This window comes from Bacillus sp. cl95 (genome assembly GCF_900115925.1).
Lineage (GTDB): Bacteria > Bacillota > Bacilli > Bacillales > Cytobacillaceae > Neobacillus_A.
On record NZ_FOYF01000005.1, the window covers coordinates 1 to 57,671 of the forward strand.

Sequence of the window (57,671 nt, forward strand, 5' to 3'; positions counted from 1 at the left end):
GAATCCAATAGCTTGGACAAACTGACAATCAACAACGATAAGTTGTCCTCCTTCTCTCTCAGAATTGAAGAAAGCACAGCAATTTTTTTCATCAAAATTTACAAAAACGAGATCTTCAAGGATAGTCCCACCTGATAAAAATAAATCTACTTCTGTATTTGTTGATAATTTTCTAAATTGATCACATGCGCATCCTTTGCAACGATGTTTACTTTCACTTTTCTTTCTACAATCTTCACATTCTTCGTGTCTCATTCCTTTTACCTCTCCTTTTTTTAAAAATAAGATACAATGACAGTTTATTTTGAATTAGAAAAAAGGATTGGACAAACATCTTACTAAAATTAAAATAAATCTATCTAATTTACATTTTTTTAGTTTTGGTAAAAATATATTTTTTTGTAGTCTGGTAAATAATAAATTAAGAGTTTAAGAATAAATTAGTGTGCAGTTCAACGAAACTATTCAATAGAAAAATGATATTCCCAAATTGGTAGCATTGCCAAGTCCATAAGCATAATTTCTCAATGTTTGAGGAGGATTAGGCTTTTTCGCTTTCAAAATCCTTTGCGTTTTTCTTTTGGTAACTCCGTTGACAGTAAGGGGTAAATTCCGTGGCAACTGCTGGTAAAAAACATGGCAGAGATGGTACATTCTTGTGGCTGTACTCAAAAAAAGGGAAGAAGGTCATAATTTGACCTTGTCCCCTTTCCCTCTGTTTTTTCCATTTCCCTACCAAAGTAACTTATGCAATCAACCGTTGTTCCTTTTAGTTTCTTTTTAATTCTATAAATATCCGTCTACCTAGCAAATATACTATGTCTGCGTCTGAGGATCAGGCATCCAAATATTGACTTTCCATTCTTTTCACGATTGGTCTGGCACTGATATAAATAAGATATCCAAGAAGTGCACCTAAAACATTACAGATTACATCATCAATATCAGTAACTCTTCCCCGTTCACCAGCTATTAGCGATTCTAAAAATTGTAAAACTTCAATACTAATGGATACTATGAAACCTAATAACACGGTATTTTTATAATACTTAAATTTATTCCAAAGGATTGGCGCTAGGAATCCTAAAGGCATGAGTAATAAGATATTGCCACCTACATTTCGCGCGATCAGTCCAAGCATAAATAGAACATCACCATCATATGCAATACCTATTTGACTAATATCATTAATAATCGTTTTAAGCGGTATGACATTTAATGAACGAAAAACATTTTCAATATTAGATTGAAATCCTATTGGAAATGGAAATAACGTCACTGAAATCAACAGACATATGTATAACACAAAAAGAAAATGAATAACCTCTTTTAACCAATAAACTGATACTCGATTCTTAAATCTAGTCCCCACTATGATGCCTCGTCCAACCAAATAAGATATCGTTCCAAGTAAAATAAATAGACTTCCGTTAATTAAGTACAATTTAGTATTCTCCTCAACTTTTTACCTCATTTTACCATACTTTTTTACATGCCCATCTGATAACTATTATGCATATCCGAAATACCTTTTTGCTGTACGTATGTGGGGTCAGGCGCCTTTAGAGTTTACCGAACCACCCCATGTGGATTATTATGGAAACGAGAGTTATGAAGGGGTGTGTGTTGAATTGAATGCTATCATTCAATCATTATGTGTTTTTTTTTGATTCATTTAATCTAAATTGTTGGAACATCGATAGTAGGCCATATAAAAATAAGGATTTATAAACCAGATATTGAGGAAAAGGGAGAAACTCATCAAAAAGAAGTGGCTTTCGGGGCAGTAGGTCCTTCCCCTTTTTATCTATTTACATTTATGGGTGTAGCACTAATTTGCAGATTTATGTTGGGGGGGTTATAAAAAATGCACAAAATATGGTTATTGATTTCACTTTTCGTTTCAGCAATGCTTACTTGGATTTTCATTCCAAAGCCTTTTGATGAGTTTCCCCTTTTTGGTGATGTAGCAACCCTAGTATTCATCCCAGCTTATTTTGTCTTATTTAGCGTTATTCTAAATGTGTTGATTTGGATCATAAAAAACAGAAGGATTAAAGTATTGATTTTGTTTCTCTTATTATCGTTACTTGGTGTCTCTTCCGTATTATTATTAAGACAGAATTATGGTCCATCAATTTCTTATTTCTTAACATTAATTGGGCTAGTTTTTGGTTTCGCTCATTTTTCCTTTTCAGAGGTTTTACGAAAGAGGCGACAATAAACGAATCTCATTACGTGTTCCTTTCTTCCATAAAAATCAAATCAAGTACTTACTGTATGGTCCTTAATCTTATTTGGTTTATTAACCAATCTTAAATTAAATCACCGATACTACAAATTAACCTCAAGTTGAAGCAATCACCTTTATTATAAAGCAATGGCGGGTGGCGCTCTTCCCCCGCCATTGTTCTGTAACTTCTGAAGGATTGCCCCCTTTTTCACCTAATTGCCATATTTATAAAACATTTTACTTCTCCCCATTCAAATACACACCACAAAAGGCACAAAATATTCACCAAAATAAAAACTCTTTACCTAACGCAAGATTTGTCTGGTTTAGTTGATTCTAATAAAACGGTACCAATTATGTAATAGTCTAAAAGGAGAATTTCCCTTGAAACGAGAGACTATTTTCATTGGTACTGTCCTTCATAGATTAAGAAGACAAAGGTTACTTTCACAAGAGGAACTTGCATTTCGAAGTGGTATTGAAAGAAATTATTTAAGTGATCTGGAAAATGACAAAAGCGAACCAGGATTAGGTGTTGTCTTCGCACTTGCAGAAGCTCTTGATATTAATCCGGAAGATTTTGTAGCGATGATTAACAAACACATCAAGGGATAGAACACCTTAACGGTGAAGTTTCTTCTCACCGTTTATCTCCATTCCAACTTGCTCAATGTTTCACAAATGTTTTTAGGGAGGTGCTTTTATCCAAAAGACAATTGTAATCGCATACATAAATATTAAGTAAAGGATGAACAACTTGCCAATGGAAAACCACAACTACTACATACTGACTCAAGATTTTATGTATATGTCAGGATATCACGATCGCAATGGACGTCCTTGTTCCTTAGTAAAAGAATTGGGCCGTACCTTGATTGTGGAGAAATCTCCGATTGAAATACTGGATGAAAGCATTAAATGTATTGGGTTTAACCTAAAAGGTGCCCTATCGAGCTCAAAGTGGATTCTTGGAGATTGCCATATGCGGCCCCTCATGGTGAATCCCGCTCATAAACTCTGTGTATTTCCAGACAAGTCGCCAAACAGCCCTAATGCAACTTGGTTTAATCCTTATCACATCATGCGAACGAGCAGCATAAATGGCGGCACAAAAATAGAATTCAGAAATGGATTATTACTGAAAATCCCATCAAGACTTACAAACTTCAACCATAAGCTTCAGACCGCTGAACAGTTCAGAAATCTTACCACCGAAATAGCATCAAACCCAATGTCATTCGTACTGGATCCACGAAAAAGACGCCTGCAAATAGGCAATCGCATATAGAGACCGCCATGAAATATATGATCGCTTATGTCACTTTCAAAGACGGTGTAACAAACCAATACTACATAAAAGAACATTCAGTCAAACTTCTCTTAGAAAAAGTGGCCCTATATTCAAACGGCTGCCTTGCCACAAGTAAGTTCAGCCTGCAAACTTCCAACGCCCTTTCTTTATATGTAAGAGAAATAGATTTAAAAAAGTCACCTGAGCTTCGGAAAATTGATTTTGCCATGATTAATGAAGCAAGGAGTTACAGCTTTTAAATAATCATTAAAACATTAAAAGAATCAGTAGAGCCATATCACCTCCCTCAAACTCAAATGGGAGGTGCACTTCTTTAGAACGTTAGCAACCGAAGCGAAGCGATAACCCTCAATAAAGAGACAGACTGAAGTACAGAAAGCCATTATTGATTGATAACCTTGTTTAATCTTAATTGTGGAATACTGTTTGGTTATTCTTGATGGTTACAGAACCCCACTGATAGCCATTTATAATAGTCTATCAACGGAGTTCCTCTTAGCACGAACTAGATAAACTAGTTCCCCCACTACCTTATATATTCCTATCCCCACCAACGCCCCCGCCCAATCAATAAAGACGTCTCTTACCTGAGCACCTCGACCTGATACAAAAACTTGATGTACTTCATCCGAAGCAGCGTAGAGAATACAGATCCCTAATGCCAATAAAGCGGATTTCAACTCTAAAACCGCGCTTCCTTTTAGAGCATGAGACACCAATATCGACAGCACCAGATAAACAAAGGAATGGGCATTCTTCCTTATGATGTGGTTGGCATTATCTAATGAAAACTCTGGCTTGATTTCTTTGACGGTTTCTACAACATGTGCTGTTACACCTTTACTCAGCTTGTTTGAATCCTTGGCTGGTTGTGCAGACAGCTGAAAAATGAGAACCATCCAAACTAACACCGGAACCCATACTAAAAAGATTTTATATCCTTTAGTCATTTTCCTTCCCTCTCCAATAAAGAACACATTCTCTAAATCCTTTGTTTCCTAATTTAACCCTTTATGACTTCACAGCATGTGGGGTCAGGCACCCTAATTTGAGAAATTCTAAATCTTTGCTTTTTTAATTGATGAACCTCTAAATATATCAATAACTTTTCCTCCACTATGTTCCTCCTATAAGCTGATAAGATCAAGTTACAGGAAAGGATTTATTAGGCGAAAAGTGTTCTTTGAAAGTGAGCAAAAACTGTTCACTTTATTTTAGCGTTTACATGAATCTTGTATCTTCATGATGGAAGTGTAAAATAGGGGATTCATTTGAAGCTGAATTTACGACTGGATTGTTCATGCATTCAAAGCTCTGAACTTGACCAATCTTATTCATGGAAGGAAAATTTTAACTAAGCTACATTTTTTCGTTCGTCATTCTTTCTATCTCCCGCATATGACTCTATGTATAATACAAATCTTTTCTTCAAAAAAAAGTTAAGGGAGTCAAACAACTCCCTTTACTCATTTTATTTTACGCTATAGTAATCACAATACCAGTCCGCAAACTTTTGCAATCCCTCTTCAATTGGAGTATAAGGCTTGAAACCAACCGCTTCATACAACAAATCTGTAGATGCATACGTTGCTGGTACATCCCCTGGCTTAATCGGTTCAAATGTCTTTTCGAAGACTACTTCTTTCCCCATAGCCTTGCTGAAACATTTCTCAAGTGTTTCAATGAATACCATTAACTTTTCAGGGTTATTGTTTCCGATATTAAATACTTTGTGCGGGACACCATCACTATTTGGAGGATTACTTAGAAGACGTTCAATTCCTTCTACGATATCATCAATATAAGTGAAGTCTCTGTATAGATCATTTTCAAAATCTCCATCGTTGAAGATTCTTATCGACTCACCAGCAAAATGCTTATTAGCAAAACCGAAATAGGCCATATCTGGTCTTCCCATCGGTCCATATACCGTAAAGAAGCGAAGCCCAGTTGCAGGAATCTTGTACAAATGACTATAAGAATGTGCCATTAGCTCGTTTGATTTTTTAGTCGATGCATATAAAGATACAGGAGTGTCTACAAAATCAGTCTCTTCAAATGGAACTTTCTTGTTCGAACCATAAACAGAACTTGAAGAAGCATATACTAAATGATCTACCGGAAAATGTCTGCAAGCTTCAAGAATGTTGAAGAAACCAATAATATTACTCTTAATATATACATCAGGATTTTCAATAGAATATCGAACCCCAGCCTGCGCAGCAAGGTTTACTACAATGTTTGGCTTATATTCTTCAAATATATTAAATATGATTTCCTTATCAGATAGATCAGCTTTAATAAAACTGAAATTCTCATACGGTCTCAACTGCTCAAGACGAGCAAATTTGAGATTTACATCATAGTAATCATTTATATTATCAATACCTACTACAATGCAGCCTTGATCCAATAAGCTTTTGGATAGAAAGGATCCGATAAAACCAGCTGCCCCAGTAATAAGATAAACTTTCTTAGGATCTAACTGTTTGATTGTCAAGATTCTTCGACTCCTTTATATCCTTACGAGTAGCAGGTGCTCGTCCAATAGAGTGATACTCTACTCCTGCATCTTCCATTTGAGTCACGCTATAGATGTTTCTACCATCATATACTAAAGGAGTTCTCATCAACTTCTTGTAAGCTTCAGGAGTTACTTCCTTCACTTCCTCCCACTCAGTAAAGATAAAGCAGACATTCGCGCCTTCCAATGCTTCTTCTACACTTTGAACATACGTCATGTGGCCTTTCCCGTTCATTCCAGCTGGATATACTTTCGCAAAGTTATCCGAACCAACAGGATCAAAAGCAAAGATATCAGCACCTTGTTCTAGTAACAAAGGAATATTCTCAAGTGAAGCCGCTTCTCTTAAATCATCCGTCCCTGGCTTGAATGTCAATCCAAGTACAGCTACTTTAAGACCATTAAACGTAATAAGTCGCTTACTAGCTTTCTTATATAACATTGTCTTTTGTTCTTCGTTTACATCTATTGCAGCTTTAACCGTTTTAAGTTCATATCCGTTTTGTTTAGCGATATTCTCAAGTGCTTTTGTATCTTTAGGGAAGCATGATCCTCCGAAGCCTATACCAGCATTTAGAAACTTGTTTCCAATTCGATCATCAAAGCTCATTCCTCTTGCTACATCCTGAATATCAGCACCGACCAATTCACAAAGATTAGCAATATCATTCATATATGAGATCTTAAGAGCAAGAAAATCATTTGATGCATACTTAATCATTTCAGCCGATCTTCTATTTACAGAAACAATAGGTAACTTAAACGGCTCATAAATGTTCATTAAAAGCTCTTCAGCCCATTTACTTTCCGTACCAATGATTACTCTATCCGCATGTAACGTATCATGAACAGCCGACCCCTGTGCTAAGAATTCCGGATTTGAAGCTACTTCAACTCTCACATCATTAACCAAAAAGTCATGAATGAATTGTTCTACTTTGTCATTTGTTCCAACTGGTACGGTTGATTTAACTACGACAAGACAGTCCTTTTCAATACTTTCAGCAATTTGTCTTGCAACAGTTGCGATATATGAAAGATTAGCAGAACCATCAGGTTGCTCAGGAGTACCTACACCAATAAAAATTGCATCTGCATCCTTGTACGCTGTCTTGTAATCTGTTGTATAATCGATTCTTCCAGCTGCATAATTCTTTTGCATTAATTCTTCTAACCCTGCTTCATAAATTGGAGAAGTACCTGATTTCATTAATTCTACCTTTTTTTCATTAATATCTACACAGATTACTTGGTGTCCAACTTCTGCAAAGCATACGCCAGCAACTAAGCCTACATAACCGGTTCCAGCAACAGCTATTTTAGACATATTTTTCTCTTCCCTTATATCTTATTTTCAAAAAATTAAACAACTAAATGGAAATATACATAATAACAAGAAGAAGTTATTAATGTGTTACAATTTATGGAACCTATTAAACATATCGTTTTAAGACTTTCGCTGGGCTTCCTCCAACTAAAACAAAGTTTTCGGCAATATCTTTAGTAACAACAGAACCTGCAGCTACAATTACACCTTCACCTGTAATTTTTACTCCAGGTAAAATTATTGCTCCTGCCCCAATCCAGGTTCCTTTTCCAATATGGACATGGTTTGAAATATGTTCTTTCTTTAAATAATTTTCTGGCCAGTTACTAGTATCATAACTATATGAAATAACTTTTGCAAAAGCTGATATAGTTACATAATCTTCAATGCATAAACCGCCACCACCATGTAAAAAAACAAAGTCATTAAGTTTACAGTTACAGCCTATATTAATCTTATCCGGACTCTTTATCACAAGGGGACCAAAAATGCGCAAATTTTTATCTTGGGCATTTAACATTTTTTTATATAACTTAATTTTCAATCCAAGATTTTTTTTATATATCCAATCAAAAAACATTATTTATATTATGTTCCTTTCTATTTAACTTTTTATTATCTTAAGTTTTTGTTTATCCTTTTTTAAAATTCTTTTTATAATTTTATATATTGTAACAAAATCCTCCCTAAAAAATAGAAAGTTAAAAATGGTTGTAACTATTAAAGATAATATAAATATTATTAATCCACTTATTACCCACATTATATATGAATCAATATTAAAAGCTGGTATTACTTTGCTAATTATGATAATAATTAATGCTGATAATGCACTTAAAATGCACCTTTTTATAAATACAAAAATACTTCTATTAATAATATTTTTTGATAGATAAAATGCATATTGAACAGTTCTAAATAATACTGAACACAGTGTTCCAACCGCTACCCCAACCAGTCCTAATTTAGTCACTAAAGCTGCTGAAATAAACAAATTAATACCAGCTTCTATAAAAGCCCCATTTCGGGTTTGTTTAAAATGACCAGCAGCTAAAGTAACGTAATGATACGGAAGTCGAATACAATAAATTGCATGTGCTACTACCAATATATAAGCAAATAAAGGTCTATAATAGTTTACATCCAAAACTCCTTTTGTATAGACTTTAATAAAGGGTAGAATTAATAATGCTGTACTTGTGAATAGGATTGTAGTTAAGGTGAATGAAAATAGTTCATAAGCTCCGAAATTTTTTCTTAGTGTTTCTTTCTCATCCTTTGCTAGCATATTTCCAAAAGCAGCTTCGACTCCTGAGGAAAAAGTAATTACAATACTTTTTATTCCAGTAACCACCAAATAGTAAATAGAGTAAACTGATATTTCCCTTACATTTGTAAATAAGGTTAATAACATAACATCAGTATGACTATGAAGAAAGTAAGCAATATGATGGCCTAGCCCATCCCATTTCTGCGCAATTTTAGTAGTAAAAGCTGCTGATTCTTTATTGATTTTGTATCTACGATTTACATATATAAACAATATTATCGGTCGAAAAATAAATATTATTGCACTTACTAGTTTAACAATATGGATACTTGCTCCATACTTTATTAATAGCACCGTTAATATGGTATTTATTATAATTGTAAATAACTGAAGATAGGATGTAATATACCGTTTTTGATCTGATTGAAGTAAGAGTTGATAAGATATTCCATAATAATATTGTATGAAAGTACTTATACCAATGATAAATATCAGAGTGGCTGTATAAATACTACTAAACTCATTTTTAACTAACATTGGGAAAAATAATGTTACAATAATTAAATATCCTATAAACATTACTGCAATGAGTCTATAAAATCTCTCAGTAGCTTTTATTATCCCGCTTATGGCTCTATAATCTTTATTTGCTAAAGGATTATAAAGAGCAGAACGAACCACACCGCCAATTCCTGATTCTAATAATACAATAAATCCCAAAAATTGATTAATAGAAGTGATAAGTCCATTTACACTTGATCCGTATGTTCCAATAATTAAACTTGGAACAATAAATCCACATATAATTGTAGTAAATTGTAACATTAAAGTCGCAATAATATTGACAAATGCTCTTTTACTTCTCATTGTTTCCCCCGACTCTTAAATGCAGTTTACACTAACTAAAAAATGAAATTGACACTATTATTTCTTCGATATTAATAACGATTTAAAATTTACTTTTAACTGAACAAATTGGGATAGGGTTTTATAGTACTTTTTATTAAAAAGAAAACAACAAATCTTATCTTCTATAGAATAACTATATGTGCTAAGGTATTCTTTAGATGATTTAAATAATTTTTTCATTCTAACCTCGTCAAATATCTCCAACATCTCTTCATTATTTATTTTTAACTTTGTGAGGGCTTTTGCAAATTGAATTATATTTAGGACATAATAGGAATAAAATAACTTTAAATTTTCTTCGTTATCATATTGAAATTTTGTCATATATTCAAAGACTACATTTCTTACTATATCAAAGTCATTAAAATATTTGGGTTTAAAATTTCTTCCTCTGCCAGAGTGGCTAAGTCTGTAATTATAAAGTGGTTCATCTAAATAAATAATTTTTTTTGCATTAAATATTAATGGTAAGGATTGAAGAATATCTTCGCCCTTTTTATCTTGGTAAATAGTGTAGTCATGTTCTATATCAATAATGGAACGTTTAACTACTTTTGACCAAATACTATTTATTCTGGACGTGGAAATTAATTTTTTGAATAATATCTCCTTATTTTCTGAAGTAAATATTGTTTTATCTTTAAAAACACCCGTGTCATTTTTTAGTATTTGACCATTATCATCAACTCTTTTATATCTGAATAAAAGCATATCAACATTGTATTTATTAATCTCGTCATAGACTGTCTCTAATAAATTCAATTCCCAATAGTCATCAGAATCCAAAAACAAAATATAATCTCCCATAGCTTTTTTTATCGAATTCCTTCTTGTTAACAGCAATCCTTTGTTTGGTTGGTCATAAACCCTAATTCTATTATCGTTTTTTGCATAAGTTCTACATATTTCAAGGCTTGAATCTGTTGATCCATCGTTTACAATAATTAACTCGAAATTATTGTATGTTTGATTGATTACAGAATCTAAGCATTTATTTAGATATTTTTCAACATTATAAACTGGGATTAATATACTAAACATTATTTTTTCCATATCAAAACCTCAATTAATTTAATCTCTAATTATAAAAGCTTTTAAAATGCTTAAGAACTTTATTAATCTCATATGGCGATTTTTCGAATTCCATTGAAATAATTTTTTGTTTACCGTTTTTTGAAATATCATATAACTTAGTAGCCCACTGGTGGTCACTTTTTTCTAAATCCATTAATATAATACCTTTATTAGTTTCAGCTATTTCTCTATTGCATCCAATATCACTACACAGAACAGGTACACCAGCAGCTAAAGATTCTAAAACTACTCCAGGTAAACCCTCCCACAAAGATGGAAATAATAAAGCATCAGATATAGATAAATATCTTTTTATATCGCTTTGAACCCCTAATAATAATACATTACTATCCAATTTTTGTTTCTTAATAACTTCTATAATTTCCTTACCTATTTGGGAGTGATAGTTCCCTATCAATAGTAATTTAGAGTTTGGTAATAGTTTTAAATATTCTAAAAACACATTTAGAATCTTATAATGATTTTTTGCTTCATGAAATCTGCCTATATGTATGATAACTTTCTCATCATTTTTTATAGACAGTTGGTTTTTTAATAGATTAATGGTTTCATTATTTTCACAATATAAAGTTCTTAACCCATTATATATAATTTCGCATTTCTTAATTTTATTATAATTCGCAAAATGACTCTTCATTGTGTGTTTATTAACAGCCAATATATCAGTGGAAAATAATAAAATAAACATCTTTAAAAAAGTTGTTTTTAAAAATTGAAAAAAGGAAGACTTTTTTCCTACTTTGGAACTGCGAAAATGAACAATTCTACGTTTAACATTTGCTAAAAAAGCTAAGAATACAATATATCCAGAAACAATAGAAATATGGGAATGAACAATATTTATTTTATGCTCTTTCAATTGTTTAACAAAAAAAAAGGGAAATCTAAAACTATAAATATTACAAGGAATTATTTTATATCCTTTTTCTTTAAGAGAATTAGCTAATACTCCCTCTGTTCCACTTGTTGTAAAAAAATAGATATTATCAAAAGAATCATTTAATTGATCCATAATTTCAATAGTTCTAATCTCTGCTCCACCGAATTCCATTGAGCTAAAAATATGCATTATATTTTTTTGATTCAATTAGATACCCCCAAAAAATAAAAATCCATTGTGCTCAAATTATATTTTTTTTGATTTCCTTTTTAAATTGCCATCTAAGATATATGCAAATAAAACTAATCCAAAGGCCATAAATATCTGTCCTGGTACAAATGTAAATCGATTTCTTGTTAGAATCATTAATATTACTACGGTAGAAGCAAAGAAGGCTTTTTTATAAATATTATTATTTTGTCTTTCAGCATTTATTGAGAACCACCCTAATATCATATAAAATATTATAGGGCCAAAGAATGAAAAATTATAAAATGACTCTGCAACCTGAGAAAACCCCCAACCTGGCAATCTCTCACCAAACGACCAAGGGACTCCAGTAATTGGAATTTCAGGAATTACTCCTAAAGTTAATTTTGATACGATTCTCTCTATAGGTGCTAGGTAACTAATTCCGAACCCAAAACTTTCACCTGACTTAGACCAATGAATAACTTTTTCTACCGTCCTTAGTTGCCATCCAATCTCTAAAAAGGGGGAAGTTAAATTTACTCCAACTTGATCAAAAGATTTAAGTATCGAGCCACTTCTGGCAGCTGTAATAAATGGAATCACAACAAAGAAGACTCCTAAACCTAAAACTATTATTTTTTTACTAATTTTTTTTGTTCTTGAATAATATACACCCGTAGCCGTCAGTGCAGCATATAATATTTCCCCTTTATTACCTGTCACTAGTAAGATTAAAGAGATAACTAAAAACAGTATATTAATTACTTTAATCTGTTTTCTGTTTCCTGTCGCAATAACTATTACATAACCAGTAGCTAATAAAAAGATAGCAATTGTAAATAAGGTATTTTCATTTCTCCAACTTCTAAAATCACTATAATTTGATAATAACGAAAAGTTTCCTGTAGCTATATTTATTAACAAATATACAAATACAGTTACTAAGCACAATAATCCTATTCTAGGTATCCATATAGACGTATTAGTTAAAGTTTTGTTATTTAACTTTGTCCCTGAGTCCTTTTTTCTTAAGATAGAAGCACTTAATATAAATACCACCTGAGCAACTATACTGCACAATACTGCAAGTACACACTCCTTAGTATATAACCAAGTATACTGATGCGGTTCAAATTGCCGGTATAAGCTTTCTGGATATAATAAAAAAATAGTCGATGCACCAAAGTGAGTTAAGTTAAAATACGTAAATAACACTGTAAATAATCCGAGGTTCAAAATATTTTTATTTTGAATAATAATTAAATAACTAACAATAGTGCTTGTAATCGAATAAATAACCGCCATTTTTAATGTTGCATATTGCTCAAATACTGTTATAAATAACAATGAATGAATTAGGATACACATTAAAAAAAGGTAACATATTATTAGAGTGATATTTTTTGAACTCATTTTCTTTAGCATCATATATTTAAAATACCCTTTTCTACTTTTTGGGAGATATAAAAGTTTTATTTTAGATTTTCAGAGATAAATGCATTAAAAAATTCATTTCTTCGATTTTCTATTAATATTCTGCTATACTTTTTGGCCTCTTCAAAATTCTCTTTGGCGTAAATTTCCATTTTACTTTGACTCATATTTTTTATTAAATACTGAATTTCATTAGTAGATTTTTTACTAAAAATACACTCTCTACTCAGTAATTCCGGAATACCACCAGCATTAGAACCTATTGCTGGTAACCCTCTACTCATTGCTTCAATTAATGCTCTTGGTAATCCCTCAGTCACACTTGGTTGAATATATAGATCTATATTATCTAACCAATCAAAAACTCTCTCATGTGGTAAAGACCCAATAAATTTCACTTCTTCACTTACTCCAGCTCTTTGAGCAACTGATAATAAATGTTGTTGATTACCTCCTCCCACAAGGTGATACTCAAAATTTGTTATCCCTTGTTTTTTTAGTTTTCCTAATGCTTCAATTACGTACTTTTGCCCTTTATAATTAATGTTCACCGCGCCAATAGTACCAAATACTGTTTTACTATTTTTCTGCAAACCTTTTATTTTCTTAATTCTTTTTTCTATTAAGCTTGGATCAAATTGACTAAGAGTAACATTTGAACAATTTACATATTTCCCCTTAGTAGGATATCTCTTTTGTAAAAATTCATTTGTAACATAAATGGCATATGGAGCATCTTTTATACTTTTTTTCATAGTATAAAAACTTAAGGGAGCTAAAACTTTTCCTTTTATATTGTAATTCCACATTGAATCCCACGCACAGCCAACTACTTCTACTAAATAAGGTTTTTTATATTTTATGGCCAATGATACAGCCATATTTCCCAATGTACTAGATCTTGCAATTACGTAATCAGCACTCTTAATTTCTCTCTCAATAATTTTCTTTACATCTCTAATTTTGTAAAAAGAATTAATAGATTTGTGGTTAGGAACTGAAACAAATCTCGTTCCTTCTACACTTGCAAATGATAAGTTATTATTTATTTCATTTAACTCAAGACATCTTGCAATAATGGTAACATTACCAAATGCCTTAATATACCGATTTAAGGCATCACCAGATAATCCTCCATTACTGTAATAGTGGTCATTAAATTTATAAAATTTATGATCATGAACAAACACAAGGTTCATTAAATTCTCTCCTTAATAACTTTCGCGGGGACTCCTCCAACTATCACATTACTTTTTATATCCTTAGTTACTACTGCACCTGCACCAACAACAGTCCCACTTCCTATACAAATGCCGGCCAATATAGTTGCCTTTGCTCCAATCCATACATTACTTTTTATGCTGACTTTAGAAAAATAACTACCTTGATTATTTATTGCTATATCTGGATCATTATAACGATGCTCTGTGGACATTATAGTTACTCCGTGTGCAATAGAAACATTATTACCTATTTTAATTTCTCCTAATGCCTCAATATAACACATTGGATGTATGCTAACATTGCTTCCAAGGGAGAGGCATTGAGGATTTAAAATAAAAACATTTGGATGGATTGATACATTATCGCCACACTTTTTTGCAAGTGTACTTAAAAGTACATATCTCAATACTAATCCTTTTTTTCCCATTAAGTTTTGACAACTCCGAAAAAAAAATAAACGCAAACCAAAGGGTAAAAAGGAAAATATACCCACCAAAAACATTATTAATGGTTTAAACTTCTTAAATTTATCTCTACCTCTCACAAAATAGCCTCCAAAGGATCGACTTTAATTAGTTAAATTCTCTTTATACCAATCAATAGCTAATTTAATCCCTTTATTAAAATCAAAATCTGGACTATAACCTAACATCTCTATGGCTTTACTAATATCTGCATTACTATGTTTAATATCACCTTTGCGGTCAGGCCCAAAAACTGGCTGAATATCCTTTCCTAATGCATTCAATAACTGCATATAAATATCAATCAAATATTCTCTTCCACCAAAAGCTATATTATAAGCTTGTCCTGCAGCTTCATGAGAAGCATTACAAGCCTTAAGATTGGCTTCAATTACATTTTCTATATAAGTAAAATCACGACTCTGCTTTCCATCGCCATTAATTATTGGTGCCTCATCATTTAGCAATTGTTTAATGAATTTAGGAATAACTGCCGCATAGGCACCTTCTGGATTTTGCCTTCTACCAAATACATTAAAATACCGCAAACCGTACGTATCAAGGCCGTATAATTTGGTATATAATTTTCCATATTCCTCGTCTACCCTTTTAGTAAGCGCATATGGAGATAAAAGATTACCTTCTCTCCCCTCCTTTTTAGGAAGATTGGGCTCATCACCATAGACTGATGAACTTGATGCATATACAAACTTTTTGACATTTTTTTGCCTAGCAGCTTCCATCATATTTAATGTTCCTTTTATATTAACCTCTTCATAAAATAAAGGCATTTCAATACTTCTTGGAACACTCCCCCAGGCGGCTTGATTTAATACATAATCGATTCCTTCACAAGCTTTTAAACATGTATCTAAATCACGAATATCTCCTTCGATAAATTCGTAATTAGGATTGTCTAAAAACTCTTTTACATTTTCTTTCTTTCCAGTAGAAAAATTATCAAGCCCTCTAACTTTATAGCCTAATTTAAGTATAGCTTCTACTAAATTTGAACCAATAAAACCTGCTGAGCCAGTAACTAAGAATTTACTACCCACTGGAAACTTTAAATTTTCATATCCCATTTTTATAACCTCCAATATGCAAATCCAGCATCCTCTGCTTCTTTTCTATCAAACATTCCTTTGAGATCTATCAGTACACAATCTTTTCTATAAATATCTACATCAAACTCAGATGTTGCAGCTATTTCCTTTATAACTTCTGAATTTACATATCCAGTTGTCCCAAACATTGTTTTTACATCTTCCAATTGAATAGCTTTAAATTCATCATGTGGAACAGCAAAGATTACTGCATCCATTTCTTTTATATCTTTTGCTTCACAAAGATTAATTCTATATTCACGCCATAGATCTTCTTTGTCTGCTTGAGGATCTACAACTTTGACATCTACTCCGTACTCTTCTAATTCTTTAATGACATCGATTACTTTAGTATTTCGAACATCAGGACAGTTTTCTTTAAACGCAATTCCAAATATGGCTACTTTTGCACCATTTATTTGTTTATTTGCCTTAATCATGTTCTTTACAGTACTTTCAGCTACATATTTACCCATATCATCATTTATTTTTCTACCTGATAAAATTATTTGCGAATGGTAACCCATTTGCTCTGCTTTATAAGTTAGGTAGTATGGATCAACCCCAATACAGTGCCCCCCAACTAGTCCTGGTGAGAAATTAAGGAAGTTCCACTTAGTTCCTGCTGCTTCCAGTACGGCTTTTGTATCGATTCCCATCTTATTGAATATAATTGAGAGTTCATTCATAAAAGCAATATTAATATCACGTTGTGAGTTTTCTATGACCTTCGCTGCTTCGGCAACTTTAATACTTGCTGCTCTATATACACCAACATCAACAACTAATTCATATACCTTTGCGATAATATCTAAAGATTCCTCATCTTGGCCAGCTACAACCTTTATAATCGTTTCTAGTCTATGAACTTTGTCACCAGGATTAATTCTTTCTGGAGAGTACCCTACTTTAAAGTCTACACCGCATTTTAGCCCGGACTCTTTTTCTAATATTGGAACACAAATATCTTCAGTTACTCCTGGATACACAGTGGATTCAAAAACAACTATTGAACCTTTTGTTAAATTTCTACCTAAAGTACGACTTGCAGATTCCACCGGTGTTAAATCAGGAGTATGGTCATCTTTTACAGGTGTTGGAACGGCTACAATATGAAACTTTGCTTCTCTAAGACTTGATTCATCTGAAGTAAATTCAACCGTTGTATTTTTGATTACTTCATTTCCTACCTCTTTTGTAGGGTCAATACCATTTTTATATAGTTCAATTTTAGGTTTATTAACATCAAATCCAATTACATTAACTTTTTTAGCAAATGCAACAGCTATTGGCATTCCAACATAACCTAGGCCAACTAATGATATCTTCTCTTCTTTATTAACTAATTTCTCGTATAAATTCATTTTGATTCTCCTTATCCATTATCTTATTTATTTCTTGCAGGTAATCATTAATAACTATATTTCTATTAAATTCAATTTCCATTTTTCTTCGACCAGCCATTCCCATTTCTCTTTTTTGGTCGTAAGGTAAGTTTATAAATTTAAGAATTGCTTTAACTAGGCTTTCAACATTCATAACTTCAAAACCAAAACCGGTTAAACCATCTTCAAAAGTTTCGACACAACCCGGCACCCTTGAAGCCAACACCGGCCTTCCAGAAGACGCCGATTCAAGAAGTACATTAGCTAAGCCTTCATGATAAGAAGGGAGTATTATAGCATGAGATTTTTTTATAAAAGAATGTACGTCATTTTGCTGCCCGTGATATTTAATAATATCTTGTTTTTCTAGCTTATCTATTTCTTCATTATAATTCTCTTCAGTACTTCCAATTAAATCAAATTGTACATTTGGAAAATTATCTTTTACCATTTTTGCTGCTTTAAATAATTCTTCTATACCCTTTGCTTTCATGATACGTCCAATAAAAAGGAATCTCACCTTTTCATCACGAATCGGGTATTCCTCGAATTTATGCTGTCTTAAATTTACCCCTGAGCCCGGTATTAATCTTGTCTTACTTTTAACGATTTTATTATCTTCGAAAAACTTTCGATTAGACTGATTTTGAAAAAAAACACAAGATGCTTTCCTTAAACTTAGCTTATAAAGCATCAGTGTGATTTTTTGAATTAATCCCTTATTTTCAATAGACGTACCAAGACCGGTAATATTTGTAATGAATGGAGTCTTAGTTATTGCACACGCTATACCACCATAAACATTTGGTTTAATCGTATACGTTAAAACGACATCCGGTTTAATCTCTTTTATTATTCCAACATAATCAAGCAATAACTTAAAATCTGTACGTGGGTTTGTTCCTCTTCTTTCTAAATTGGTATCTATAAACTTACATCCTACTTTTTTTAACTTAGGCACATATTCATCATCAGGTAAAGAAATGTAAACTTCATTATCTTGCTTAATTAGTTCCTCTAATAACTCTTTTCTAAAGTTATACAAACCCATACCAAAATTAGCTAATACAAGTATTTTCATATCCTAAACTCTCCTAACTGGAACACCAACATAAACTCCAGGTTCAGATATGTCCTTTACCACAACCGAACCAGCACCTAATTGGCACCCGTTACCGATGTTTATGTTATTACTAACTACACAGCCGATACCTACCCAAGATCCTTTTCCAACTTTAACCGTACCAGCTAAATGGGCTCCCGGTGAGATATGAACAAAATCTTCAATATTATTGTCATGGTCAATTGTAGAACCTGTATTAACGATGCAGCCCTTACCTATTTGGGTACAGCAGTTAATAATTGCACCCGCCATAATAGCTGTCCCAATTCCTATATCTACTTGTGACCCTATAACTGCACTCGGGTGAACTAATATAGGAAGACTTGCCCCAACTGATTCTAGTTTTTCCTGAATCTTATGTCTTGTAGCATTATTACCAATACCAACAAATATTTCATACTCATCTAAATGTGTAAAAACGTCATCTGAAGTCCCAATGACTTCTAACCCCATTGATAATTTGATACTTTCGTCATCATCTAAAAAAGCGATATTCTGCCATTTATCCATTTTTAACGCAATATCTGCAACTACTTTTCCATGGCCATTAGCACCAATTATAAGAAGTTTGTTTTTCATAGTTCCATTATTCTTTCTTTTTTTGACCCTTTAAAAGGCTCCATAGTTGCAGCAGTTTCTGAATTGATACCTTCTCTAAAAAGTACCTTTTTTATAGTTAAAAGAATGATCTTCCAATCCTCAATGAAAACTACATTGTCCACATACTCAACATCAAGATTCAACTTAACTTCCCAACTAATCGCATTTCTACCATTAACCTGTGCCAAACCGGATAACCCTGGTCTTACTTCATGACGGCGCTTTTGAAGATTGTTATACAACGTTAAATATTGCACCAATAATGGCCTGGGGCCAATAATGGACATATCCCCCTTTAAAACATTGAAAAGTTCCGGTAGTTCATCAAGAGATGTAGAACGTAGGAACCTACCAAACTTCGTCAACCTAACACTATCAGGAAGCAACTCCCCTTTTTTATCTCTTTCATCCGTCATAGTCCTAAACTTATACATCATAAAAATTTCTTCATTAAGCCCGGGTCTCTTTTGCTTGAAAAGAACAGGACCACCTAGTTTCGTTCTCACAAGAATAGCAACCAAAAGAAATACCGGAATAAGAACTATTATGGCAATCAATGATAGTATGCAATCCATCGGTCTTTTTACAAACCTTCTATAAATACCACCTTTGGAATTCTTCATTAGTCTAACCACAACCCTTTAATATTCTTTACAACTCTTTCTAAGTCTTTATCTGTCATCTTCGTATCAGACGGCAAACATACGCCATTCTCAAACAATTTCTCCGATACATCCGTTCCAATAAAATCATATTCCTCAAAGAACGGCTGCATATGCATTGGTTTCCACACTGGTCTTGATTCAATATTCTCTTTTTCAAGAGCCTCCATAATATCGATTGGCCTTATCTTGCCTGTTAAAGTCATCGAACATAACCAGTAATTTGGTTTATCCCACTCATTACTTGGCATGAACTGAATCCCCTCAAGTCCACCTAGTTCTCTTTTATAGTACTCAAAAATATATCGCTTCTTATCAACTCTCTGATCTAACACTTTAAGCTGTCCTCTACCAATCCCAGCAACTACATTACTCATGCGATAATTAAATCCTAGTTCACTATGCTGATAATGTCTTGCTTGATCTCTGGATTGAGTAGCCCAAAACCTTACCTTTGCAATTCTCTCTTCATTATTCGAAACCAACATGCCGCCACCTGAGGTAGTGATAATCTTATTCCCATTAAAAGAGAAGATTCCAAAATCACCAAATGTACCAGTATGCTTTCCTTTATAGTAAGTACCTAGAGACTCAGCTGCATCCTCTATTAATGCTACATTATGTTTTTTACAAAGTTCCACTATTCTATCCATATCAGCAGATAACCCATAAAGATGTACAACAATTACTGCCTTAACATTTGGATATTTATAAAATGCCTCTTCTAGAGCCTTAGGACACATATTCCACGTTTCATAATCACTGTCTATAAAAACCGGAGTAGCATTTTGATAGATAATTGGATTAGCTGTTGCTGAGAATGTAAGTGTTGGACAGAAAACGATGTCCCCTTCTCCTACTCCAGCTGCTTTAAGTGCCAAATGAATTGCAGCAGTGCCAGATGAAAGTGCTGCTGCAGATTTAGAGCCTACCTTTGCAGCTAATTCTTTTTCAAATCCATCGACATTTCCCCCAAGAGGTGCAATCCAGTTTGTATCAAACGCTTCCTTTACATACATCATTTCATAACCTTCATCACTCATATGTGGTGAAGAGAGAAATATTCTATTATCCATGCCTCGAACTTCCTTTCCTATTATGTAAGTACGGTTTATCAAATCTATTTAGCTTGTTAGTACTTATTTGGCTTAATCAATTACTGTTTCCAAATAACTACTAACCTACTAAATTCATAATCTAAGTTAAAGTTGTAAAGGTCCACTTGCTCATTATTATTTAAACTTATAGATAACAGAATTAAAGCTCTTATCCAGGTTGAGAAAATTACTTGAATAAGAGCCTAAATAAATGCTATTTTACCTTTGCTTTTTCCAATAATTCTTCAAGATAGTTAAGCAATTCGTATTTCAAGTCATTATCCTGTAAAGCAAATTCCACTGTAGTTTTTACAAAACCAATCTTTTCACCAACATCATAACGCTTACCTTCAAAATCATAAGCAAAAACACGTTGAATTTGATTCAACTTCTGAATAGCATCAGTCAACTGAATCTCTCCACCAGCACCCTTTTCCTGTTGATCCAAAAACATAAAAATTTCAGGAGTAAGGATATATCTTCCCATAATCGCAAGATTAGATGGAGCAGTACCTTTTGCAGGCTTTTCTACAAAGTTCTCAACCTGATATCTTCGACCATCCTGAACCGAAGGTTCAACGATACCATATCGATGTGTATCTTCATCAGGAACCATTTGTACCCCTATTACTGAAGAACGAGTTTCTTCATATTGTTCAATCAATTGCTTTAAACATGGAGTATCACTTTGAACAATATCGTCACCAAGTAATACTGCAAATGGTTCATCCCCAATAAAGTTCCGTGCACACCATACTGCATGCCCCAATCCCTTTGGTTCTTTTTGACGGATGTAGTGGATATCTGCCAAGTTAGTAGAATATTGAACCTTATCAAGGATATCAAACTTTTCTTTTTCGATAAGATTCTGTTCAAGTTCATGCGCAACGTCAAAATGATCTTCAATCGCACGCTTTCCTTTACCAGTAACAATAATTATATCTTCAATACCAGAGGCAATTGCTTCTTCAACAATGTATTGGATTGTAGGCTTATCAACAATCGGAAGCATTTCCTTAGGCATTGCCTTTGTTGCTGGTAAGAATCTAGTTCCTAAACCAGCCGCAGGAATAATCGCTTTTCTTACTTTCTTCATTAACATAGCCCCTTTCTTGATTACACTACCTCTAGCACCCGTACTTTATTATTCGCCAATCCAATCAATGTCTCTCTAATATCATTTTCGTTCATTCTCTCAAAGTCCCTCATAAAGTCTAAAAGAGTATTCTCAGCAGGTAAAGCCGCCTTCCCAATATGTATCTTTGGGAATACTTGCTTCTTATGCACTTCATTTTCATTCAAAAGCTCTTCATACATCTTCTCACCAGGTCGAATTCCAGCATACTTAATCCCGATTTCTTCTATTCTATATCCAGACAGTTTGATTAAGTTTTTCGCTAAGTCTAAAATCTTAACTGGTTCGCCCATATCTAACACAAAGATTTCTCCACCACGCGCAAGCGATCCAGCTTGTATAACCAAACGTGATGCTTCTGGAATCGTCATGAAGTATCTTGTCATATCAGGATGAGTGACAGTGACCGGGCCACCATTTAGGATTTGTTTCTTAAACAATGGAATGACACTTCCACGACTTCCAAGTACGTTACCAAAACGGACAGCTACGAATTTCGTTTGGCTTCTTTGTGCCAAGTGTTGAACGATCATTTCAGCGAAGCGTTTTGTTGCCCCCATCACGTTCGGAGGATTAACTGCTTTATCAGATGAAATTAATACAAACGTATTTACTCCAAACGTATCGGCCGCTTCCGCTACATTTCTTGTACCGAAAATGTTGTTTTTAACGGCTTCTCTTGGATTGTATTCCATAAGTGGAACGTGCTTATGTGCTGCTGCATGATAAACTACATACGGCAGATGTTGTTCCATCACTTCGAACATTCTTGTCCGATCTTGGATATCTCCAATGACAGGAACGATTTCAATTGTTTCTCCGTATTCTTTACGAAGTTCCATATCAATTAAGTAGATGCTGTTTTCACCATGTCCTACGAGGACAATTTTTTGCGGATTGAATTTACAAATTTGACGGCAGATTTCGGATCCAATTGACCCGCCTGCACCTGTAACCATAACCGTTTTTCCGGTGACAATCTCAGAGATGCTTCCCATGTCTAGTTCTACTGGTTCACGACCTAGTAAGTCTTCTACCTGAACATCTCGGAAACTATTCACGGAAACTTTGCCGAGCATGATGTCTTCTATCATTGGGATGATTTGTGTTTTGACCTTTGTTTTTGAACATTCTTCAAAGATTCGGTTTAATTCTTTTTTACTTAATGAAGGAATTGCAATGATGATGTTATCGACTTTCAGTTTTTCAACTGCTTCGGCAATCTTTTCTGAGGATCCGTAGACGGGAATGCCTAGGATTTGAAGTTTGAATTTATTCGGATCATCATCAATGAAAGCGATTGCTCTTAATTCTGAATCTGTGCTCTTTTTTAGCTGTCGTGCTACCATTACACCAGCAGAACCTGCACCAATAATCAAAGCTCTCTTTTGGGTAGGTTTTGCTTTCATATATGTATCTCTTGTAATTCGCCAAATGAACCTTGATCCACCAAGTAATAAAATATAAAGCATCCACGTAGAGGAAAGTGCACGGAAGTACACTTCATATCCTGCAACCATTTGGACAATCGCTGTAAAGAGTACTGAAAATGTTACAGCTTTTGCTATTGCATTTAATTCTCCAATGCTGGCGTATTCCCATGCTTTATGATAAAGCCTGTACACAATCGCAAATGCGTGATGACTGACAAGTAGCACCGCTCCGCTGATCAGGAGAATTTTCTGATCGTTGATTTGTATGGATGGATGCATCTGGATGTAGCTAACAAAAATAGCAGATAAAACGAGAATGGAATCTAAAAGTGCTAATACTGCTAGGCGTGTGCGGTATGACAAGTGTGCGTTCCCCTTTCATATTGTGTTTCAACATGCTTTCATTCACTAAAGCCTTACGGCAAAAATAAATATCTAATGAAAACACATGTGTCTTTACACGGATTTTCATTAGATATTTAAGAAAAATTTAATAATTTACGGGCATCTAACCCACCCTCACACCCTGCTAGTGACAATTTGCGTCTAAGGAACTTTGTTAAGTTCCCACAGCAGGGTCGAGTGCCTCCGTATGTAACGGCCAGGAGACATTACCGGTCAGGTTGGATGTCTGACAAATAGTGTATGTACAAACAATTACCAAATAAGGGTATCAAGAATAAAAGTCTCTATCCTTTATATCGGCTTTTTACCAGATCATTAGAATATATTTAAGAACTTTTTCTTTTTCACTCGTTCTGGTGCTTCTTTATAAGCATGCTTTCCTTCTATTATAAGGGCAGCATTTTCTTTAAACATGAACTCAACGTCGCTTCCATATTTCGAGCGAATGATGGAGTATGCTTCTTTCAGTTTGAAAGATCGATTTGATACGTTATGAGCATCTGAAGCAATGAAGTGAGTCAAGTTCGCTTCCACTAGTTGTAGTGAGAAGTTCTTGATTTTCTTACCAAATGCGCCGGCGATACTGGCAGCGGTTACTTGTGTGAGCGCTCCCTTTTTTACAAGTTGATAAAGAATATCAGGGTTTTCAATCAATTCCTGGTTACGTTCTGGGTGAACGATGACAGGGATGAACCCTTTCAACTGTAAATCGAAAAATAGTTGTTCGGTATAACGAGGAACACTGTTAGATGGAAACTCGACAAGCACGTAGGGAGAGGATGCAACCGTAAGAATGTCATCCTCATTGATCCCTTGAATCATTTCTCCATAAATGCGTGTTTCCTGTCCAGGCAGAATTGTGATATCTATGTTTTCTTGTTTCAATGCGTTATTAAGTTCTTCAACCTTATTTAAGATTGACCAACGTGGATTCGTATACGTACTATTCAAATGGTGGGGTGTTGCTACTATCGTATGAATCCCTTCTTGGGTAGCCATCTTAGCCATTGCTAAACTATCTGCTAATGTTTCCGGTCCATCATCTACACCAGGTAAAATATGACAGTGTAAATCTATCATGCGCCCACCTACTTCCAATTAATTGCTAGTTTTCTGTGACTTTTATAATAGTAACATGCGTTTTTTTGATGGTAAAGAGGTGCATTTTGTCGAAATTTGTCACTTTGAGCCGTAGTAATAATAGTAGTTAGATTTCTGAATTTGTTTGTTATTCAGAACAACACCTAAAAGCTTACTTTTAGCTGCTTGCAACAATTCTTTTGACTTCAAAACCTGTTCCGTTTCCGTTTTACCACTGAAAACAACCAAGATGGTGCCATCGCATTGATTCGATAGAATTTGTGGGTCGGCTACTGCCAATAAAGGCGGTGTGTCCAAGATAACCATATCGAATTGCTCCGCAACTTGTGTTAAAAGCTGTTCCATAGATTGAGAACTTAGTAGCTCAGCAGGGTTTGGAGGAATCGGCCCACTTGTTAAGATAAACAGATTCTTTTCATCTGATTCAACAACCGCTTTTTCAAGCGTAGTTTGCTTTGTCAGTACGGTTGTCAGGCCAAAAGTGTTCGCTGTTCCGAATGTATAGTGTACAGTTGGTTTTCTCAAGTCAGCATCGACAAGCAGTACTTTCTTCCCTTGTTGCGCAAACACAACTGCAAGGTTTGCTGCCGTTGTCGATTTCCCTTCTGCGGGACCTGAAGAAGTAACCAATAGGGTTTTGATGTTTTCGTCAATTGCAGAGTATTGGATATTCGTACGGATTGTACGGTATTGTTCAGAGATTGGCGACTTCGGATCGAAAGTCGTAATCAGTTTACGACGGTGTTCCATCACGTTGATTTTCTTATTTTTACGAGTAAACAGATCTTTAAGCCCCAAGAGATTCGCCTCCCACTTGCGCCTTGCGTGCTTTACGCTGCGCCATCATTTCTTCCATTTGTACTTCATCTATTGTTGGAATGACTCCGAGGATCGGAAGTTCTAGTATTTTTTCTACATCTTGTTCATTCTTAATTGTGTTATCAAAGTATTCTAAGAGGAATGATAAACCTACTGCTGTCATTAATCCGACTACGATCGCAATCGCAACGTTTAAAAGTGGCTTTGGTTTAATTGGTGATGGATCTTCACCGATTGTCGCTTTTGCTAAGATGCTTACGTTATCAATTTTCATAATTTTTACGATTTCTTCTTGGAACACTTCGGCTGTTTTGTTGGCGATATCAGCCGCTTGTTGTGCATCGGGATCTGTTACAGATACGTTCACTACCTGTGAATCCTTTTCACTACCCACCGTGATTTTTCCATTAAGTTGGTCAGTTGTCATGTTCAAGTCTAGTTCGTCAATCACTTTGTCAAGGATTGGTGGACTTTTCATGATGATGTTATACGTGTTAATTAATTGTAAGTTCGTTTGTACTTCAGTTGGGCTATAGATGCTTTGCTCCGTACGTTCTTGGTTTACTAGTATCAGTGTTGAGGCTTGGTAAATCGGAGTTAAGAAGAAATAGCTGATGACACCACTCGTCAAGGCAGCTACCAGGGTAATTGAGATAATTAACAGAATACGTTTCTTTAAGGTTTCGAGCAGTTCTTTTAAACTTATTGTCTCTTCCATGGAGTCCTCCTATGATATATGAATTTTTATTTGTTTTTAGATCATTCTAGTCCAAAAGTAGGATAACTTCGACATACAATTTTTATTCACTCCTACTATTAAACAACATTTTGTAAATAATTAGAAGAGTTTTTTGGGTTGTGGGAGATTTTTCAAGTTTAATAGGTTAATGGTTGGGGGATATTGATAGATGGTAGGTTTTAAGGAAGCGTTTACAAAGTTTGGAGAGTTAGTTTAATGCGTACGGTAATACTTTGACGGGTATTGTTCTTGTCGAATAATGGGACCGTATCGATACATTTACTTTTTGTATTGATATATTAAGAAATGGTATCGATATCCGGGGTTTTCATATTGATAAATGAGAAAATCGTATCGATAAATTAGTAGAATTCTTGTTTCAGATACTTGATACCCCCTCTTAAAATAGAAGAGTGTCAGGAACTCAAAGTTCCTGACACTCTTCTATTATTTAATCCATACACCTTTTGAGTTGAAGGTGTATCTTTTTCCACTAATCGTGATCGTACCTGTTTGCATGACTCCGTTTGTGTTGAAGTAGTACCAGTATGAGCCGAGCTTGAGCCAGCCTGTTTGCATGGAGCCGCTTGTTGTGAAGTAGTACCAGCTCGTGCCGATTTTCACCCAGCCGATTTGCATGATGCCGCTCGTTGCGAAGTAATATTTCTTTGTTCCAAGAGTGAGCCATCCTGTTTGCATCGCTCCGCTTGACGGGAAGTAATACCACTTTCCATTGTAGGATAACCAACCCGTTTTCATGACACCGTCAGCTTGGAGGAAGTACCATTTGTTAGAAATCAGTTTCCAGCCAATTTGCATTTTCCCATCGGCTGCGAAGTAATACCATTTGCTGTTGTAAGAGAACCAGCCTGTCTTGTGCTTGCCTGTTACAGAGTCGAAATAGTATTTGTAGCCGTCCCTTGTGTACCAGCCGTTTGGCGGTGCCCATTTGACTTGCATCATGACAGAGTCACTGGAGTCACCTGCTGGGTTTAAGGCGTGAATCCAAATCTGTGTGTTTTCTGGTTGAGCTGGGATTGTGATTGAGAATGTTCCGTCGGCAGCTGCTCTTCCTTCGATAATTTGTCCGTTGATTTTTACAGTTATATAAGCATTCGGATATTGCACTTTCCCTGTGATCGTTTTTGAATTTGTCGTAATCTCATTGACGGTTATCCAGCGTTGCTTGGTTGTGAATACTTTTGTCGTAATCGGTGTCGGCGCTTCATTTCCAGCAGCATCTTTTGCTGTGATTGTAAGGATTGAACCGCCTGTTTGTGGGTCAATCTTTAAAGTGTATATTCCATTTTCATCTGCCGTTGTTGTACCTAGCAGTTGCTCACCATTGTAAATCGTGATTTCTGCACCTGGTTCTGTTGTGCCTCTGATTTCAGTCGAATAATCGTAAAGTAGCTCTACCCATACTTCGGGAGGAACAGTATCTAAAGGTGCATCTGATACCGTTAGCGTTGTCCATGTGCTCCTGTTATAAGCTGTATCCCAAGACTGAACCTCGACTATTTTTCCATTTACTAATGGATTCACATTTACAGAGAACTTCCCTTTATCATCTGCATACACCTTTGGAAGTTGGATTCCGTCCACTTTGACGATAATGGAAGCAAGCGGTTCTGTTGTCCCTGTTATCGTTGTCGCATTTGTATAGACTGGCTTAACCGTTGGTGCTACCGGTGCTGTTCCATCTATAACATTCGTAATGGTACTGCTGCTTACTCGCTTCAGACTATCTGTTGCTGAAAGGGATAGGATTGTTCCTGCTTTTTGCTTGTCGATATGGACTTGATAGTTCCCTGTCTCGTCCGATACTCCTGATCCAATTACTGTACCATTCACAGAAACTTTTACTGTTGTGTTCGCATCAGTTTGACCGCTCACATTTTCAGCAGCATCTGTGACGAAATTGACTGCCGGTGGTTCAAGCTCACCGTATGGCTGACCATTCACAAATGGCATGGTCGCATATGGTTTGTAATCCAGCGTGTTTGTGTCAGTCTTAATTCGTACGTTGATCGTCTTTTCAACCGTCGAACCCCAGTAATTATTTTTGGCATCAAAAGAGAATGTTTTAGAACCACTTAAGAAAACATGCGGTTGTGAGATTTGTCCGAAGAAATTGTTCTCCGTGATTGTGATGTTTCCACCTATGCACTCATACGTGTCGCAGTTAACTTTTATCGCTGGCTCTGTGTCTTCATTATTAAAAAACGCGTTTCTTTTGAAAAGTGCAGGTGCTGATCCACCGTCAATTGTGACAGGCGCTGTTGCACGGAATAGGTTGTTTTCAATGTAATGCGGAACATCTGGTGAACTAAAATGAATATCACCATTCGAAAACTCAGAGTTCTTCAGGATGAGTTCCTTACCAGAAGTCGTCATTAAAAATCCGCCATCATGGGTTTTCGTTACTTTTGCATTTTCAATATTTACAGATGTAGCTTGAAATTCATCTGCATTCAAGTAAATGTCCATCAGCTCAATTGGATCTTGGGTCGTTCCAACTGCCTTCAATTTCCCCTGAATGATTAACATTGTTCCACCCGATGTGGCAGATGAACCGATTACCTTTACTCCCGGTTCAATGGTAAGCGTTGCGTTGGAAGTAATGTAAATGGGCGAATCTACTTTGTATGGGGAATTAGCCTTTGTCCAAACCGTGTCTGTCATAATACTGTTTTGCACTGTTGTCCCTTCTGCACGCGCTTCCGTTTGTGGATATGCAAACAGCGCTAAAAAGGTTAGCATCATGGCAGGTATGAACAATTTTTGTAAGATCTGTCGCATGTTTTGATTCCTTTCATTGTCAATTTTCCAGTGACACATTGTTACGTTACTAATATATGAAACTATTATACAAAATACTTTCTTTTTATAGATACTTATAATTTATGGGAAATAAAGAGAGTGCCAGGAAGGTCCCTGGCACTCTTCTATGGAACTAGCTTTTTGACTAAAGGAATTTTCTTCATGATCAAAATGACAATCGAACTGATTATGAGATTGATCAGTACACATATAGGTATGCTTAGAATCGGATGTACCGAGTCTTTGATTACATAGAAGATTTCGTCCGCAAAGACATTTAGCACAAGCATGTGAATGAGATAAATACCGAAGCTCGTGTTATTGATGATATTAAGCGGGCGTGGCACTTCTTTCGTCATCACGTTTTTAGCGAATAAGAATGCCGCAATGGCCACGATGGCGACGTTTGGCGAATGGTAATCATACCAGATTTCCGATAAAACACCGTCTTGAGCAAGTGTATAGGAGTATGTGAAATACATGGTTGCTAGTACTCCTACAATGCCACCTGCGTAAATAAGCTTGCGCCATTTGGGACTGATTTCGAAATTGGCTAAATAATAACCAAGAATATAGTAGCCTACATAGTTTGTTACAAAGTAAAGTTCAGGATTAAAGCCGAAGCCAATGATATACTTCATGAACTTGACGCCGATAGATGCGTAAAACCATAACAGCAAGAAATATTGCAAATCACGTTGCTTCGCATTTTGCACAAGAATTTTTACAAGTGGTGTGATCAAGTACAGACCTAGAATCATGTATAAGAACCATAAATGAACACTGATTCCTTGAGTCATAAACAATCTGATTGGTTCTTTAATAGAGATAATATATGTTCCGTTATAGACTTTATAAGCATAATAGATGGCACTCCAACCTAAGAGTGGAATAAACACCTTTGCTGCGCGTTTCATAAAGAAGTCTTTATAGGTAATCTCTCGCTTGTCTCCAAGTAAAAGGGCACCACTAATCATCACAAAGAGAGGAACTGAACATCTCATTAATGAATCATAAAAGTTTGCCGACATCCAGTTTGATAGCGGGACTTCTAATAGATTAACAGCCACGAGGCCAGCGGAAACATGAATGGTAACAACCGCAATGGTCGCCAACACACGAAGCCAATCTAAATACATATATCTTTGTTTCATTATCTCTCCCCCATGGTCGTTATTTTTCCAATTGTTATCTTAACACAAAAGGTCGATATATGGGGTATATTGTCGAATTAAGGGAGGTATTTGAGACGAGTTTCTTCTATTATATTAGCGTTTGAGTGCATGATTGGAATATTATTCATGTTTTGACAAATACCTATCAAATATTTTGGCGGCCTTTCGGTCCTCGCGCGCTCGCTATTTACCGCAGGCAGAGGAGATCTATCCCGGAAAAGAAGAAAAACCCAGAATAGCAGCACCGAATTTCAAGAGAGACTATAAATTTAGTACTGATTCGTTATTGTAGTAGTTTTAGGGTGTGTGGAAGTAGCCGAAAAGTGTAATCGCTCTCTTTTTTCCTTTGTTTATTCGTTTTATTTGTGTAACTGTACGGTTCTTTTGTGTAACTGTGCGGTTCTTTTGTGTAAATCGGGATTCTATTTGTGTAATTTCGACTTTTATTTGTGAATGCAGAAATTCATCCACTACGCCTCGACATCTTTATACTTCATTTCAAAAGGGTGACAGACTTGATGTCTGCCGCCCTTCGCTATCTATTTATTTTATCCTTCTAATAGTATATCTTGAAGATCGAGTTTAAGGTCCTCGATGAGTTTGATTACGGTCATTTCGTTTTCGCTTGAGCCTTTTTCATAGGCGTTCTTAACTATTTCTGCGAAGGTTGTTGTTTTTGCAGCTACTTTAGAGCTTTGGTCGTCCACTTTTGACATTTCCTCCTTTCATTCTGCTATTTTAATCATTCTATTAAAATCTTTGTCACTTGTAAATATATACCAAACATATTTCGTGAAAGAATTATGACATCTGATAATTTTTTCTGATAGTGTCTGTAATTCCCATTATTTCGCGGTTTAAACCGGTTTCCGACACAGGAATAGCAAAATTTATGTAGAATTGTAAAACAATTTGTAATGTGTTTGTAACATAATCATAAATAAACTGTAAATTTTAATAGGTTTAAAATGTGAGATACTAGTTTTACAGAAAACGAGTCTCACAAGATGTGTCTCGCAACAAACTGGAGGTCAACATGAAGAAGTTAATCATTACTAGTCTTGTCTGTTCCTACATGTATTTTGGCGGATTGTTCGGTTTAGTGAAAGCGGATGCATCAGATTTTGGTGAAGACGTTACGGATATAGCATTAGATTATATTGGTGTACCTTACCAATGGGGTGGCACTACACCAAGCGGATTTGATTGCTCAGGGTTTGTAGGTTACGTTTATAAGAAAGCAGGCGTTACACTTCCAAGAACGGCTGCAAGCATATATAGCGAAGGAAATGCAGTTTCGAAATCTAGCTTACAAAAAGGCGATTTAGTCTTTTTTGATACAAGTTCTACTACAAATGGTCCATCACATATTGGTGTATACATAGGCGACAATCAGTTTGTCCACGCTTCAAGCTCAAAGGGAGTAAGAAAAGATTCTCTTTCTAGCACATACTGGAACAATACTTATTATGGTGTTAAGCGTGTAGGTAAAGGCGGCTGGGTCTATACAGCTGCAGGCTGGAACTTCCTTGATGCGAACGGCGCTAAGGAAACTGGCTGGGTTCTTGATGCTGGCAAATGGTACTTCTTAGATTCAAAAGGCATCATGAAAACTGGTTGGGTTTACGATGGAGGTAAATGGTACTTCCTTACGAAAAGCGGTGCGATGAAAACTGGTTGGTTATATGAAAAAGGCAACTGGTACTTCCTTGCAAGTAGCGGTGCGATGAAAACAGGCTGGTTAAGCTACAAGAACGAATGGTATTACCTTTACAACAGTGGTGTCATGGCAGTAAATACAACTGTTGATGGATATAAGATCGGCAGCGATGGTGCAAGGATTCAATAATGATGAAAGCAAGCTCAAGCGGCTTGCTTTTTCTTTTGGTTGATAGTGTTGTTAATTTTTAACAACACTATCATTTTGAGTGGAAAACTATTAAAATATTACCAGACATACAATAAATTTACTGACGACAAAGGTGGACCTTACATGAAAAAATGGAAAATTGTCCTGATTACGTTATTTGTGCTGATTGCCGGTGGCGCAGGAACACTATATTATTTATTGGAATTAAAAGATTATGGAACTGACGATAAGAAAGTAGCTGAAATTGTTAAAAGTGGCTATGAAGTTATTTTACCAGGAGATAAAGCGGTTGCTGATAAAAGTAAAAAGGCTACAGAAGGTTCAGCATCTTCAACAGAGGGTTCTGAAGGTAGCGATGCTACAGCATCCACTCCACAATCTAGTGCTGATAAACTAGCTGCTTCCATCGTGGCAAAAGCAAAGACTACGACTAAGAAAAACACAACTACATCCGATTCAGCTAATCCTGATTCTGAATCACCTTCTACACCTGCTACTTCTGATCCAGTAACAGCTCAGTCCATCATCAATAAGTATCAGCCTTCATTTGAAAACTTGCAGGCACAAGCTGATGGGAAACTGACCGCATTGATCTCCTATGCAATCGGAGAATATCAATCAAAGAAAGCTTCTGGTGAGGAAGTATCTTATTTTTACTTCTACTCTAAATACACTGCCGCTGCTTCTTCCTTAGAAGCTAGTACAGATGCTTCATTTAACAAAATCTACGGAGCCTTGACTGCAGAGCTAGAAGCAAATGGTTTTGACGCTAGTGCGGCAAAAGGAATCAAAGCACAATACAATGCTACAAAGAAAGCTCAACGTTCTGCTTTAATGAATCAAGCCATGAGCGGATTAAAGTAATTTGATTTTCATCCGATAATTATATAGTAGAAAAGTTCTAGTATTTTAGTTGTTATAGAATGGTTTTTTATGTAAAATAAGTCTATCACTTTCTTGTTCTATCAAACAATTAAGTACATAGTTTATTTTTCTAACATAGGAAAAAACAAAAAATATTTGCAGGGGGTTTATCGTGAAAAAGTTATTTGCTTTTTTTAGTTTGTTTTTCTTGCTAGCTGCAACGCTTGTACCACAAGCAAAAGCTGCAGAAGCTTCATACTCCGCTTCTGTCACAATCAATGGCGAAGAGTATACAATCGAAGCTGACGAAAACACATTCGTATTTAACCTTGATCAGTTTGTTGAAGAGTTCGGTTTAGCCGAAACGGACAAAGTGGAAAAAATCGCTCTTGAAACTCCAGACGGTGTGACAAGTGTAAATTTCGATTTCGGTGTACTTGATGGTGTTGAGTTAACAAAAGAAGTTGAAGTTGTGAATAACAAAGCAGAATACGTTCTTGCTGATGTATTAGGTGCAAGAGATCCACAACAAGACGGCCTTGCAATCAGCACGCTTCGTCAATTGATCTACCCATTCGAGAACTATGTAGCTATTACTTTAGAAGCTAATTATGAAGAAGAAGGTAACTTTGATTACTTAACTTTTGTATTAGCTGCAGATGAAACTCTTGAGTTCCCTGGCAACAAAAACACTACTCTTTCTGGTTTCTCTTTAATGACATCAAAAGGTGAAGTTAAAGCAGTTGGTGCAGATAACAAGTATGTAGTTAACATTAACAAGTTGGCTGGTAATACTGAAGTTTCTGCTATTAAATTTAAGTCTGAGAACGCTGCAACTTTCTCTCTTTTCTCTAGCGACTCTTTCTTATTCTCTGATAACACAGACCTTAAATTTGTAAACAAAGAAGCAATCTTAACAGCAGACATGCTTAAAGCAAAAACAGGTCAAGATCTTCCTGATTCAGTTAGTGTTGATGTACTTAAATATGTAATCAACGCTTATGGCATCAACACTTTAAACGGTGTAATCGCAGATGCTGAAGGAAATAACACTCCTGTAACAATCAAAGTTTCACTTGAAGGCTGGGTAAATGAAGACGGTGCAAAGTACTACGTTGATGAGTTCGGCGACTATGTAACTGGCTGGGTGAATGTTGGCGGAAAATGGTACTACTTCGATGAAGAAACAGCTGAAATGGTAACTGGCTGGGTGAAGTGGGAAGGCGATTGGTACTACCTAAATCCTACAGATGGTCACATGGTCACAGGATTAGTAAAAGTCGGTACCAAGTTATACTTCTTTAACAAAGATGGTATTATGCAAACTGGTTGGGAAAAAGTAAACGGTAAATGGTACTTCTTCCACCTTAAAGACGGTTATGCGTTAACTGGTTGGTTTAAAGACGGTAAGAAATGGTACTTCTTTGACAATAGTGGCGTTATGCAAACTGGTTGGGAAAAAGTTGGCACTAAGTGGTACTACCTAGGTACTGATGGCGCTATGCAAACTGGCTGGGTGAAAGTCGGCACTAAATGGTACTACCTTGACAACAGTGGCGTTATGCAAACTGGTTGGGAAAAGGTTGGCACTAAGTGGTACTACTTGAACGCAGATGGTTCTATGAAAACTGGTTGGTTAAAAGACGGCAATAGCTGGTACTACCTAGAAGCTAACGGTGTAATGCACACTGGTTGGTTGAAGCTTGGTACGAAATGGTACTACTTCTACTCTAACGGTAAAATGGCAGCTAACACGAAAGTTAACGGTTATAAGTTCGACCGTAACGGTGTGTGGGTACGCTAATTGAAATTATAAGGGAAGCTCCTTAGGGCTTCCCTTTTTTGTTCCATAAAAAAACCGCCTTTGATAGACGGCTTTCATCCATACTATTTTATGCTTTCAAGAGCTTGTTTTACATGGGCGTAAGAGTTAATGGTTGCCATCTTGTCCATACCTGCATTCACAACGGTTTGGGCCAATTCTGGACGTATGCCGGTCACGAGTGTTTCGATACCGATCAATTGCAGTACACCTTGTATTTGAACGAAATAGTGGGCTACCTCAAAATCGATATTCAAGATTCCTGAGAAGTCGATGATCAGATACCTTAGTTTTAATTCACTTAGCTCTGGAACAACATTCTCCAGAATATGATTGGCTCTAAACGAATCGATGGCTCCGATCAAGGGCAAGACCGCAATGCCATCTTTAATCGGAACGACTGGTGCCGATAATTTGGCGAATTCCTTTTGTCTCTCGGCTTCGATTTTATCAGCAAGACGCTCAAAGGCAAAGACAGTCTCATTGATGCTAACATCTAGAATGGCGTTCACTTTCTTCGTCATCGTGGCATGATCCTCGACAGCGAGTCCATAATCCGTGCTGATTCTTGTGATAAGATCAGAAAAGATTTCCCTCGTTGGTGGATAACGAACCACAATCTCCGAGATCTTACCTCCAGATGAAGCTTCCCTTTCGCCATTGCTTTTACTCCAGGCAATGAGTTCTTGAGGTATCCCCTCTTCCCCTTTATGCAGGGATTCCCCTAAGAAACCTAAGAGTTCAATGTACATGTTAATAGCTTGTTCTTTTTCCCAGTTTGGAATGTTCAAATTCATCTTGCAGAGTACTCCTTCAACGATTTCCACAGCAAGAGATTTTGCATTTTCGGATAAGAATTGAGAAATATTGAAGAACGAGGTCATTTGAATCACACTCCTTTTTAAGATAAAGGCACTGTTAAGAAACAACAATCTTTTTGAGAATGAGACTAAAATAAGGAAATTGTCGATTGTAGGGTTGCTAAAACTAGTATACAACATTTGCTAAAAGGGTCGCACACAATATCACACATCTTCTCTAAAAGGAGGCATAAAAGAAGGCAATCACTCTGAATATTTCTGAGTCATTGCCTTTGCTATTTATTATTAGTCGAGCCTTTTTATGTTAATTCATCGTAGTCTATGGCTTCGGGTTCTCGTTCTAGATATCCTAATTCCACGGCTAATTTAATGGTTTGATTGGCATAAACGGCTGTTTCCGAAATGATCTTGCTATAGAATCCAAACAAATCTCTCCTCGAACTAACTGCGAGAGATTCCCCGTAGAAAACGATCGCATATCGGATGATCGTTAATAGTATTCCCATCATCAATTTATCTGAAAAAGGTGCCTTTGTAGAGTCCGTTACGGTTAATTGATTGGGAATGGATGCATCCAGTTCCACGTCACTTAAAAATAGTTCAAAGCTATCTAGCAGTTTTTTTGACATCTCTTTACCGAATTGAAAGTGCTTCCGAACTTTCTCTGAAGATACGGTTTGAGAGAATCCAATCAAGAGTGTTTTCCCTAAAATATTTCGTTGGACATTCAAGAACAATTGATTCAGTTGTGTGGCATGGACGGGTCTTCTTTTTCCAAACCAGCCAGTTAGGTAGCCCGTGCCCTGAACAAACTCGGTATGATCTGGAATGGGGATTGAAGGCGGTCTCACAAAGATCCCTTTTTGCAAAAGCATATTTGTGACTTCATTCGTTAGGGCGATATAGTCGATTAAGCATTCGTTTGAAAAATCGCGGATGTCTTTGCGAGCCGAACTTTTCAAAGCATTCGCGTGTGTTTGCATGCCTAGTTCGACGATGAATTTCAATAGGAAAGCTGAAGTAATATCAGAGAACAATCTTGGTGCTTGGAGATTTACGTCATGCTCGTTGTATCCAATCGGAGCTGGACTCTCTTCTTTTGCGAAAATCTCTTTTAGTTTTTCTATATGTACTTGGCTTGTGTTGATATATTTTTGGATTATATTCTTAATGTCTTCGTCTTCGACTACTTTTTCAAAGTGCATAAAGGTATAAAGTGACATGGTTTCACTTTGATAAGAAACCCATAGAATTGAGATTTCTGATGATGTTAAGGGGATATGCTGTTCCATTTATTTTCTCCTTGAGAATTAGTCTTATTACCATTATGTCCAATCCACAAAATGGTTATGAATGGACTGTTGTAACCCTTTTTGGGAATTATTTCGTTTCTAGATGCCTCTGCTAGAGGAAACAATAATCTTGCACCAAATTTTCCGAGGAGGTTACAAATGGTCTCTAAAAAGTGTTGGCTTATTTGCTTGCTTACCTTTTCATTCCTTTTTGGAACTTCATCTGTCTATGCAGCCCCTCCAGAAAATGAGCTAAACCAATATTTAGCTCAGATTGGCTGGACGAAGCAGGAATTGCAGGATTATCTCGCTAATTTCGAAATTTCTCTGGAAGATTTCGAAACAGTGGAAGACCTAAAACTATTTGTCGGGACTCCAATTAACGCCACAAACTTACAGGAGTTATTAACTCGTTACAGTTTGACTGAACCGGAACTAAACGAGCTTTTGGACCATTTTGGAGACTCCGTAAGTGAATATGAGGTTATCGAGGATTTGGATGCAGCGGTCGACTTTTACGTCAACCATGATGAGTACATGGCTGATGTAGAGACTGAGTTAGCCAAGATCGGTTTAACAGAAGCAGAAACGGAGAAGTTCTTTACCTATTTAGCGGAAGTGGAAGAAAAAAATAAAGACCAACTTGATCAGATGGAAGCATTCGATGCCAGATTGGAGAAATTCCTATTTGTTGACGATCCCTCAGAACTTTCTGATGAAGAATTAGATGAGGTCGTTCAAATATTGACCGAAACGATTGCGTTGTATGAAATCGACGTGAAGTTCAAAGTGGATAATAAAGACATCTCTTTAAAAGAACTTCTGAAGATGAAAGAGCTGCCGAATTCATTAGCGGCGAGTATCTATAGCACAGCGGGAGAGTTATTAATTGATTTTTCAATCCCAGCTGAGTTTTTTGAAAGCATGAGCGCATTAGAAGAAGGCGAAGAAATGCTTCATGTCGGGGAACTTTCAGATGAATTTGTAGACCATCTACACAAAGAAAAATTTGAAAACAATGGGATGAAATAATCCAGGATGATTCTATTTAATATAAAAAACAAGCAAAAGATGAGAGTTAATTCCCTCTCATCTTTTGTTTGTTTCTTAAGAAATAGTTACTGGCATTTCCCGTTTCGCCCATTCCACTAACTCGGCTTCGCCCATTGGTTTGGAGAAGTAATAGCCTTGAATAATGGTATCGTCGGCTATTGATAACAGGAAGTCCACTTGTTCTTGCGACTCTACTCCCTCGAGCACGACTTTTAAGTCCAATGAGTGCCCTAAATTAATGATCGCTCTGATGATGGCAGAGTCCTTTTCGGAAATCGGCACGTCATCGACAAAGGACTTATCAATTTTTAAAGTGGTAATCGGAAGTCGCTTCAAGTAGGACAAGGAAGAAACGCCTGTACCGAAGTCATCTAAGGCAATCATGAATCCGATTTCCCGGAATTCTCTAATCGCACGTATCGCACTCTCGATGTTATTGATGACACTCGTTTCGGTGATTTCCAGCTCAATTTCACCACTATTGATGTTGTATTGAGACACCGCGTCTTTTAATGTTTTCATCAGCCTTCCAGAAGTGAAATAGGAGCCCGGGATATTAATCGCTACTTGAAAAACAACCCCGTCTCTTTCTTTCCAAAGCGAGATTTGTTTGCATACATGGTCGATTAACCAATCTGTCACATCAAATATCTGACCGGTTTCTTCTAATATAGGGATGAATACACCTGGCGAGATGAAACCGTATGAAGAGTGGTTCCATCTTAGTAGCGCCTCCACCCCATGGAGCTGATTGGTCTCCGGACTTACTTTTGGCTGATAAACCAAGAATAGTTCGTCTTCCGCGATGGCATTTTCGATATCATGTTTCAGATGTTTTTCAAATGAATCAGCGTGTACTTCCGAATTATATTCGATTACCTCGTGCTTATATCTCAGTGAAGGATACTCTAGTACCGCTAAGACATTGGCAAACAAGCTCTTTTGCTCTTCTTCCCCATTTGCGGTGGTTACCGCACAAACCATATCAATGATGACTTCATTGACGCCAATGGTTCGTTTTTTACAGAGGCAGGCTGCAATTTTTTCCATAGAGCTTTTCAGCTTTTCGAAGTCACAATCATCTTCTGTTAAGATCGCAAAGCGATTTCCTTCGATTCTGTAAAGATTCCCCTGACTGGGCTTGAGCTTATGAATCAACTCCCCGGCAGCCTTGATGATCTCGTCCCCAAAAACGTAACCGTAGCGACTATTCCATTTTTCCAAATCATGAAGATGGATCACGGCCAAGCTCTTGATACCTGCCGTTTTCTGCAACATCTTTTCAAATTGTCTTCGGTTAGGCAGTGACGTTAACATGTCATAATAGGTGAGGCGATAGTCTACATATCTATCCAACAACCCTGATAGAGTAGAGATTCCTAAAATGACAAAGATGCTCACAGTTACACCGGCAATTTGAAAAATGTCCATTTGGTTTTGATGGCTGTTTCGGTAGGGCAACGGCTCATCAACATAAAAAACGATCGCTTCCATCCCAATATAATGCATGCTAGCAATCGCAAGTCCCATCAAAAGGGATGTGACGAGCTTAACCAAATAGTTTTGATTGAACCTTTGCTTCATAGAAAACACATAGAGCGCTACATAAGAAACGATGATCGCAACGGCAATGGACAATAATAAAACCAAGGGCTTGTAGTAGTACTGCGCTTGCATTTTCATCGAGAACATACCCATGTAATGCATCGATGCGATTCCTAGCCCCATGATGATGCTGGCAATCACATATGACCATTGAGTAGGCTGCGTTCTATTTGAAATGTAGAATGCTAGATAGGAGGCCAAGATTGGCGGAAATACGGATGCAATGGTTAAGACGAGGTCATACTCCATCGGCACCTTAAAGTTTACGGCGCTCATTCCGATAAAATGCATCGACCAGACGCCTAAGCCCATTGCAATGGAAGCAAAGCTTAGCCAAAGATTGCGATGAAAGAAACTGTTTTGTCTTATCCGGTCGTTCATCGTAATCGCTGTAAAAGAAGCTAAGCAGGCGATCACAATGGAGAGGATGACAATGGAGATGGAATATTCTCCGTGTAGAATAATACTTTTACCTGTATCTGACATGGAGAACATAGCAACAACCTCATTTGATGTAAGTCTAGTGGCATTTTAACCTGCTTTTTATATCGGCACCTTGGTTTACTTTTTCAAGGAAAAAAGGCATTTTTTGTGTAAAATAAAAATCGCCCTGCTGAAGGACGATTTTCTGAATTAATGCTGCTTTGACACGTATAAGCAAAGTGCAAACTATTATGAATTAAAATTTAGCTTTAGGATTTGGACCGAATTTGTTGTCACCAGGATCGCTGTCTTTAACAAAGAACACCAATAGGATGATTGCCCCGATAATTGGAATCAAAGTGATTAACTGCCACCAACCTGATTTTCCTGTGTCGTGTAGGCGACGTGCCCCAACTGCTAATGTTGGCAATAAAACGGCCAAGGAGTAAAGGCTCGAAAATAATTGATCTGTATCTGCCACTCCATCTACTATGGCAAGAGCAATCGTCACGAATAAGTTGACTAGTGTAAACATCCAGTACTCTTTACGTGATGCTCTGCCGGAAAAGCCGACGTAATTCTTTAATACGTGCAAATAGTATTGCATGAAAGAACCTCCTAAAAAAATTATGATTTCAAAACTATTATATCAGAATTTTCTACAAATTTTTCATGTTTTTTCATTAATTGGGATGATATTTCCGGAGAAATTGAAGTTTTTGTCATAATCAAAGATTTCATGCCGTGGGGACGTGATATTTCTAAATAGATTTGATTCTTAATTATGATCGATTATCAGTGTACCGATATCATGATCACACACAACTGGCTCGAGCAGCCACCCGGAACGAAAGATCGCGACAAGCTCGCGAGGAAGAAGGAATAGGATATTAATGGAACATTATTCTTGATAAAGAACAACCTGTCATTTACATTTAAGTGACAGGTTGTTTTTTTGTATGAGGAGATGAGATGGATGGGGAATGATGGATTGAAATCGAAGTTTGCAGACCTGCAACAGGACTTATCTTCAGAAGCTCAGAATGGTTATCCGATGTTTATTGCCGGTATCGTTTTCTGGTTGTGCGCAGGATTGGCTAGTTTCTTTTTAGCGGAAAAGGTGCTTGTATGGGTTTATGTGTTTGGTGTCGGACTTGTCTTCCCTTTAGGAATTCTAGTTTCAAAGGTGTTAAAGATTAACTTCTTGGCCACGCATAATCCGCTATCGGTCATTGGTGGACTTGTCGGCGGCATACAAATTTTCTTTGCCCCGCTCGTGATTTTGGTTGCTTATGAACAGCCAGGATCGATGCCCTTCGTGGTCGGAGTTCTGACAGGTGCACATTTCTTGCCGTATGTGGCGATCTATCAAAGCAAAGCCTATTTGTTTCAAACAGTTGGAACCGTCCTTGCTGTTTCCGTGATCGGAATCAACTGGATGGACCAAGCGTTTACACTTATCCCGTTTGTTCTCGTAGTCGTCTATGCCATCACACTGATATGGCTGATTCGAGAGGTTTCGGTGAAGAAGAGCCATGCGGCGCGGAATCTTTCTATTTAAAAACGGTAAGCTCACATTGGTGGGCTTACCGTTTTTATGTGTGGACGGTGGGGATTTCCCCTATTTGAAGATTTTTCTCTACTGTTTGGATTGGAATTTCGTCTAGAGGTGAACTTTTCTCTACCAAACTTGAGATAATTTCGTCCAATCCGGGATTAATTTCTACTTTGTTTTTTAAAAGAAAGATAGAATGTACTGGCTCACGCTGACGATGATGATGCTCTGCCCTACTCCGCTCGTTAAGCCTGTCGCTAGCCTTAAGAAATTGTTGCTGCTGCGGTATTTCCGTTGCTGGGTCCAACCGTCAAGCACCATCGGGATGTTCATGAGAACTCCGAGCCAGAAGGAACATTCGAAATTGAACAGAAGTAAGAACGGAAAGGCCAAATATCCAGCCAGTATTCCTGTACATCTCGCGCAGATTGGGAAGGTGTAGCCGTTAATGGCGATACTTCTCGATTTCATCCGGTGACATGGGACTATTCCAAAGATGCGATTAATTACAGTCTGGTGTACAGTCACAGTCCGGTTTCCCATCACAATCAAAATCACAATCTGGAATGTCAGGTATGCAATCGCAATCCAGTTTCTTGCGTTTCTTTTTTCGATAATAAAAAAGGATGAATAATAACAGTAAAACACCCAAGCCAATCGCCAGTGAACCGAAGAGCCATTGCGCTTTGATAAGAAGCGTTGTACCCACCACAAATGAAATAATCATCGCCGTTAACAATAGAAAAAACATGCTTATCACCTTTTGAAATTATTAATTACGTTCTAATGAATGCACTATTCCTCTATTGTATTCCTTCTTGGGCTAAAATTCCTTGTTTTTTCTGAAAATGATCTCAAAACCAATCTTTCAAACCTTACCCCAATTCCAAAACGCCATCCAGATACCTGCGTATTACATCATTCGTGGTATTTTTTCTCTATTCGACATATAATAGAAAAGGATTTCACTTTATAATAGTATATATTTTATACATAACAAATGGCTTGAAAGGATGAAGGCACGTTGGTCTTTAGTAACCTTGTTTTTCTATTTATATTTCTACCTTTGGTCTTGTTCTCTTATTTCTTAATAAAAAGGGAATTTCAAAATTATCTTCTATTGGCATTCAGTTTGTTTTTCTATGCATGGGGTGAACCAAAGTACGTTGCCATTATGCTTCTGTCCCTTGTTCTCAACTATTTATTTGGGTTGATCGTTCATCATTTCCGTAGACATAAGCACCTTAAAAAAATTACTATAACGTTTGCCGTTATCACCAACCTATTGTTGTTGGGCTACTATAAGTATATTAATTTCATCATCCTGAATATTAACGAACTATTTTCAACGAATATTAGCATTGAACCGGTTGAAATGCCGCTTGGTATATCCTTCTTCACTTTTCATGCGATGTCGTATGTCATTGATGTCTACCGAAAAGAAGATGAAGTTCAAAGAAATCCGTTTAATCTTGCTTTATATTTGGCCTTATTCCCGCAATTAATTGCTGGGCCCATTATTCGTTACCATGAAGTCGCCGATCAAATTAAGCAGCGTTTTGTCACGATTGAAAAGTTCTCTGAGGGTATCCGCATTTTTATCATAGGGTTATCAAAGAAAGTATTAATCGCGAACCAAGTTGGCTTTCTAGCTGATGCCATTTTTAATAAACCAACTTCTGAAATAAGCGTTCTACTTGCTTGGATTGGAATTATCGCCTATACCCTTCAAATCTATTTCGATTTCTCTGGGTATTCTGATATGGCAATTGGTTTAGGAAAGATGTTTGGCTTTGATTTTCCGAAAAACTTCAACTACCCATATATCTCAAAATCAATCTCTGAGTTTTGGAGAAGATGGCATATCTCTTTAAGCTCCTGGTTTAGAGATTATGTGTATATTCCTCTCGGCGGAAATCGTGTCTCAACATTAAAGAGTTACCGAAATCTATTTATTGTTTGGGGATTAACTGGTCTCTGGCATGGTGCCAGTTGGACTTTCATTGCATGGGGATTATATTACGGAATCATTATCGCGATGGAAAGGGCATTCCTCAATAATTTGTTAGAGAAGCTTTGGACGCCGCTCCGACACGTGTATGTTATTTTGATTTTCCTTATCGGCTGGGTGTTTTTTAGAGCGGATAATTTCACTTATTCGTTCGAATATATTCAAACGATGTTCGGTTTGGGGGACCAACCGCTTTATGATAAGCTCTCGATGTACTATTTATACGATTACGGTGCAATTATGCTTTTAGCAATCGTAGCCTGCACACCTATCATGCCTTATCTTTATAAGAAAACGAATGCATTAACGTTCAACTCGTTCATGGTTTCTTCGAGACAGTTGGTTGTCTCTGGAATCCTTATCTTGTTATTACTCGTTAACATTGTCCATATGGTGAACTCTACGTTTAATCCATTTATCTATTTCCGATTCTAGGCAATAGGGAAAGGAAAATTATGAAAAAAATCATAAATATATTGTTTATAAGCACCTTCTTAATCATTATTTTTAGCGTAGGAATCATCTCTTACGTAAAAGACGACCGACCAATCTCGCCTGTAGAAAACCGGACCCTTGCTCAACGTCCTTTCATCGACCCAAAAACGATTGTCTCAGGTAAATTCTTTAAGGACTTTGAAACTTATTTCGCGGACCAAATATATGGACGTGACCATATCCTGAAGGCATACACGAAGGAACAATTGTTTTTGAAGAGGGCGATTATCAATGATATCGTCGTTGCCAAAAACGATTGGCTCCTCTATGAACCTTCGGCAGCAGGAATCGCTTACGAGGAAATGGATAAATCATTAGCAAATCTTAAAACACTGGCAGATGAAACTGGGGTCGAAGTCCATTTCGCTGCAGCACCATATAAGATGAATATGCTCGAAAATATTTATCCTACTTTTATCAATGAACAGCTTGGCATCAAGAGGCAGCAATACTTCATGAGCCATCTGCCAAGCAACGTCCATGGGATCAACCTTTATCAAAGTTATAAAGAAGAGTTCACACAAGACCAGCTAGAAACGATGTTCTTTAAGACAGATCATCACTGGAACATTGATGGTGCCTTTATCGGCTATCAAAAAATCATCAATGGCTTGAGTGACAACTCGAAGATTTTTAAAGGTAAGCCATTGGAAAAAGAAAACATGAAAATGGTTTGTAATCATGAAGCCCAGTTTGTCGGCAGTCTCAATCAGCGCCTATACAGTATGGTGAACACTGAAGGTGAAAAAGCCTGTTATTATGAGCCGTTCTTTGATGCTGATCACGGTAAAGTGTCAACGAAGACTTGGGATGGAAAAGTCTATAATAATATCAAAGATATTTATGCATCCGGCGTTAACCGAAAGGACACGATCATGTATGGTCACCTCTTCACTTGGGATTATCCAGAAATCAAGTTTGAGTACGATAATGCCCCGAATGATTTACACGTATTAATTCTAAAAGATTCATACGGAAATCCTATTCAGCCGTTCTTGGCTCAGCATTTCAGCAAAACATCGATACTGGACATCCGCCACTATCAAGAAAAATCGATTGCTCAGTATGTGAAAGATAATAAGGTCGATATGATTCTTTTCGTTTATAATGATTCGAACTTAACGGGTGCGATGTACGAATTCGTGCCAAAAGCTAAATAGAAAACGGCAAGTCCTTTTGGGGGACTTGCCGTTTTTTGTTTGAAGACTGTTTCTGCGTTTTTTTGGGATAAAATTCCTCACTAGGGGTTCCTGAAAAAGGTAATTTTACTGTTGGATGAGGTCGGGCGCTTGGATGCGACGATATTTAAGCTATTTTTTTGTGCGATATCGCCGTTTTCACATGACTAATCTCCTGTTTTTTCGGCCTAATGGACGTTTTCAAAAATGTTTTCTCATACGTCACGCGGAAGTCACAATAAAACCACTGAAGAACAGCAACACCCTATCAATTTATTGTAGAAAAAAACAAAAATAATAGATAAAATAAACATTAAAGGAAATAATTAGAATTTTTTTACAAATAGTGAGCTCAGAGGTGTTCAATGGCAAAAATCGTTGTTAGATTAGTGATATTGGTCAGTGTCGTTCTATTGATGAACTATTACATCCCCATGTATATTCACGATCAAAAACAAGTAAAAACAGCTCAAAGTGAAGAACCAGTAAAAACGAGTATATCCTTTACCTCAAAAGAGATGGATATTACTGTCTTGAATAGTGGCCATTTAACGAAGCAAGAATTGAGAGATTTCCAGGATGAGTTTGAGAAGCAAATGTCCGATGTTTTGCGTTTAACAAGGAAAGCTTTGCCAAAAGTTAAAAGCGTTAAGTTTGATACTTCAACGGACTATAACTTGTATTCTCAACTCGTACTCGTCTTTGACAGAAGCTTTCATAGCGAAGAACAAAGCTATTATTATCAGATCGTATCAAATATTTTTAAACAAGATAGCTCTCGAGGCCGTTTTACTGCGGTGGGTTTAACAGGATATCTCGAGAATACCCTTAAGGATCTACCAGTTCATGAAGAATATGCTTATTCCTGGGACAATGAACATATTCCAAGCATTGTTGTTCTCCTCGATCCAGTTGAATTTAGCGCTAACTATTTTCATGCATTGCCTTCAGAGGAAGAAGATGTAGATATTTCGGCTGAGACTTATTTTAAAGTAGCTAGTTTCTCCTCTTACTTAATCGAGACATACGGAATCGATAGATTTATGAAGCTATATGATAGCACTGACCTCGTTAGTAATATAGAAAAAATTTATCAAAAAACGCCCTTAGAGTTGGAGAAGGAATGGAAGGAATATATCGAAGAGTATTATTTGTGATAGAGTTTGTGCTTTAGTGAAAAAAGATAAGGCGATACTAGATTAACGGGTTCGGTGTTGAAATACAAAATTTAAAATACCCATACAATCAAATGTCCAATTCGCATATGAATTGGACTTCTTTTATTTATTGATATACTTCTTTTGGGAAATCCTAAGCAAGAAGGAGGGATACGAATCCTAAACCGGATACAAGACAAAACTATTTTAGAAACACTCTATCAAGGTATCAATAGTTCCAAAATTTCACAATAAACGGATTGATAATGAAATCGGAATAGAATAAGATGGAAAAAATAAATCTTATGATGGATTTCAAGGAGAAAACTATGCTGTTTTCAAAAAGGCTTAAACGCCAGAATACAATCAAACTTCACCCTGTTCACATAACTGATCCTTGGTTTTACCGCTTTGATTATCATTGGAACCTTACTATTAATGATTCCGGCTGCCACAAAGGACCGGAATCATCTCCAGTCTTATTGATTGCCCTATTTGAAGCCACTTCGGCAGTTGTGCGTAAAAGGTTTAGCTGTTGTCGACACGGGCACTACTTTCACCCTGTTTGGCCAGATCATCTTATTGTTCCTCATTCAGTTGGGCGGTGCTTTACTTCAATTGGGGTAAAGCATTTTTGCTTCTTCAATTAATGAAGCAGGTTTGTTGAAGATGAAAAATAAAAAAAGAGCTGAATACAGATCTTTTTTGCTGGACCAAGTATGATAGATATCCGAGATGATGAATTTCCATTTTTTAAATTGATTCATATTGCCCGGTTCTTTTTTCATGTATAATTAAACTATTAAACTAGAAAAGAGGATTAATTGTGGAGAAAGTAATGGGAAGTATTATATCATTTAGCAAGAAACATTGGAGGTATATCATTGTTGCTATTATAGCAATGTTCATCGGGTCAGCAAGCGGTCCATCTGAAACAGCAATGAGCGAAACCACTGAAAAGAATATGAAACTTATTGGACAAGTTGATGAACTTAAAGATAAAAACAAGGAATCTGCAACAAAGATTGCGGATTTAGAAGCTAAAGTGGCCCAAGCTGCCCCATGGTTTAAAATGAAAGACGATGAGCGTAAACAGAAAGAAGCGGAAGCAAAGGCGGCTGAAGAAAAACGTCTAGCTGAAGAAAAGGCAAAGGCAGATGCAGAAGCAGCAGCTCAGGCAGCGGCTGAAGCGGAAGCAAAAAGAGTAGCAGAAGAAGAAGCTAAGAAAGGCTATGATACTGGAATCACCTACGATCAATTAGCAAGAACTCCTGATAATTATGTCGATCAAAAGGTTAAATTCCGCGGCAAGGTTGTTCAAGTAATGGAAGGTGATGGTACGACTCAAATAAGGTTAGCTGTTGGTGATAATTACGACACTATCCTGTTTGGAGAGTTTGATTCTTCTATTGTCACTTCTAGGGTTTTAGAAGATGACACCATTACGGTCATGGGAGTATCAACTGGTTTACTCACCTACCAATCCACAATGGGTGGAGATATATCCATACCTGGTGTGTCTATTGAAAAAATAGAGCAATAAAAAGATTATGACCGGGTACTAATTATTACTCTATTAGAATGTATAGGGAGAATTTGAAAGCACTCGAGATATTGGACTGTAAAAGAATACTTACATATTGGATACAAAGCTAAGTTAAGATTATAAACTTTGTGAAAATATGCACTTAAACTAACGTGGGCGTTAATTAAACAACAATAAAATATTGTTGTTGTGGTAAATGAGGGCATTTGTAGTACAAAAAAGGATAGATGAATACAGGTATTTCTCCTGTTCATCTATCCTTTTTCTTGTACACATATAAAATGTGTATGACCATTTTTTATTTCTAAGGTGTCTTATTTATTTTCTTGATTTTTAATAAAAATATAATGGAAGGATGCCTGGTGGCTTCTTATCTTTTTACAAACGCTGCTGCGATGTATCGGAAGATTTCCATTTTCGGTTCGGCTTTGAACCATCTTTCTTCGAGTCGCCCAGGTTTTAGCGGAGTGATGAAGCTGTCTCCTGCTTTCTTGGCTTCTTTCGGATTGAGAACGAGGCGTTCCTTTGCTTGGATGCCTTTTTCAATCTGAACACGATCTGGTGTAGCAATTCCTTTTGTTACATTGTTCCTTGTGATTTTCCCGGCATCATTTAGGACATAGACGTATTTATTTTTTGCTATCGATTCTTTCTGAACTGTGATGGCATTTTTCACTTCTTTTGTGGTGATAACAACATCCGTGTGCGTTCCTTGGATAATGCTACTTCCATCCTGTTTTTCTAGTTCAATTTCAAACGGGAAGAGACTTTTCTTTTTCACAGAAGGGTCGCTTTCTGGATAGGTAGCAATCTTCGTCAATGTCCCTTTAACAGGCTTTTTCAACAAATCGGAAGTGATGCTCACTTTCATGCCTACTTCGACTTCCTTCAGCTCTTCCTCTGTAAAAGTGCCTTCGACTTTCGGCATATCAGAGACGATTGTGACGATAGGATTTTGCAAGTTGACGTTGATGCTTTTCACCGTTCCGTCTACATGGCTTTTCACTTCCAGGTCACCGCTATTATTCGATTCGATGAGTTGGTCGTAATTGTCGATTTCACTCTCGAGACGATTCTTTTCCGTTTGTTTGTCATAGATTTCTTTATCTATGGATAAGGCAAGGACATTGGTTCCTGCCGCTACTGTGACGGAACCATCCCCTGCCACTGTAGTCGTGTTTGAGTTATTTTTCGAGACGCTCTTCAAATAGTTGAGCTGTTGGATTTGTTCGTTGATGAGCGCAACCTCGCGCTCAAGCTGCCTCTGTTCACTTTGAAGCTTGTTCTTGCTTTCGTTAATTTTATCAGACGAGAATTCATAAAGCGTTGACCCGCTCTCGACCTTATCACCTTCCGCTACGAGGAAACTCTTGAATTCTCCTGAGTTTTCATTGTAATAGAGGTGATGCTCTTCAAGAGGTGTCACTACGCCAGCCGTCTTTAGCTTTTCGGAGACATTTTCCTTTTTCGCCGTGCCCCAGGCTGTTATGTATGAAGACCGATCGACTTTGCTATTTTCCTTGAAGGTTAAGTATAAATTCGCTCCAATGAATAGGGCGCCAGTTGATATTAAAATCTTCTTCTTTTTGTTCATCTCCCTACCCCCTAGTTAAATCAATTTTTCCAGTTGAATATATGACATTAAAGCAGACATGAACCAGAATGATAGATTCATCGCGATCACCGCAGCCAATAAAAGCTTTGGTCCTCTGTCGGATAGTACGCTCAAGTACTTAAATTGGATAAAAACCGTCCAAATCTTGAAAAGTGTGATGGCCGCTAGGAAATAGACAACAATATCATTTCCAGTCAGGTATTGACCCATGACGCCTAGTGAAAACGGCGAAGAAGTGCCGGCAAGTCCGCCCGCTAGATTGATAGGAATCATCACCGCTTTTTCGATTAAAAGAACCGCCAGCACCATGAACTGAATCGTGATTAGCTTGTACATCTCAAGGTCCGTCAGTGCCCAGAATAGGATTGCGGGGATGAAGAGTATGCATGTAGCGTAGACGATACCCCACAGCATTTGGCCTACCACATAAAAGGCTTTGTGCATTTCATATTCTTCCTTTGAAAGATCCGTCATTTTCTTCGATATGTATTCAGAGCCAATGCCAAAATAGGCGCTCACACCAAACACCAAGGCGCTGATGAATGCGATTAGTACTAATCGACGCCATAGTCCTGGAATCGTTTCTGTGCTTTTTAATTGATAGGAATGAATTGCAGGTTCCCACAATCCTCTAAGAAGCTGTGTACGAGACATCATGTTTTCTTCCCCCAGACGATATTTCTAATTAATTCCATTTTTATTTTACCGTAAAGCGTCACGTTTCAAAAATAATAACTAATATTTTGATAGATCTTTTCCTTTTTTGAAGGATGTTGGTGTAGAATTTGCCGCTTTTCTCCTATTTATGTCTATTCTCGTTTTCTAGCAAGATTCCTTCCAATACTATCCGACAAATTATTCGCCAGGATATAACAAAGTTTGGAGTGATTGAGTTTTTTCTGCTTATCGAGAAGGGATTGATCGATGATTGGTAGAATGAATTAATATACATATTTTTCTAATTTCCCGTTAGGACGTGACGCGTTTGTCGTTGAATTTGCTTCAGTTTGTTTCAATATTTGGCTTTATCTTAGCGTTTTTCCAATTAGGAATTGGCTGGTTTATCGGGTTCTTTTTCACAGGTATTTATTACATTCTAAGAAAAGAAGAAAAGCATATACTGATACATCGAGGAGTCGGAGCATTCATTTTTCTTTATTCGTTTTATTGTTTGTACAAATGGGATTCATTCTAAATGCAAGTTTTGTTTTCAGAATGTTCAGTCATGCGTAATAATTGGTCATTTTGGCGGGACTTTTATAAAAACGCGCGGAACTTTTCCATATTCTTGCGGGACTTCCGCTCAATTCGGCGGAACTGAGTTCAAGGCCAAGCTCAAGATGTTAACTTCGCTAAAAAATCATAAAATTTACTCAAAATTAAGGAGGTTCAACATGATGGACATATACTTCTTGTCAAATATGTTCAGAAATATCATCTCAACTTTCTTCCATGAAGCCATTTGGGTTGTGGCATTCTTTTTTCTATTAAATAAGACGTTCGTAAACGTAAAACTATTGTCTATTTCAAAAATAGTGGCAGCAGGTACCTTAGGATTACTACTTCTTTTTTCAATCGTACATAGCATCTAATAAATAATGGGACGTGGATAAGATGTGGAAAAAATTATTGAGCGAAATTGCTCCAACCTATACTTTCAGTGAACCTATCAACGAAGATGCGATGTCACACCTTGAACAGCAATTAAATGTGAAGTTTCCACCTGAACTAAAAAGCTTGCTCTTTGAGACAGATGGCATAGTGGAAAAGCACGATTACGCAGAGTGGTTTCTCCTCTGGTCATCCGATGTGATCCTTAGAGAAAATTTACAAATCCGAAGTAGTGAAGTGCTCCGTGAGTTCTGTCAGCCCTTCGATAACTTGCTGTTTTTCGCAGATACCGGGTGTGGCGACTTTTTCGGTTATTTAATTGAAGATGGCGTGATTTCAACACCTTATATTTATATGTGGAACCATGAAGACGACAGCCGACCGAAAGTGGCATCATCACTGGAGGAATTTGTTGTGGGCTGGGCGACAGGGAAGTTATTTGTTTAATTGGAAGGAGAATCCCTATGAGTAAATACATTAGTATTTTCTTTTTGACTCTTATGGCATGTGTATTTCTCTTCTTCATTCTTAGTTCTGTTTTTAGTGGCGGTGGCAACCCAGCTGAGGAGGCCGTTCACACTTTTGGTACTCTCATTGTCTTGCTACTTTCGTTTTTGATTTCGAGGGTGTATGTATTGATTGATGCGGTTAAGAAGAAATAAGCGTAATAAAAAATGCTCAGAGCCAAAAAAGCTCTAAGCATTTTCTGTTAACTTTTTAGAAAATCCCCATATCCCGCTGCCTCCAGCAAATCCCCCCACGTCTTCAGTTTAGGGGTCTTGTTACCTCTGAAGATCGGGTTTGCAATGCTTAGGAGCTCGCCGTTTTCACCACGGATTTCGAACCTTAACCAGGTTGTTTCGTCTTTTGGGAATGTGAAGTTGGCGTGAATTTGGCCGGAAGAATTTTCAAATTCAGAACGGTCAATCTCTTCCCCGTCCTTGATCCATTTTAGGATGGAACCTTTTGGGACTTCGCAGTAATCCAATACGATAGAAACATAGATTTCCTCGGCAATGACGTCAGTCAAATTGCTGCCGAATGTAATTTCTTTTCCGTTTGTATTCATAATGACATCAAGAATCGGTCCTCTAGAAATGTAGACTTTCCCCTGTCTTACACCCTTCAAAATGCCTTGTGCAGAGTATTCGTCCGCTAAAACATATGTGGCAGGGTCGCCGATGACAGATGGCGGTCCATTTTTCTCATATGACTCGGTCGGCAGCAAGTGTGAATCCGAGCCGCCAATCGCGAACATATGATGGCCATCATTCCAAAGCGTATCCCAAAGTTTAATGGCTTTTTCGGTCGCTTCTGGATTGTCCTTATAGGTTGGGTCGTTCCAGATTTCGATGATATCAAAGTCCGTGAGCAGCGTTGATTTGTATTGCCATTCCCACGGTTTCAGCATCGGATGATTGATGCTTGCAATCGCGCCTGCTTCTTTCACTTCTCGTAAAATTCGGCTCATCCCCTCGGCTGTTTCCATTCCACCATCGAGTGCGTTTGGTCGCCAATCCACCCATTGGGTTAGACCGATCGCGTTAAAATGCCCTTTGGATGACGTGATTTCGATTCCAGGAATCACTATTAGGTCGTCCTCCAGCCACTTTGTCGGCAGGATGTTATGGTCGGTTGCGACAAAGAAATCGAGCCCCATCTTTTTTGCTTGTTCCATGCCTTTTTCGGCTGTCATTTTTCCGTCAGATTCATTCGTATGTGTGTGGAAATCCCCTTTTAACCATTTTTTCGTCATTTGACGTTTCTTTTTCACATCAAAAAGGTTGAGTTCAAAGCCATTTGGGATTGGGCTTGTTGACCAATTCTCCGTTGAGTGTGGCAAGGTTGAGCTGATTTCGGATCCCACACGATAGCTAATTTGATATTCAGGCTTAGAATGATGGGTTGCACAAAGGATTTCGAGCTTCCATTTTCCTGCTGGGATGACGCCTGAAACCGAGCCATATGTGCTTTCGTCAGCATTTGCCGAAATCTTGATTGTCTTCGGTTCATTGATGTATAAACACTGATTCCGAAGCGTTCCATTCGGTCCCCATATGAGAATCGAAAACCAGCCTTTTTTTGAAAAAGAAAGCTCGAGCTCGAGCCAATTGTATTCCTGATCGATTGTCATTGGTATACAGAGAAACGGTGTGTCAATCACACCGTTTAGCTCTGTTGAAAAAGAAATAGTCACAGATTTCTCCTCCAATTTATTTATTTACTTTATCCAGCTCGCGTTGAGCTTCTTTCTTCGCTTCTTTCAATGCTTTTTCAGCAGAGATGCCCTCGATTTCAACTTTATCCGCTGCTTTTTCTAAAGCGTCATAGATTTTTCCGCCTGTTGGGTCAACAAATGGTGGTGTTGCTTGTTGTGCCTGTTGAAGCGGTACAGAGATTTGCGGATTTCTTGCAGCGAAATCTTTGTACACTTGTGTTTCCTGAGCTGATTTACGTACTGGAATGTAGCCTGTGTTTACTGACCAGTCTGCTGTTTTATCAGGGCTTGTGAAGAACTTCAGCCATTTGTATGCTGCTTCTTGCTGTTCTTTTGATGCCAATGCTGGAATCGCGCCTACCATTGCTCCTGCATGTGGTGCTGCATCATGTCCTTCCCAGCCTGGCTGCGGGTGTGCCGCAAGAATGTTAAAGTCTAGATCCCCTTGGTCACCACTTGAACCTGTGTATCCTGCTGCTTTCCCTTGCATGACGTCATCAATCGTTTTGTACCAATATTCCCAGCCTTGACCACCGTGGTGAATGCGCATCGATTTTTCGTCATGGATGTTTTTCTTAAAGTAATCCCAAGCTTCTACCCATTCCGAAGAATCGATCAGGACTACTTTGCCGTCTTCACTTAAGTATTTCGCGCCACGGCTAAGTGCCGCATCGATCATGTTATCTGGACCCCACATTGGTTCCCAGCCGTATACTTCATTCGTTTTTAATTGTTTGGCAGCTTCAGCTAATGATTCCCACGTTTTCAATGAATCCTCTGTGATTCCTGCTTTTTCAAATAAATCTTTGTGGTAATAAAGGACTTGCGTTGTTCCGTATAGAGGAATCGCAAATTGTTTGCCGTCAATCTTTCCTTGCTCATAGAAAGCGCTAATGAAATCATCTTGATTAAAGTCTTTATCCGCCTTTATGTACTCATCAAGTGATGCTAATGCTTTTTTCTTTGCAAATGCGTGCATTGGGTCATTTTGAAGCAATACGGCAGCTGGAACTTTTTTAGAAGCAATTGCTGCTTGTAGTTTTTGAGGTGTTTCATCGTAATCCGCTTGTGCGATCCCGATGACTTTTACATCATCTTGGCTGCTATTAAACTCTTTAATTCTCTTTTCAACGAGTTCACCCAGCTTTCCGCCTAGTCCATACCAAAATTCGATTTCAACAGTGCCTTCCTTACTTTTACTAGAACCCGCTTCTGACGAACAACCTGCCATTGTGGAAACAAGTAGAATCAGAATGAGTACATATGAATATAGTTTTTTCATTTTTTATCTCTCCTTTTAAAAATAGGCTGATTTCGTAAACTTTGTTGCCATTTTACAAATAAAAGTAGTGTTGATTTCCACTCCAGGATGCTCGCTTTCCGAGACGAATTATGAAAAATCCCTAAAGCCGGCTTTTTCATGAACAAATTCGTCCACGGGGCGTGCGGTGAGCCTCCTCGGCGCAATTGCGCCTGTGGGGTCTTCACCTGTCACGCTGCTCCCGCAGGACATTGAAGGACTTCCTTGATTAATCCCACGCACGAAGGAAATGCGATAGCATTTTCGAGGAGTCTCACACCTTCCGCTACAATCATCTAAGTATAGAAAACCAACTAATTTCTTTAAAAAAGCCTAAAGATAAGATTGTTACCCTTTTAACCCTTGGTCACTAATACCTGAGATGAGCCATTTTTGCGCGAAGGCAAATAGTAGTAATAGTGGAAGCACGGCAAAGGAACTGGCGGCCATGATGAGGGGCCATTGCATTCCGTAAGCTCCTTCTTGGATGAAGAATTGCCTTAATCCTGTTGTGATGAGGTGTTTATCCTCACTTCGCATGATCAATGCCGGCCAAAGGTAACTATTATAGTTTTGGACAAAGCTGATTAGTGCGAAGGTGATAAATGATGCCTTTGTGTTTGGCAGGATAATTCTCCACAGGATTTGAAAGTGGCTCGCTCCGTCAATCGTGGCCGCCTCGACCAGTTCCCTTGGTACCTGCATGAATGCCTGCCTCAATAGGAATATCCCAAAGACGCTGACCGCGTTCGAGATGATTAATCCCTTGTATGTGTCTAATAGATTTAGGTCCGCAAGTATGACGTAACCTGGAACGTATGTAGCTGCAGCCGGTAGCATGTAGGTCATCAGGATGATGGTGAATAATAGATTCTTCCCTCTGAAACGGAATTGGGAGAAGGCGTACGCAATGAGCGCCGCACTCAAAACTTGATAGAGTACGATAGCGGTCGCCGTAAAGACGCTATTAAAAAAGTATTGTCCGAATGGGGCACTGGACCACGCTTCCGCAAAGTTCCCCCACATTGGTTGCTCTGGCCAAAGGGTCGGTGGGAACTGCCAAATTTCCTCTTTTGTTTTCAAGGCGCTGACCAGCATCCATAGAAAGGGGAAGATCATTCCTAAACTGATGATTCCAAGGCTTATATGCTTGATGATGAGGCCTGGATTTATTTTGATCATGTCTATCCCCTCCTTACTGATAGTGAACCCAGCGACGCGCGAGTAAAAATTGGATTAAGGCCAATATTCCTGTGATGACGATCAAGACAGTTGCAATCGCTGTGGCCTTTCCAATCGCGAATTGCTCAAATGCGGTTTGGTAGTAGAAATACAAAACGGTTCTTGTGCTGCCTGCTGGACCACCTTGTGTGAGTACCTGGATTTGATCGTAGGCTTGCAACGAATCAATCGTCATGATCACTGTTAGGAATAAGGTCGTTGGTGAAATCAATGGCAGCGTAATGTGGACAAATTTTTGGATGGATGATGCCCCGTCAAGTGCTGCCGCTTCATACAGTGTTGTGGGTACTTTTTTCAAAGCGTTCAGGTAAAAAATCATCGACCATCCTAAGCCTTTCCACACGGTCACGATGATGACTGCTGGCATCGCCCAAGCGGTGCTACCTAGCCATTCTGGTGTTGGCAGACTCAACGCACCAAGCAACCAATTGATGACGCCGACTCTTGGTTCAAAAATCCATGACCATACGATTGAGACCGCGACTGTCGGCGTAATCCACGGCGAGAAGATGAGCGTCCGGTAAAAACCCATGCCTTTTCCCTTTTTGCTCAGTGAGAGCGCTAACAATAATCCACCAAACACGCTCGGAAATACGACTCCAATGGCAAAGTACAGTGTATTCCAAAGCACGCCGTAGAAAAGTGGATCCGTTAACAGTTCGACATAGTTCTGCAATCCTACGTACTCGTATTCCGGACTCATATAATCCCAGTTTGTCAGACTGATATAAAATGAATAAATCATCGGATAAATCCAGAAGACTGTAAGAGGAATCAAAGCCGGCAGCAAAAATGCGCAAACGGTCATGATTTTTTTACTTTTACCTAGATTTATATTTTTGCGAGCCTTTGTCGCCGCTGGTTCGACTTTCGCTATGATCGTACTCATCGGAATGGATACCTCCTTTGTCTTGGTGTCTATTTTGACCGTTGATTTGCCTAGTTTGCTCAAGAAATAAACGTTCAAAAAATGAACATTCAAAAATTGAATGTATTCATATGTTAACAACTTTCCAAAATGATGTAAACAAGAAATTTGTCAAAATTTGAATTTTTGAAGAATATATAATCTGAGAAAGGAAGACAGAATTGTTTTCGAGCGTGGAAAAATTCACAAAAAAAAAGACTCAAAAGGTCGTTGTTTAACGACTTTTGAGTCCTCTATTTTTTAATAAAATTCGCCCCAGTAGAAAGCAATAGATCCTTCGATATCATCTGAAACAACTCGCATTTCACCATTGTCAGCTTCACCTGCAGCCCACGCTTCTTGAACTAAATCCGAAATATCCACTCCGTACGGAGCGTCTAAAGCCATTGCAATTCCAGCAAAGAAATCATACTCTGTGCCGTCAGAACCATAAACTAATCCGACTGTAGCATCTCCCAAATACTCACCGTTTTTATAGAAAGTAGCCCAGCCTTCTTCATCATACTCTACAGTCATTTCATCTGAATAGTATTCATTATAACGAGCAACCACTTCATCGATGTTTTGCTTTAGTTCATCAGGAATAGTTGTTTCTATT

The 57,671-nt window shown here is 37.3% G+C and carries 55 protein-coding genes and 2 pseudogenes (1 of these 57 running past the window's edge); 18 read left to right on the forward strand and 39 right to left on the reverse strand.

The genetic code is table 11. The annotated features are described in order from the left end of the window. Positions 1 to 255: hydrolase (locus BMZ31_RS13990; protein ID WP_139205954.1), on the reverse strand; the 255-nt coding region annotated here is incomplete at its 3' end. Between the two features lie 580 nt (positions 256 to 835). Then, positions 836 to 1,444: a VanZ family protein gene (locus BMZ31_RS13995; RefSeq protein ID WP_090832481.1), complete on the reverse strand. Its 609-nt coding sequence runs from the start codon at positions 1,442 to 1,444 to the stop codon at positions 836 to 838. A gap of 423 nt (positions 1,445 to 1,867) precedes the next feature. On the opposite strand from BMZ31_RS13995, the gene BMZ31_RS14000 reads away from it, so the two are divergent. From BMZ31_RS14000 to BMZ31_RS14015, 4 genes are all read left to right on the forward strand, one after another. Next, positions 1,868 to 2,224, forward strand: a complete 357-nt coding sequence (locus BMZ31_RS14000; RefSeq protein ID WP_090832482.1) for a hypothetical protein — start codon at positions 1,868 to 1,870, stop codon at positions 2,222 to 2,224. 393 nt (positions 2,225 to 2,617) lie between these two features. Next, a complete protein-coding gene (locus BMZ31_RS14005; protein WP_254778825.1) occupies positions 2,618 to 2,848 on the forward strand; it encodes a helix-turn-helix domain-containing protein in 231 nt (76 codons plus the stop codon). Positions 2,849 to 2,981: 133 nt separating this feature from the next. Further along, positions 2,982 to 3,521: a competence protein ComK gene (locus BMZ31_RS14010; protein WP_090832483.1), complete on the forward strand. Its 540-nt coding sequence runs from the start codon at positions 2,982 to 2,984 to the stop codon at positions 3,519 to 3,521. An 8-nt stretch (positions 3,522 to 3,529) separates the two neighbouring features. Continuing rightward, positions 3,530 to 3,784, forward strand: coding sequence for a hypothetical protein (locus BMZ31_RS14015; protein ID WP_090832485.1), 255 nt, complete (start codon positions 3,530 to 3,532; stop codon positions 3,782 to 3,784). Positions 3,785 to 4,012: 228 nt separating this feature from the next. Here BMZ31_RS14015 and BMZ31_RS14020 read toward each other — a convergent pair whose 3' ends face one another. The 24 genes from BMZ31_RS14020 to BMZ31_RS20405 form a co-directional block, all read right to left on the reverse strand. After that, a complete protein-coding gene (locus tag BMZ31_RS14020) occupies positions 4,013 to 4,456 on the reverse strand; it encodes a VanZ family protein (RefSeq protein ID WP_254778827.1) in 444 nt (147 codons plus the stop codon). 560 nt (positions 4,457 to 5,016) lie between these two features. Beyond that, the gene (locus BMZ31_RS14025) at positions 5,017 to 6,045 is read right to left on the reverse strand and encodes a GDP-mannose 4,6-dehydratase (RefSeq protein WP_175478124.1); all 1,029 of its coding nucleotides are present in this window, start codon (positions 6,043 to 6,045) and stop codon (positions 5,017 to 5,019) included. After that, entirely contained in the window at positions 6,020 to 7,396 is a 1,377-nt protein-coding gene (locus BMZ31_RS14030; protein WP_090832490.1) for a UDP-glucose dehydrogenase family protein, read from the reverse strand. Before BMZ31_RS14030 ends, BMZ31_RS14025 begins: the two co-directional genes overlap by 26 nt. Before the next feature lie 106 nt (positions 7,397 to 7,502). Then, the gene (locus tag BMZ31_RS20950) at positions 7,503 to 7,976 is read right to left on the reverse strand and encodes an acyltransferase (RefSeq protein ID WP_090832492.1); all 474 of its coding nucleotides are present in this window, start codon (positions 7,974 to 7,976) and stop codon (positions 7,503 to 7,505) included. Between the two features lie 24 nt (positions 7,977 to 8,000). Beyond that, positions 8,001 to 9,533, reverse strand: a complete 1,533-nt coding sequence (locus BMZ31_RS14040; RefSeq protein WP_175478125.1) for a lipopolysaccharide biosynthesis protein — start codon at positions 9,531 to 9,533, stop codon at positions 8,001 to 8,003. 57 nt (positions 9,534 to 9,590) lie between these two features. Continuing rightward, positions 9,591 to 10,628, reverse strand: coding sequence for a glycosyltransferase family 2 protein (locus BMZ31_RS14045; protein ID WP_090832494.1), 1,038 nt, complete (start codon positions 10,626 to 10,628; stop codon positions 9,591 to 9,593). 25 nt (positions 10,629 to 10,653) lie between these two features. Beyond that, positions 10,654 to 11,757, reverse strand: a complete 1,104-nt coding sequence (locus tag BMZ31_RS14050) for a glycosyltransferase (RefSeq protein ID WP_090832496.1) — start codon at positions 11,755 to 11,757, stop codon at positions 10,654 to 10,656. A 39-nt stretch (positions 11,758 to 11,796) separates the two neighbouring features. Next, positions 11,797 to 13,170, reverse strand: a complete 1,374-nt coding sequence (gene wzy, locus BMZ31_RS14055; protein WP_090832498.1) for an O-antigen polysaccharide polymerase Wzy — start codon at positions 13,168 to 13,170, stop codon at positions 11,797 to 11,799. A 44-nt stretch (positions 13,171 to 13,214) separates the two neighbouring features. Beyond that, positions 13,215 to 14,375, reverse strand: a complete 1,161-nt coding sequence (locus BMZ31_RS14060) for a glycosyltransferase (protein WP_090832499.1) — start codon at positions 14,373 to 14,375, stop codon at positions 13,215 to 13,217. Next, positions 14,375 to 14,944: an acyltransferase gene (locus BMZ31_RS14065; protein ID WP_217642752.1), complete on the reverse strand. Its 570-nt coding sequence runs from the start codon at positions 14,942 to 14,944 to the stop codon at positions 14,375 to 14,377. Before BMZ31_RS14065 ends, BMZ31_RS14060 begins: the two co-directional genes overlap by 1 nt. A 24-nt stretch (positions 14,945 to 14,968) precedes the next feature. Then, positions 14,969 to 15,949, reverse strand: a complete 981-nt coding sequence (locus tag BMZ31_RS14070) for an SDR family oxidoreductase (RefSeq protein ID WP_090832501.1) — start codon at positions 15,947 to 15,949, stop codon at positions 14,969 to 14,971. Between the two features lie 2 nt (positions 15,950 to 15,951). Then, entirely contained in the window at positions 15,952 to 17,334 is a 1,383-nt protein-coding gene (locus tag BMZ31_RS14075) for a nucleotide sugar dehydrogenase (protein ID WP_090832503.1), read from the reverse strand. After that, the gene (locus BMZ31_RS14080) at positions 17,309 to 18,436 is read right to left on the reverse strand and encodes a glycosyltransferase family 4 protein (protein WP_090832506.1); all 1,128 of its coding nucleotides are present in this window, start codon (positions 18,434 to 18,436) and stop codon (positions 17,309 to 17,311) included. Before BMZ31_RS14080 ends, BMZ31_RS14075 begins: the two co-directional genes overlap by 26 nt. Positions 18,437 to 18,439: 3 nt before the next feature. Continuing rightward, complete coding sequence (locus BMZ31_RS14085) at positions 18,440 to 19,057, reverse strand: acetyltransferase (RefSeq protein WP_090832508.1); 618 nt, start codon at positions 19,055 to 19,057, stop codon at positions 18,440 to 18,442. After that, positions 19,054 to 19,701: a sugar transferase gene (locus BMZ31_RS14090; protein ID WP_090832509.1), complete on the reverse strand. Its 648-nt coding sequence runs from the start codon at positions 19,699 to 19,701 to the stop codon at positions 19,054 to 19,056. Before BMZ31_RS14090 ends, BMZ31_RS14085 begins: the two co-directional genes overlap by 4 nt. Further along, on the reverse strand, positions 19,701 to 20,816 hold the full coding sequence (locus tag BMZ31_RS14095) for a DegT/DnrJ/EryC1/StrS family aminotransferase (protein WP_090832510.1): 1,116 nt from the start codon (positions 20,814 to 20,816) through the stop codon (positions 19,701 to 19,703). Before BMZ31_RS14095 ends, BMZ31_RS14090 begins: the two co-directional genes overlap by 1 nt. A 235-nt stretch (positions 20,817 to 21,051) precedes the next feature. Next, positions 21,052 to 21,933 carry a UTP--glucose-1-phosphate uridylyltransferase GalU gene (gene galU, locus BMZ31_RS14100; RefSeq protein ID WP_090832511.1) on the reverse strand — a complete coding sequence of 294 codons (882 nt, stop codon included), beginning with the start codon at positions 21,931 to 21,933 and terminating at the stop codon, positions 21,052 to 21,054. Positions 21,934 to 21,953: 20 nt separating this feature from the next. Beyond that, positions 21,954 to 23,768, reverse strand: a complete 1,815-nt coding sequence (locus tag BMZ31_RS14105) for a polysaccharide biosynthesis protein (protein WP_090832513.1) — start codon at positions 23,766 to 23,768, stop codon at positions 21,954 to 21,956. 357 nt (positions 23,769 to 24,125) lie between these two features. Then, positions 24,126 to 24,890 (reverse strand): tyrosine-protein phosphatase, encoded by a 765-nt coding sequence (locus BMZ31_RS14110; RefSeq protein WP_090832516.1) that lies wholly within the window; start codon positions 24,888 to 24,890, stop codon positions 24,126 to 24,128. Positions 24,891 to 24,989: 99 nt separating this feature from the next. After that, on the reverse strand, positions 24,990 to 25,661 hold the full coding sequence (locus BMZ31_RS14115) for a CpsD/CapB family tyrosine-protein kinase (RefSeq protein ID WP_090832855.1): 672 nt from the start codon (positions 25,659 to 25,661) through the stop codon (positions 24,990 to 24,992). A 37-nt stretch (positions 25,662 to 25,698) separates the two neighbouring features. After that, positions 25,699 to 26,448 carry a YveK family protein gene (locus BMZ31_RS14120; RefSeq protein WP_090832517.1) on the reverse strand — a complete coding sequence of 250 codons (750 nt, stop codon included), beginning with the start codon at positions 26,446 to 26,448 and terminating at the stop codon, positions 25,699 to 25,701. Between the two features lie 468 nt (positions 26,449 to 26,916). Continuing rightward, positions 26,917 to 29,271, reverse strand: a complete 2,355-nt coding sequence (locus BMZ31_RS14125; protein ID WP_175478127.1) for an N-acetylmuramoyl-L-alanine amidase family protein — start codon at positions 29,269 to 29,271, stop codon at positions 26,917 to 26,919. Positions 29,272 to 29,417: 146 nt separating this feature from the next. Further along, positions 29,418 to 30,446 (reverse strand): acyltransferase, encoded by a 1,029-nt coding sequence (locus BMZ31_RS14130; RefSeq protein ID WP_090832520.1) that lies wholly within the window; start codon positions 30,444 to 30,446, stop codon positions 29,418 to 29,420. Positions 30,447 to 31,015: 569 nt separating this feature from the next. Continuing rightward, positions 31,016 to 31,183: a YwzD family small protein gene (locus BMZ31_RS20405; RefSeq protein ID WP_175478128.1), complete on the reverse strand. Its 168-nt coding sequence runs from the start codon at positions 31,181 to 31,183 to the stop codon at positions 31,016 to 31,018. Positions 31,184 to 31,503: 320 nt separating this feature from the next. Here BMZ31_RS20405 and BMZ31_RS20765 point away from each other — a divergent pair. The 4 genes and pseudogenes from BMZ31_RS20765 to BMZ31_RS14145 form a co-directional block, all read left to right on the forward strand. Continuing rightward, positions 31,504 to 31,953: pseudogene (locus BMZ31_RS20765) on the forward strand (C40 family peptidase); the annotation flags it as partial. A 66-nt stretch (positions 31,954 to 32,019) separates the two neighbouring features. Next, a pseudogene (locus tag BMZ31_RS21065) lies at positions 32,020 to 32,316 on the forward strand (choline-binding protein D); the annotation flags it as partial. Positions 32,317 to 32,460: 144 nt separating this feature from the next. Continuing rightward, entirely contained in the window at positions 32,461 to 33,201 is a 741-nt protein-coding gene (locus BMZ31_RS14140; protein WP_090832523.1) for a hypothetical protein, read from the forward strand. Positions 33,202 to 33,373: 172 nt separating this feature from the next. After that, entirely contained in the window at positions 33,374 to 35,005 is a 1,632-nt protein-coding gene (locus BMZ31_RS14145; protein ID WP_090832525.1) for an N-acetylmuramoyl-L-alanine amidase family protein, read from the forward strand. Positions 35,006 to 35,088: 83 nt separating this feature from the next. On the opposite strand, the gene BMZ31_RS14150 is transcribed toward BMZ31_RS14145, so the two are convergent. Further along, positions 35,089 to 35,907, reverse strand: coding sequence for an STAS domain-containing protein (locus BMZ31_RS14150; protein ID WP_090832527.1), 819 nt, complete (start codon positions 35,905 to 35,907; stop codon positions 35,089 to 35,091). Between the two features lie 236 nt (positions 35,908 to 36,143). Beyond that, complete coding sequence (locus BMZ31_RS14155; RefSeq protein ID WP_090832529.1) at positions 36,144 to 37,136, reverse strand: DUF3231 family protein; 993 nt, start codon at positions 37,134 to 37,136, stop codon at positions 36,144 to 36,146. 159 nt (positions 37,137 to 37,295) lie between these two features. On the opposite strand from BMZ31_RS14155, the gene BMZ31_RS14160 reads away from it, so the two are divergent. Then, positions 37,296 to 38,168 carry a processed acidic surface protein gene (locus tag BMZ31_RS14160; RefSeq protein WP_090832530.1) on the forward strand — a complete coding sequence of 291 codons (873 nt, stop codon included), beginning with the start codon at positions 37,296 to 37,298 and terminating at the stop codon, positions 38,166 to 38,168. A gap of 75 nt (positions 38,169 to 38,243) precedes the next feature. Here the strand turns inward: BMZ31_RS14160 and BMZ31_RS14165 are convergent, their stop codons facing one another. Together BMZ31_RS14165 and BMZ31_RS14170 are read right to left on the reverse strand one after the other, a co-directional pair. After that, positions 38,244 to 40,289: a bifunctional diguanylate cyclase/phosphodiesterase gene (locus BMZ31_RS14165; RefSeq protein ID WP_090832532.1), complete on the reverse strand. Its 2,046-nt coding sequence runs from the start codon at positions 40,287 to 40,289 to the stop codon at positions 38,244 to 38,246. Positions 40,290 to 40,473: 184 nt separating this feature from the next. Next, positions 40,474 to 40,824, reverse strand: a complete 351-nt coding sequence (locus BMZ31_RS14170; RefSeq protein ID WP_090832534.1) for a DUF805 domain-containing protein — start codon at positions 40,822 to 40,824, stop codon at positions 40,474 to 40,476. Positions 40,825 to 41,193: 369 nt separating this feature from the next. On the opposite strand from BMZ31_RS14170, the gene BMZ31_RS14175 reads away from it, so the two are divergent. After that, positions 41,194 to 41,778 carry a DUF7010 family protein gene (locus BMZ31_RS14175; RefSeq protein ID WP_090832536.1) on the forward strand — a complete coding sequence of 195 codons (585 nt, stop codon included), beginning with the start codon at positions 41,194 to 41,196 and terminating at the stop codon, positions 41,776 to 41,778. A gap of 174 nt (positions 41,779 to 41,952) precedes the next feature. Here BMZ31_RS14175 and BMZ31_RS21070 read toward each other — a convergent pair whose 3' ends face one another. After that, a complete protein-coding gene (locus BMZ31_RS21070) occupies positions 41,953 to 42,315 on the reverse strand; it encodes a DUF2085 domain-containing protein (protein WP_368086653.1) in 363 nt (120 codons plus the stop codon). Beyond that, a complete protein-coding gene (locus BMZ31_RS20550; protein ID WP_217644043.1) occupies positions 42,275 to 42,523 on the reverse strand; it encodes a hypothetical protein in 249 nt (82 codons plus the stop codon). Before BMZ31_RS20550 ends, BMZ31_RS21070 begins: the two co-directional genes overlap by 41 nt. Positions 42,524 to 42,796: 273 nt before the next feature. Between BMZ31_RS20550 and BMZ31_RS14185 the strand changes: the two genes are divergently transcribed. The 5 genes from BMZ31_RS14185 to BMZ31_RS14200 all read left to right on the forward strand — a co-directional run bounded on the left by BMZ31_RS14185 (position 42,797) and on the right by BMZ31_RS14200 (position 48,156). After that, positions 42,797 to 44,218 (forward strand): MBOAT family O-acyltransferase, encoded by a 1,422-nt coding sequence (locus tag BMZ31_RS14185; RefSeq protein WP_090832539.1) that lies wholly within the window; start codon positions 42,797 to 42,799, stop codon positions 44,216 to 44,218. Positions 44,219 to 44,238: 20 nt separating this feature from the next. Beyond that, entirely contained in the window at positions 44,239 to 45,438 is a 1,200-nt protein-coding gene (locus BMZ31_RS14190) for a DHHW family protein (protein ID WP_090832541.1), read from the forward strand. A 383-nt stretch (positions 45,439 to 45,821) separates the two neighbouring features. After that, a complete protein-coding gene (locus tag BMZ31_RS14195; protein WP_090832543.1) occupies positions 45,822 to 46,613 on the forward strand; it encodes a hypothetical protein in 792 nt (263 codons plus the stop codon). A 305-nt stretch (positions 46,614 to 46,918) separates the two neighbouring features. Then, a complete protein-coding gene (locus tag BMZ31_RS20085; RefSeq protein ID WP_139206618.1) occupies positions 46,919 to 47,263 on the forward strand; it encodes a hypothetical protein in 345 nt (114 codons plus the stop codon). Between the two features lie 176 nt (positions 47,264 to 47,439). Then, positions 47,440 to 48,156: a toxin regulator gene (locus BMZ31_RS14200; RefSeq protein WP_254778831.1), complete on the forward strand. Its 717-nt coding sequence runs from the start codon at positions 47,440 to 47,442 to the stop codon at positions 48,154 to 48,156. Positions 48,157 to 48,529: 373 nt separating this feature from the next. Here BMZ31_RS14200 and BMZ31_RS14205 read toward each other — a convergent pair whose 3' ends face one another. Further along, positions 48,530 to 49,753, reverse strand: coding sequence for an efflux RND transporter periplasmic adaptor subunit (locus BMZ31_RS14205; RefSeq protein WP_090832545.1), 1,224 nt, complete (start codon positions 49,751 to 49,753; stop codon positions 48,530 to 48,532). A gap of 15 nt (positions 49,754 to 49,768) precedes the next feature. Further along, entirely contained in the window at positions 49,769 to 50,431 is a 663-nt protein-coding gene (locus BMZ31_RS14210; RefSeq protein WP_090832547.1) for a hypothetical protein, read from the reverse strand. A 737-nt stretch (positions 50,432 to 51,168) separates the two neighbouring features. On the opposite strand from BMZ31_RS14210, the gene BMZ31_RS14215 reads away from it, so the two are divergent. The 3 genes from BMZ31_RS14215 to BMZ31_RS14225 are packed head-to-tail and all read left to right on the forward strand — an operon-like array spanning position 51,169 to position 52,047. Then, positions 51,169 to 51,366: a hypothetical protein gene (locus BMZ31_RS14215; protein ID WP_090832548.1), complete on the forward strand. Its 198-nt coding sequence runs from the start codon at positions 51,169 to 51,171 to the stop codon at positions 51,364 to 51,366. A 22-nt stretch (positions 51,367 to 51,388) separates the two neighbouring features. Continuing rightward, positions 51,389 to 51,832 carry an SMI1/KNR4 family protein gene (locus BMZ31_RS14220; RefSeq protein ID WP_090832550.1) on the forward strand — a complete coding sequence of 148 codons (444 nt, stop codon included), beginning with the start codon at positions 51,389 to 51,391 and terminating at the stop codon, positions 51,830 to 51,832. Between the two features lie 17 nt (positions 51,833 to 51,849). Further along, on the forward strand, positions 51,850 to 52,047 hold the full coding sequence (locus BMZ31_RS14225) for a hypothetical protein (RefSeq protein ID WP_090832552.1): 198 nt from the start codon (positions 51,850 to 51,852) through the stop codon (positions 52,045 to 52,047). Positions 52,048 to 52,094: 47 nt separating this feature from the next. Here the strand turns inward: BMZ31_RS14225 and BMZ31_RS14230 are convergent, their stop codons facing one another. The 5 genes from BMZ31_RS14230 to BMZ31_RS14250 all read right to left on the reverse strand — a co-directional run. Next, complete coding sequence (locus BMZ31_RS14230) at positions 52,095 to 53,582, reverse strand: CehA/McbA family metallohydrolase (protein ID WP_090832553.1); 1,488 nt, start codon at positions 53,580 to 53,582, stop codon at positions 52,095 to 52,097. Between the two features lie 16 nt (positions 53,583 to 53,598). Then, the gene (locus BMZ31_RS14235; protein WP_254778868.1) at positions 53,599 to 54,834 is read right to left on the reverse strand and encodes an ABC transporter substrate-binding protein; all 1,236 of its coding nucleotides are present in this window, start codon (positions 54,832 to 54,834) and stop codon (positions 53,599 to 53,601) included. Between the two features lie 417 nt (positions 54,835 to 55,251). Further along, the gene (locus tag BMZ31_RS14240; RefSeq protein WP_254778833.1) at positions 55,252 to 55,986 is read right to left on the reverse strand and encodes a carbohydrate ABC transporter permease; all 735 of its coding nucleotides are present in this window, start codon (positions 55,984 to 55,986) and stop codon (positions 55,252 to 55,254) included. Between the two features lie 112 nt (positions 55,987 to 56,098). Continuing rightward, positions 56,099 to 56,953, reverse strand: a complete 855-nt coding sequence (locus BMZ31_RS14245; RefSeq protein WP_217642755.1) for a carbohydrate ABC transporter permease — start codon at positions 56,951 to 56,953, stop codon at positions 56,099 to 56,101. 360 nt (positions 56,954 to 57,313) lie between these two features. Continuing rightward, on the reverse strand, positions 57,314 to 57,671 hold the 3' end of the coding sequence (locus BMZ31_RS14250) for an excalibur calcium-binding domain-containing protein (RefSeq protein ID WP_090832560.1). It continues 929 nt past the right edge of the window; the window shows 358 of its 1,287 coding nt (coding positions 930-1,287); its start codon lies off the right edge, out of view — the gene reads right to left on this strand; the stop codon is at positions 57,314 to 57,316.

Coding starts and splice junctions, on each gene's coding strand:
- BMZ31_RS14130 (WP_090832520.1), bottom strand. CDS start 30,446: ATGAAACAAAGATATATGTATTTAGATTGGCTTCGTGTGTTGGCGACC.
- BMZ31_RS14000 (WP_090832482.1), top strand. CDS start 1,868: ATGCACAAAATATGGTTATTGATTTCACTTTTCGTTTCAGCAATGCTT.
- BMZ31_RS14090 (WP_090832509.1), bottom strand. CDS start 19,701: ATGAAGAATTCCAAAGGTGGTATTTATAGAAGGTTTGTAAAAAGACCG.
- BMZ31_RS14170 (WP_090832534.1), bottom strand. CDS start 40,824: ATGCAATACTATTTGCACGTATTAAAGAATTACGTCGGCTTTTCCGGC.
- BMZ31_RS14060 (WP_090832499.1), bottom strand. CDS start 14,375: ATGAACCTTGTGTTTGTTCATGATCATAAATTTTATAAATTTAATGAC.
- BMZ31_RS14150 (WP_090832527.1), bottom strand. CDS start 35,907: ATGACCTCGTTCTTCAATATTTCTCAATTCTTATCCGAAAATGCAAAA.
- BMZ31_RS20550 (WP_217644043.1), bottom strand. CDS start 42,523: ATGTTTTTTCTATTGTTAACGGCGATGATTATTTCATTTGTGGTGGGT.
- BMZ31_RS14085 (WP_090832508.1), bottom strand. CDS start 19,057: ATGAAAAACAAACTTCTTATAATTGGTGCTAATGGCCATGGAAAAGTA.
- wzy (WP_090832498.1), bottom strand. CDS start 13,170: ATGATGCTAAAGAAAATGAGTTCAAAAAATATCACTCTAATAATATGT.
- BMZ31_RS14110 (WP_090832516.1), bottom strand. CDS start 24,890: ATGATAGATTTACACTGTCATATTTTACCTGGTGTAGATGATGGACCG.
- BMZ31_RS14195 (WP_090832543.1), top strand. CDS start 45,822: ATGGCAAAAATCGTTGTTAGATTAGTGATATTGGTCAGTGTCGTTCTA.
- BMZ31_RS14125 (WP_175478127.1), bottom strand. CDS start 29,271: ATGCGACAGATCTTACAAAAATTGTTCATACCTGCCATGATGCTAACC.
- BMZ31_RS14225 (WP_090832552.1), top strand. CDS start 51,850: ATGAGTAAATACATTAGTATTTTCTTTTTGACTCTTATGGCATGTGTA.
- BMZ31_RS14245 (WP_217642755.1), bottom strand. CDS start 56,953: ATGACCGTTTGCGCATTTTTGCTGCCGGCTTTGATTCCTCTTACAGTC.
- BMZ31_RS14120 (WP_090832517.1), bottom strand. CDS start 26,448: ATGGAAGAGACAATAAGTTTAAAAGAACTGCTCGAAACCTTAAAGAAA.
- BMZ31_RS14115 (WP_090832855.1), bottom strand. CDS start 25,661: ATGGAACACCGTCGTAAACTGATTACGACTTTCGATCCGAAGTCGCCA.
- BMZ31_RS14070 (WP_090832501.1), bottom strand. CDS start 15,949: ATGGGATATGAAAATTTAAAGTTTCCAGTGGGTAGTAAATTCTTAGTT.
- BMZ31_RS14235 (WP_254778868.1), bottom strand. CDS start 54,834: ATGGCAGGTTGTTCGTCAGAAGCGGGTTCTAGTAAAAGTAAGGAAGGC.
- BMZ31_RS14205 (WP_090832545.1), bottom strand. CDS start 49,753: ATGAACAAAAAGAAGAAGATTTTAATATCAACTGGCGCCCTATTCATT.
- BMZ31_RS21070 (WP_368086653.1), bottom strand. CDS start 42,315: ATGGGAAACCGGACTGTGACTGTACACCAGACTGTAATTAATCGCATC.
- BMZ31_RS20085 (WP_139206618.1), top strand. CDS start 46,919: ATGATGGATTTCAAGGAGAAAACTATGCTGTTTTCAAAAAGGCTTAAA.
- BMZ31_RS14080 (WP_090832506.1), bottom strand. CDS start 18,436: ATGAAAATACTTGTATTAGCTAATTTTGGTATGGGTTTGTATAACTTT.
- BMZ31_RS14220 (WP_090832550.1), top strand. CDS start 51,389: ATGTGGAAAAAATTATTGAGCGAAATTGCTCCAACCTATACTTTCAGT.
- BMZ31_RS14015 (WP_090832485.1), top strand. CDS start 3,530: ATGAAATATATGATCGCTTATGTCACTTTCAAAGACGGTGTAACAAAC.
- BMZ31_RS14210 (WP_090832547.1), bottom strand. CDS start 50,431: ATGATGTCTCGTACACAGCTTCTTAGAGGATTGTGGGAACCTGCAATT.
- BMZ31_RS14190 (WP_090832541.1), top strand. CDS start 44,239: ATGAAAAAAATCATAAATATATTGTTTATAAGCACCTTCTTAATCATT.
- BMZ31_RS14175 (WP_090832536.1), top strand. CDS start 41,194: ATGGGGAATGATGGATTGAAATCGAAGTTTGCAGACCTGCAACAGGAC.
- BMZ31_RS14030 (WP_090832490.1), bottom strand. CDS start 7,396: ATGTCTAAAATAGCTGTTGCTGGAACCGGTTATGTAGGCTTAGTTGCT.
- BMZ31_RS20405 (WP_175478128.1), bottom strand. CDS start 31,183: ATGTCAAAAGTGGACGACCAAAGCTCTAAAGTAGCTGCAAAAACAACA.
- BMZ31_RS14010 (WP_090832483.1), top strand. CDS start 2,982: ATGAACAACTTGCCAATGGAAAACCACAACTACTACATACTGACTCAA.
- BMZ31_RS14165 (WP_090832532.1), bottom strand. CDS start 40,289: ATGTTCTCCATGTCAGATACAGGTAAAAGTATTATTCTACACGGAGAA.
- BMZ31_RS14215 (WP_090832548.1), top strand. CDS start 51,169: ATGATGGACATATACTTCTTGTCAAATATGTTCAGAAATATCATCTCA.
- BMZ31_RS14155 (WP_090832529.1), bottom strand. CDS start 37,136: ATGGAACAGCATATCCCCTTAACATCATCAGAAATCTCAATTCTATGG.
- BMZ31_RS14095 (WP_090832510.1), bottom strand. CDS start 20,816: ATGGATAATAGAATATTTCTCTCTTCACCACATATGAGTGATGAAGGT.
- BMZ31_RS20950 (WP_090832492.1), bottom strand. CDS start 7,976: ATGTTTTTTGATTGGATATATAAAAAAAATCTTGGATTGAAAATTAAG.
- BMZ31_RS14160 (WP_090832530.1), top strand. CDS start 37,296: ATGGTCTCTAAAAAGTGTTGGCTTATTTGCTTGCTTACCTTTTCATTC.
- galU (WP_090832511.1), bottom strand. CDS start 21,933: ATGAAGAAAGTAAGAAAAGCGATTATTCCTGCGGCTGGTTTAGGAACT.
- BMZ31_RS14140 (WP_090832523.1), top strand. CDS start 32,461: ATGAAAAAATGGAAAATTGTCCTGATTACGTTATTTGTGCTGATTGCC.
- BMZ31_RS14075 (WP_090832503.1), bottom strand. CDS start 17,334: ATGAATTTATACGAGAAATTAGTTAATAAAGAAGAGAAGATATCATTA.
- BMZ31_RS14040 (WP_175478125.1), bottom strand. CDS start 9,533: ATGAGAAGTAAAAGAGCATTTGTCAATATTATTGCGACTTTAATGTTA.
- BMZ31_RS14045 (WP_090832494.1), bottom strand. CDS start 10,628: ATGGAAAAAATAATGTTTAGTATATTAATCCCAGTTTATAATGTTGAA.